The sequence below is a fragment of the Victivallis lenta genome, from assembly GCF_009695545.1.
Taxonomy (GTDB): Bacteria; Verrucomicrobiota; Lentisphaeria; order Victivallales; family Victivallaceae; genus Victivallis; species Victivallis lenta.
On the sequence record NZ_VUNS01000032.1, the window covers coordinates 1 to 57,671 of the forward strand.

The 57,671-nt window shown below is 54.1% G+C and carries 39 protein-coding genes, 1 tRNA gene and 1 pseudogene; 18 read left to right on the top strand and 23 right to left on the bottom strand.

Annotation, left to right across the window (positions count from 1 at the left end; translation table 11 throughout):
* Both FYJ85_RS19650 and FYJ85_RS19655 read right to left on the bottom strand, forming a co-directional pair.
* A partial coding sequence (locus tag FYJ85_RS19650) for a DUF4372 domain-containing protein (protein WP_154420399.1) occupies positions 1-292 on the bottom strand: 292 nt, incomplete at its 3' end.
* 66 nt (positions 293-358) lie between these two features.
* Positions 359-3,295, bottom strand: coding sequence for a YobI family P-loop NTPase (locus tag FYJ85_RS19655; RefSeq protein WP_154420401.1), 2,937 nt, complete (start codon positions 3,293-3,295; stop codon positions 359-361).
* A gap of 863 nt (positions 3,296-4,158) precedes the next feature.
* Here FYJ85_RS19655 and FYJ85_RS19660 point away from each other — a divergent pair.
* Positions 4,159-4,560: a site-specific integrase gene (locus FYJ85_RS19660; protein ID WP_154420403.1), complete on the top strand. Its 402-nt coding sequence runs from the start codon at positions 4,159-4,161 to the stop codon at positions 4,558-4,560.
* Here the strand turns inward: FYJ85_RS19660 and FYJ85_RS19665 are convergent.
* From FYJ85_RS19665 to FYJ85_RS19685, 5 genes are read right to left on the bottom strand one after another with little or no spacing between them, the layout of a single operon-like run.
* Complete coding sequence (locus FYJ85_RS19665) at positions 4,527-5,411, bottom strand: metallophosphoesterase family protein (protein WP_154420406.1); 885 nt, start codon at positions 5,409-5,411, stop codon at positions 4,527-4,529. The genes FYJ85_RS19660 and FYJ85_RS19665 overlap by 34 nt on opposite strands.
* Before the next feature lie 9 nt (positions 5,412-5,420).
* Positions 5,421-7,217: a glycoside hydrolase family 36 protein gene (locus FYJ85_RS19670; RefSeq protein ID WP_154420408.1), complete on the bottom strand. Its 1,797-nt coding sequence runs from the start codon at positions 7,215-7,217 to the stop codon at positions 5,421-5,423.
* Positions 7,218-7,221: 4 nt separating this feature from the next.
* A complete protein-coding gene (locus FYJ85_RS19675) occupies positions 7,222-11,544 on the bottom strand; it encodes a hypothetical protein (RefSeq protein ID WP_154420410.1) in 4,323 nt (1,440 codons plus the stop codon).
* An 18-nt stretch (positions 11,545-11,562) separates the two neighbouring features.
* Positions 11,563-12,324, bottom strand: coding sequence for a type II secretion system protein (locus FYJ85_RS19680; protein WP_106055125.1), 762 nt, complete (start codon positions 12,322-12,324; stop codon positions 11,563-11,565).
* A gap of 36 nt (positions 12,325-12,360) precedes the next feature.
* Positions 12,361-13,914 (bottom strand): ADP-ribosylglycohydrolase family protein, encoded by a 1,554-nt coding sequence (locus FYJ85_RS19685; RefSeq protein ID WP_206213340.1) that lies wholly within the window; start codon positions 13,912-13,914, stop codon positions 12,361-12,363.
* A 159-nt stretch (positions 13,915-14,073) separates the two neighbouring features.
* On the opposite strand from FYJ85_RS19685, the gene FYJ85_RS19690 reads away from it, so the two are divergent.
* The 7 genes from FYJ85_RS19690 (at position 14,074) to FYJ85_RS19720 (ending at position 28,066) form a co-directional block, all read left to right on the top strand.
* Positions 14,074-14,856 carry a helix-turn-helix domain-containing protein gene (locus tag FYJ85_RS19690; protein WP_206213341.1) on the top strand — a complete coding sequence of 261 codons (783 nt, stop codon included), beginning with the start codon at positions 14,074-14,076 and terminating at the stop codon, positions 14,854-14,856.
* A gap of 743 nt (positions 14,857-15,599) precedes the next feature.
* Positions 15,600-20,399, top strand: coding sequence for a MobF family relaxase (gene mobF, locus FYJ85_RS19695; RefSeq protein ID WP_206213342.1), 4,800 nt, complete (start codon positions 15,600-15,602; stop codon positions 20,397-20,399).
* 38 nt (positions 20,400-20,437) lie between these two features.
* Positions 20,438-20,710: a hypothetical protein gene (locus FYJ85_RS19700; protein WP_154420418.1), complete on the top strand. Its 273-nt coding sequence runs from the start codon at positions 20,438-20,440 to the stop codon at positions 20,708-20,710.
* A gap of 252 nt (positions 20,711-20,962) precedes the next feature.
* Positions 20,963-21,943, top strand: a complete 981-nt coding sequence (locus tag FYJ85_RS19705; protein WP_154420420.1) for a GntR family transcriptional regulator — start codon at positions 20,963-20,965, stop codon at positions 21,941-21,943.
* Positions 21,944-21,963: 20 nt separating this feature from the next.
* Positions 21,964-25,089: a GDSL-type esterase/lipase family protein gene (locus tag FYJ85_RS19710; RefSeq protein WP_154420422.1), complete on the top strand. Its 3,126-nt coding sequence runs from the start codon at positions 21,964-21,966 to the stop codon at positions 25,087-25,089.
* A complete protein-coding gene (locus tag FYJ85_RS23355; RefSeq protein ID WP_206213343.1) occupies positions 25,086-25,811 on the top strand; it encodes a type II secretion system protein in 726 nt (241 codons plus the stop codon). Before FYJ85_RS19710 ends, FYJ85_RS23355 begins: the two co-directional genes overlap by 4 nt.
* 14 nt (positions 25,812-25,825) lie before the next feature.
* Positions 25,826-28,066, top strand: coding sequence for a family 78 glycoside hydrolase catalytic domain (locus tag FYJ85_RS19720; RefSeq protein WP_154420424.1), 2,241 nt, complete (start codon positions 25,826-25,828; stop codon positions 28,064-28,066).
* Between the two features lie 78 nt (positions 28,067-28,144).
* Here the strand turns inward: FYJ85_RS19720 and FYJ85_RS19725 are convergent, their stop codons facing one another.
* From FYJ85_RS19725 to FYJ85_RS19755, 7 genes are all read right to left on the bottom strand, one after another.
* Positions 28,145-28,555, bottom strand: coding sequence for a hypothetical protein (locus tag FYJ85_RS19725; protein ID WP_154420426.1), 411 nt, complete (start codon positions 28,553-28,555; stop codon positions 28,145-28,147).
* Between the two features lie 46 nt (positions 28,556-28,601).
* Complete coding sequence (locus FYJ85_RS19730; RefSeq protein WP_154420428.1) at positions 28,602-28,868, bottom strand: hypothetical protein; 267 nt, start codon at positions 28,866-28,868, stop codon at positions 28,602-28,604.
* Positions 28,865-29,266 (bottom strand): helix-turn-helix transcriptional regulator, encoded by a 402-nt coding sequence (locus FYJ85_RS19735; protein WP_154420430.1) that lies wholly within the window; start codon positions 29,264-29,266, stop codon positions 28,865-28,867. Before FYJ85_RS19735 ends, FYJ85_RS19730 begins: the two co-directional genes overlap by 4 nt.
* Positions 29,267-29,421: 155 nt before the next feature.
* A complete protein-coding gene (locus FYJ85_RS19740) occupies positions 29,422-29,793 on the bottom strand; it encodes a hypothetical protein (RefSeq protein ID WP_154420432.1) in 372 nt (123 codons plus the stop codon).
* The gene (locus FYJ85_RS19745; RefSeq protein ID WP_154420433.1) at positions 29,790-30,773 is read right to left on the bottom strand and encodes a tyrosine-type recombinase/integrase; all 984 of its coding nucleotides are present in this window, start codon (positions 30,771-30,773) and stop codon (positions 29,790-29,792) included. The genes FYJ85_RS19740 and FYJ85_RS19745 overlap by 4 nt, the downstream gene beginning before the upstream one ends.
* 128 nt (positions 30,774-30,901) lie before the next feature.
* Complete coding sequence (locus FYJ85_RS19750) at positions 30,902-31,291, bottom strand: hypothetical protein (protein ID WP_154420435.1); 390 nt, start codon at positions 31,289-31,291, stop codon at positions 30,902-30,904.
* A 153-nt stretch (positions 31,292-31,444) separates the two neighbouring features.
* A tRNA-Met gene (locus FYJ85_RS19755) sits at positions 31,445-31,519 on the bottom strand.
* Between the two features lie 160 nt (positions 31,520-31,679).
* Here FYJ85_RS19755 and FYJ85_RS19760 point away from each other — a divergent pair.
* The 3 genes from FYJ85_RS19760 (at position 31,680) to FYJ85_RS19770 (ending at position 35,313) form a co-directional block, all read left to right on the top strand.
* Complete coding sequence (locus FYJ85_RS19760; RefSeq protein ID WP_106051719.1) at positions 31,680-32,372, top strand: metal-dependent transcriptional regulator; 693 nt, start codon at positions 31,680-31,682, stop codon at positions 32,370-32,372.
* Between the two features lie 62 nt (positions 32,373-32,434).
* A complete protein-coding gene (gene feoB, locus FYJ85_RS19765) occupies positions 32,435-34,645 on the top strand; it encodes a ferrous iron transport protein B (RefSeq protein ID WP_154420437.1) in 2,211 nt (736 codons plus the stop codon).
* Positions 34,642-35,313, top strand: coding sequence for an HD domain-containing protein (locus tag FYJ85_RS19770; RefSeq protein WP_154420439.1), 672 nt, complete (start codon positions 34,642-34,644; stop codon positions 35,311-35,313). The genes feoB and FYJ85_RS19770 overlap by 4 nt, the downstream gene beginning before the upstream one ends.
* A gap of 121 nt (positions 35,314-35,434) precedes the next feature.
* On the opposite strand, the gene FYJ85_RS19775 is transcribed toward FYJ85_RS19770, so the two are convergent.
* The 8 genes and pseudogenes from FYJ85_RS19775 to FYJ85_RS19810 all read right to left on the bottom strand — a co-directional run bounded on the left by FYJ85_RS19775 (position 35,435) and on the right by FYJ85_RS19810 (position 41,179).
* Complete coding sequence (locus FYJ85_RS19775; RefSeq protein WP_154420441.1) at positions 35,435-35,914, bottom strand: twin-arginine translocase TatA/TatE family subunit; 480 nt, start codon at positions 35,912-35,914, stop codon at positions 35,435-35,437.
* A gap of 124 nt (positions 35,915-36,038) precedes the next feature.
* Positions 36,039-36,662, bottom strand: coding sequence for a hypothetical protein (locus FYJ85_RS19780; RefSeq protein WP_154420443.1), 624 nt, complete (start codon positions 36,660-36,662; stop codon positions 36,039-36,041).
* A 126-nt stretch (positions 36,663-36,788) separates the two neighbouring features.
* Positions 36,789-36,956 (bottom strand): hypothetical protein, encoded by a 168-nt coding sequence (locus FYJ85_RS19785; RefSeq protein ID WP_154420445.1) that lies wholly within the window; start codon positions 36,954-36,956, stop codon positions 36,789-36,791.
* Positions 36,957-36,999: 43 nt separating this feature from the next.
* Positions 37,000-37,356, bottom strand: a complete 357-nt coding sequence (locus tag FYJ85_RS19790) for a hypothetical protein (RefSeq protein ID WP_154420447.1) — start codon at positions 37,354-37,356, stop codon at positions 37,000-37,002.
* A gap of 13 nt (positions 37,357-37,369) precedes the next feature.
* Complete coding sequence (locus tag FYJ85_RS19795) at positions 37,370-37,666, bottom strand: glycogen-binding domain-containing protein (RefSeq protein ID WP_106051725.1); 297 nt, start codon at positions 37,664-37,666, stop codon at positions 37,370-37,372.
* Positions 37,667-37,801: 135 nt separating this feature from the next.
* Positions 37,802-38,059, bottom strand: a pseudogene (locus FYJ85_RS19800) (hypothetical protein); the annotation flags it as partial.
* A gap of 139 nt (positions 38,060-38,198) precedes the next feature.
* Positions 38,199-39,644 carry an alpha-amylase gene (locus tag FYJ85_RS19805; RefSeq protein WP_154420451.1) on the bottom strand — a complete coding sequence of 482 codons (1,446 nt, stop codon included), beginning with the start codon at positions 39,642-39,644 and terminating at the stop codon, positions 38,199-38,201.
* 587 nt (positions 39,645-40,231) lie between these two features.
* Positions 40,232-41,179 carry an AraC family transcriptional regulator gene (locus FYJ85_RS19810; protein ID WP_106051730.1) on the bottom strand — a complete coding sequence of 316 codons (948 nt, stop codon included), beginning with the start codon at positions 41,177-41,179 and terminating at the stop codon, positions 40,232-40,234.
* Positions 41,180-41,325: 146 nt separating this feature from the next.
* On the opposite strand from FYJ85_RS19810, the gene FYJ85_RS19815 reads away from it, so the two are divergent.
* The 7 genes from FYJ85_RS19815 (at position 41,326) to FYJ85_RS19845 (ending at position 56,978) form a co-directional block, all read left to right on the top strand.
* Positions 41,326-43,398 carry a sodium:solute symporter family protein gene (locus FYJ85_RS19815; protein ID WP_154420453.1) on the top strand — a complete coding sequence of 691 codons (2,073 nt, stop codon included), beginning with the start codon at positions 41,326-41,328 and terminating at the stop codon, positions 43,396-43,398.
* A gap of 181 nt (positions 43,399-43,579) precedes the next feature.
* The gene (locus FYJ85_RS23360) at positions 43,580-44,422 is read left to right on the top strand and encodes a prepilin-type N-terminal cleavage/methylation domain-containing protein (protein WP_177994591.1); all 843 of its coding nucleotides are present in this window, start codon (positions 43,580-43,582) and stop codon (positions 44,420-44,422) included.
* Between the two features lie 28 nt (positions 44,423-44,450).
* Positions 44,451-48,461, top strand: coding sequence for a DUF6259 domain-containing protein (locus tag FYJ85_RS19825; RefSeq protein WP_154420455.1), 4,011 nt, complete (start codon positions 44,451-44,453; stop codon positions 48,459-48,461).
* A 14-nt stretch (positions 48,462-48,475) separates the two neighbouring features.
* Positions 48,476-51,028, top strand: coding sequence for an alpha-L-rhamnosidase (locus FYJ85_RS19830; protein ID WP_154420457.1), 2,553 nt, complete (start codon positions 48,476-48,478; stop codon positions 51,026-51,028).
* A 72-nt stretch (positions 51,029-51,100) separates the two neighbouring features.
* On the top strand, positions 51,101-53,779 hold the full coding sequence (locus tag FYJ85_RS19835; protein ID WP_154420459.1) for a glycosyl hydrolase family 2 protein: 2,679 nt from the start codon (positions 51,101-51,103) through the stop codon (positions 53,777-53,779).
* Between the two features lie 27 nt (positions 53,780-53,806).
* Positions 53,807-55,072: a glycoside hydrolase family 1 protein gene (locus FYJ85_RS19840; protein WP_154420461.1), complete on the top strand. Its 1,266-nt coding sequence runs from the start codon at positions 53,807-53,809 to the stop codon at positions 55,070-55,072.
* Between the two features lie 232 nt (positions 55,073-55,304).
* Positions 55,305-56,978, top strand: a complete 1,674-nt coding sequence (locus FYJ85_RS19845) for a transposase (protein WP_206213344.1) — start codon at positions 55,305-55,307, stop codon at positions 56,976-56,978.
* A gap of 47 nt (positions 56,979-57,025) precedes the next feature.
* Here FYJ85_RS19845 and FYJ85_RS19850 read toward each other — a convergent pair whose 3' ends face one another.
* Positions 57,026-57,229 (bottom strand): hypothetical protein, encoded by a 204-nt coding sequence (locus FYJ85_RS19850; RefSeq protein WP_154420465.1) that lies wholly within the window; start codon positions 57,227-57,229, stop codon positions 57,026-57,028.
* Positions 57,230-57,671: the final 442 nt, after the last annotated feature.

The window sequence follows — 57,671 nt, forward strand, 5'->3', positions numbered from 1 at the left end:
CGAACATTTTCGGAGAGCGATGGGCATTGGCGTACGACAAGTTGGATTTGGTTGGAGCGGATTCCACTCCAAGATGATTCAACTTGCCTCCGCAGGTTTTCAAACCTCCGCAAATCTCTCGCAGACTATTGGCCTGCGCCAACTGGCAGAAGATCATCGACACAAAATGTGCCCAACTGTCAAAGGACTGTTTTCGCTTGTCTCCATTGTGTTTCATGACTATTTCTTCAAATTCTCGCTTCGGTATCAAATCCAACACTTGACGAAAAAGACTGACTGATGTATTTTTCATTACGGAGCCTCCTTGTGGTTTAGGCAACCGTAATATACTATTACGGACAAGTTGGCTCCACTTTTTTCACCCCTTCAAAAGTTTGTTAGGACAGGTGTGTGAAAAAATATTATGCCAGTTGCTTTTCATTAAGTTGTTTTTGATAATTGCATTTTTTACCTCATTTTCAGATATTAGATGCAAATCTGCCAGAGGAGTCTTTTGGCATGATAGGTATAAAATTCTTATCTCAAGAGATATATTAGAGTTATTCAGAATGGTCGTTATAATAGATTGATCATCACTTTGCTTACAATTCCCTAAAATGACATTATTAAAATATTCAGGCCAATTATTATCGATATAATCAAGTAATTCTGGCAACATTGATTTTTTGACATAGGAATAATTTGCTTCTTGAAAATCTATAGAGTTAAATTCTTTTCCCATTTTTACTTGCAATACAACTTTTAAGACTTGAGTATTCAATGCATATGCATTGGTTCTATAGATATAATCAAAAACACGCAATGCACTTTGCGTTTCCGGTAAATCAAGGTTTTCAAATTGAATCTCTAATTTTTCAATCGCGTTTATGCAAGCATCTGGATTATTATGAACATCAATAAAACTAAAAACATGATCCATTTGAGTAAAATATGTTTTTAACGAACCGGTTTTATTTAATGCTTGTAACTGGTCATGGCAACCATCAAATAAAATTGCAAGATATTTATCTTTTCTTGAGAACGGCAGATCGGCTTGCGCTTCAATAATCTCCCAAAAATCTTGTCGGCTTCTGGTAATTATTCCAAAAAGCTTTTCAGGCCTGGAGTTAGGGTGATCAATATAGGCATCAATAAATTTCCTGCTTTCCATATCCAGCTTGGCTAACAATTGAATCATGGCATTACGCTTTTCAACCCATTTATCATTATCTGTAATTAATAATTTTGTTAGCAAATCAAAATTTAAAATGTATGATTTATCAAAGTACTGGATTTGCAATCGATCTATTATATTCTTTGTGTTTGCCAACTGGTAATTCCATGAAACTGGATTTTTACCAATAACAGACATCACAAATTCATTGTCTACAGAAGTGAGGCTTCCTTCATGAAAAAAAGAAATATAAGTATGATAATTTTCATCAATATATCCATTCCCAAGGAGAAAACCAATCAGCGATTTCAGTTTGGAATTCTCTTGCTTCAGTGGAATAGCTTGATTCGAAATCAATTCAGCTACCGTTATTGTTTTTAGCTTTGCCTTTTGTTTTTTGAGTTCAACAATCCTATTCTCTATTTCCTTTTTATTTTGCTCGTGAGTACGTTCAATTATTTTTTCTCTTTCGGAATATTTTCCATTTTTATCCTCTATTTCAGAAAAAGCAATATTCTCATCTTGATTTCTATAGCGTGAATAAAGATGGAGATATAGTGGCTTGGCTGAATATAACTGTTGCCACAAGCTATCTTCAGTACAATTCCAAAGAGGATATCGATTATCTAATGATATCTCAATGCATTGATCCGCATATTCATTTGCAATAAAAGATAAATAAAGTAATCGCAGTTCAGTTTTATTCTTTATCCATGTTTGTTCTGCTAAAGCAAGTTTATTATTTAGATCAGTCAGCTCTTTACTCAAGCATGTATCTTTTTCCTTTATATATGCAGATTTTTCTGAAAGTATACTCGCAAGGATACCTGAATTGTTGTGTAATAAAACAAAATCATCAGGGTAGAGATTTTTATAAACAATCATTCCAAAAAGTTTTTCAGGAATTAATTTTCCATCATTTAATACTTTATGGTAAAGAACATACTCATTACAAATCCCAACCAATAAACGCATTGAATCAATGAAAATCGAAACTTCCGATAAAAAATCCTTTGAAGGAATTGGAGATATTTCTTTATGCCGCACAAAAAAATCAATTAACTTATCTCCTGAATTTGAAATATTTACAATAGGAACTACAGGGATCATATAATCAAAAAACTTCGTCCTACTTTCATCTTTAAAAACATCATCACGCAATGCATAAATGAAAACGATACGATGTCCGATCTGTCTGGCATTGTTTAAAATCAAATTTATTTCACGCAGTTTTTGAAAGATCAGAACACTATCAAACCGATCAAGATCTTCAAAAATAACAGTATCAAACGCACCCGATTCAAAATAATAAATGATTTCATCCATATGCCGATTTAAGATAGAGGATGCATCCGCTTGGGATATTTCAAGCTCAACATTCGGAATATTTATTTTGAGCCAGCTCAATCTACTACAAAACCGAACAATCCAACTTATAAAAATAATAATTAAAATGAAAGAAATTATTTGAATGGAAAGAACTGGCCAAAGTAAGTTATAGTTGGAGACATATGCACTATATAAATCTGAGTTGATGAAAGATAGCCCACCCATCAGCACAATACATCCAGCGAGTACATTAAACACAATAGTGCGTTTGGCAATATTCCATATCCGACGAAAGCGAGAATATGGAATTTCGTTTGGTGGCGTATGGTAAATTAACTGCTGAAGAATACTTAGTTCTAATTGTCTTTGCAAAATATTACTGTTATCTCGATTTTCATTCCCATCCATATCATGTTCATTATCGACACAAAATGAAGCAAGCGAAATGTTAACAGTCTTACTTCTGTAGTAAGGGTTCCTCTTCAAAAAAGTTTTTATAATTGAACTTTTTCCAGAACCGTATGCACCCGCGATTGCAATGTTTTTCACATTAGGATCGTATAATGCCGATAATAACATTTCTTCATATGGTTCGATTTTTTCATAATAATCCACTGGAGCCAAATTGTGATATGGTGTTTCATCAATGTTCTGTGAATTCTTCTTCCAGTAACATTTATGCATTAGCCATTGCTGTATTCTATTCTTATATGCTAATCGAGAAAATAAATATATAGCAATACTTGCCCCAGTGAAAGTACAGAAAACCAAGAAAGAATTTTCCGTTAAATATTGAATCATATTTCTATACATCTGTTTTATTCCTTGGAATATTTATCCATGCTGCTTGGTAAAGCTATATACTTGGGCAAATATTACTTTCTGTGGAAGCAGGTACCGTTTTGCGGTTAGTAAATTGATTGGCAGTCCGATACAATATAATATCAGATTTGTCAATGACTGTAAAATAGCATTATAGAACGATGATTTCAACCCAAATGAGATTTTCAGAAAACTAATACTGGATTGATTTTCAGAAAGATCAGAATTGCACCGCACGTAATTTTAAAGAAAATTATTTTAAAATCAATTTTTGGGCCATCCGAGAAAATGTGAGTTTATATTTGAAGGAAAGCACATCTAGCTACCTGAGCTATTTTATCTTTTAAATTAAGGCTTTGCAAATTTTCGGACAGTTCTGCACACGATTTTGTGCTCGGTTGCGAAGAAGTACTTCGACATAGCCTCCTGTGTCAATTCATCAGAAATCATGATGGTTCAGAGAGGGAATCTCTGTTCAACTGCGTGGGAAAGAAGTATCGCTACCGTTTCCGTTTCTAAGAACACCGTTGTACTTTCACGGAAGAAACCATCGAAGCGGATATCGTCGGAACATATCGTCAGGCTGAAATTGCGCTTCAGGAATGATTTTCTGGCATTTATGAAAGCGACTTATCCGGAGATCACCGCCATGACGGCGGTTCGGAAATGCCATTGCAAAAGTTATGTTGCTTACCTGATCAGTCAAAGATGTCACATTTCAGGCCCAGCGTAACGATGGAATCATCCGCGCCGGTTACAGGCAAGAATACAAACTGGTCGGCAAGACCATTCATGCGATCTTCCGGGATGACGAACTTTCGGAGTTCTGCCGTCCGCTGTTTCTGGTTGCCGCCGTGACCGATTTAACTGAAGGTGACATCTGTACTTTGAAATGGGATGAGATTTCATGGGCAACCCGGATGATCTTCCGCAAGCGCCGCAAAACCGGCGTCGATATGGCGATTCCGATTCTGTCGGCTTTGGAGAATTATCTGAAAACTCTTCCGCGATACGGAGAATATGTATTTCCGGTACATGCCGAAATGTATCTGCACGATGCTTCGCTGGTTTCGTACCGAATCAAGCGTTTTCTGGAAGGGCTCGGAATCAAAACGACGAAAAAGCCGGAAGGCCGCCGGGCGATCAGCGTCAAGGATCTGCATTCATCACTGCTTTATAATCTATTGGTATATCATACAGGATTGCTTGTGATGATGGCAGGTCAACTGATTTCAATGATCGTGCCGCAGCCATAATACCCTCCGCCCGCCACAAACTGGGGAAGATTCGCAGCAAGTTCATCCATCTGGTTGCGATGAGCGTGGACGTGTCCCGCCAGTACCGCTTTCAGCAAAGGTTCGCTTTTCAACCGCCGGACAAATTTCAGTGTCACGGCATCCGTCGGAGCGTATCTGCAACCGGCACTCGGAAGATTCTCCGGGATGGCGCACAAGCTGAAATCCCTGACGTTTTCCTCATCCCGAAGCATCGCAAGCACTCCGGGCGTATAGATCGGAATGTGAATCAGCAGAATCATCGGCAGCCCCCTGGCGGCTTCCGCATTAAAGAAGTCGAATGATTCCTCCGGGAAAAATCCCGAGCTGTTGTCAATGGCGATAAAGTTGACTCCGCCGATGATTCTGGAAGCAAAATCGAGTCTGTCGGCAAAAATTTTCGGAACTTCCCTGCGTGCTTCCTCCTGCTCCTCCGGGCTCTCCGGATGCTGGCCGGAATAATTGGTGTATTCGTGATTTCCCGCACACAGGAAACAGTTCACTCCGGCCAGCTCCAGAAGCCGTTCCGCCGCCTCAAGATTGGCGGGAGAATAGAAATCAATCAGATCCCCGGTATGGAGCAGCAGGAGACCGTTTCGTTTCGCGTAAAGGAGCGCATCCAGAAAATAAGTGACGTTGCGCCCGACATTGGCGTAAACGTATTCTCCCCAGCGCCGAAGCGCCACATCGTATTTGGCCCGGCAGTCCCGGCCGTCGGAAAAGAGCAGATGGGTATCCGAAATATGGAGACAGCGCAATCTCTCCTTCAAGCCGACCTGAAGTGTGACGGTGGAATACTCCGGCGAGGCGGCAATTGGAATATATGACATCATTTTCCCCTTTCAGCGTTCAGAAATGAAATGCCGGTCGGCGCCGTCCGGCGTGAGCAATGCGTAACCGGTCGAAGGGACGGCGATTTCCCGTATTCCCGGTGAAAACGTTTCTTCCCGGAGGAGGGACCCGAATATGTCGAAAATCTTCACCGCCACACTGGATTGCACCCGCAGAAAAACACCGTCCCGCCAGCTTGCATTGACGACGACCACGCACCCGAGGCCGCGCGGCGGCTCGATCACCTGCCCGTCCGCATAAACGGCGATCAGCATTTCATCGCCGAGCGTGCTCGACACCACAGGATAGCAATGCTCCGGATGCGAAGCGCTTAAACGGCCTTTCAGCAGAAGTTCACGGTATTCCCCCGTAAATTTCAGATAACCGGCCAGCGCCCGCCGGACTTCCTCCGGCGCGTCGGCGAGCCGGACGGAAATCTGCGGCACGGAGAAAAGCGTATTCAGGAGCTGGCGCAGAATGACCGGAACTTTTTCCGCGGGATGCCAGGTCATCATATCGGCATGAACCGCCGTCGGAACAGCAGTCAACCGCAGATCGACGGTGCGCATGCGGTTCTGGAATTCATCTCCGGGGCAGTCCTGCGCCCGAAGAATATTGCAGTGCTGCCGGATGGACGGCCCGCTGTAAAACTGCCGGAACTCGATCAGCACGTCCTTCCGGAGGCTGCACAATTCCGAATGGATCTCATCAAGCAACCGGTCAAGCGCCATTTCCAGAGAACGGAAATCCCGTCCGGCGGCATCTTCTTCCCCCATCGGATCTTTCCTGCCCAGCAGGTGGACCTGATCGATGAAATCCAGTTTCAGGCCCGCCAGCCCGTAATCCGACACCAGCCTCCGGCAGACTCCGACGAGGTGCCGCCGGACTTCCGGGAAACGCGGATCGAGAATGGCAAACGAATCGTTTTCGAGCAGGTATTTTCCCCGGAATTTCTCGTAAACGGCGGCGCATTTTTTCCCGACGAACGGAAGCCCGACCCAGAGAAGGCATTCGACGCCATACTCCCCGCAGCGTTCTGAAAAGGCCGCAAGATCGGGAAATTTTGTCTGATCCGGCAGCCATTCCCCCGTAGAGGACATGTCATCGCCGCCGCCGTTCCCGGCGCATTGCCAGCCGTCGTCGATGATGATGTTTTTCAAACCGGCGGCCGCCGCTTCCGGAAGTTCCTTTTCCAGTTCGGCCTGAGAAACCTCCTTCTGAAACTGATACCAGGTGGAGTAGACCGGAAGGAAGGCCGATTCCGGGACCGGTGCCGGAGCATACTGCCGGGTCTGCCACTCTGCCAGATCGGCGAGCACACAATCGTATGCCAGTTTCCGGCGGTCGATTTTCACTTCAAAGGAAAATTCGACAGCCGGGTCGGAAGCGGTCGTATTGAAGAAAAGTTCACACTCGATATATTCTCCCGACACTCCGCAGGTCGCCAGCACCGTCCGGCAGCATTCGGAACATGCGAACGCCAGGCGGTTCCGACCGGCTTCGTTCGCAAATACGTAAAGCAGCTGATTGTGGGTGACGGCATACGGAAATTTTCCGCCGTTCCACCAGCCGGGGAAAAAATGGTGGCAGTCGGTCATATTTCTGCGGGGCATCCACTTGATCTGCATGTCCCGCCACGGGACCCGGAACTCCAGACGGCAGGCGGGAAGCCTGCCGGGCTGAACGTTGCGGAAGTGGAATCCGGCAATACAGATTTCCTCCGCTTCCCGGCGGCATGTGTAATCGCACGTCCATCCGTCCGCCAGGCCGGTGAGCCGGAAATCAAACCACGGTGTCTGAAAGTCCATAAGATCATTTCTCCAATGTGACGGCAAGAATGAGCGGAACACCTCCACCCGCGGAAATCGCCTCAATGGATTCCAGCCGGGCGGTTCCCTGCTGATCGACACCCTGCGCCGTCATGCCTCTGGCCCGGACATTGTTCTCCCAGGCGAAAACATATCCGCCGACTCCTTCGCCCCATTGTCCCGGAGCCGCAGCTTTAAACAGTCCGCTTGCCAGTGCCGCCGGAAGATATTCCAGAGAATCGCTTCCCGGCTTGGCTTTCCATTCGCCGATTTGCGCACGGTTGAAAACCTCAATATCCCGCGTCTGCCCATCCGTGAAATGCAGACGGTAGGTCAGCACCCGACCGTTCCGGCTGTAACAGCTTCCGTGCAGGAAGAAGATGCGGCGGAACGAACCGTCTCCGGGAACCGGAATCCGAACCGACTGCGGCTTCTGCGGTCTCTCATGACCGCGCAGCATGACAAGCCCTTTGGCATTGAACGTGAAAGGAACTCCGCAGATTTGAACCGGCTTTCCAGCCGCCGGGAATTTCCAGCGGTCCTGCCGCGCATCCGGCAGAGAGTCGTTCAGCGGCTGGTTGACCACTTTCGTCAGGTCGACCTGTACGCACCTGCCGACTTTGAACTGCCGTCCCGGTGTTTGAACGGCGGGCTTTCCGGCGGGAGCCGGTGCGGGAGACAGCGAAACGGTCGGCTGAATCGTTCCGCTGAAAGGAGACGGTTCCGGCAGTTCCGGCAGTTCGATGCGGACGACCGCCGCGCCTTTTGGAATCGGAATAGAATAGTCGCATCCCCATGCGCCGGCGGTAAACTTCGCCGGAGTCTGATTGACCGAAACGGCATCCGGCTTCACCTGAGAAACGATCACCAGCGTGTCATCGGTTTCCGCTCCGAGCTCAATTCGTGCCGTGCGCGTTCCCCGGTCGTAGGAGCCCTGATAGAGCCGCATTCTGCCGAAATCCCCGATCCAGACCGGATCATTCTGCGCGATGATGTGCGGGAGTGAGTTTACCCGCAGCGGCCAATCCCAGAAGTGACTGCCGCCGTGATATTTTTTCCATGCTTCGGCAGGAACGGAAGACGGGCCTTCATCGGCGAGATAATCCACGGCGAAGGTACGGTACATCTCCCGCACCTCCTCTTTCGGAGCGCGCAGAAACGCCATGAGCTTCAAAGAGTTGTGCGCGTTGCAGATGCGTGCTCCGTAGGCGGGCGACACCAGGTAATCCGGCTGGAAGAAGCCGGGCACGCGCCGCTTCTGCTCGTTCAGGATCGCCAGCGTGCTTTCCGGCAGGAAACGCGTCAGCATGCCGAAGAACGGGTGGTCATAGCTGACGCATCCGGCCAGCTGCCAGGGCGCATTCCACGCATTGGGATTTTCCGGTTCCCAGTCCAGCGTGAAAATTCCCCGGTTGTCCACTCCGAAATGCCAGCCGCCGTCGCCGTCCGGCCACTCTTTCCCGCCGGTGTTGTGCAGATGCCGTGCAACAACCGGAATATTGGGATTGAGAAGCGCGGTTGTCGAAGCGGTCTGCTTGGCGGCAAAATAGAGCGCGTTGTCCTCCAGTTCCTCATCTTTCATCGCCTGCGCCAGACGGTACATGATGGAGTAGCACCGGAATCCGTCCCCGTACATATCGCTGGAGAGGATGATGCCCGTATTCGTACAGTTCATGCCGGGGGCGCGCCAGGTCTGGCAGAACGGAACGGCGGAGTAATACTCCCGCAGCCGGTTCCAGTGCCGTTCCACCAGGTCCCACCGGCCGAACCACTTGCCCTGCGCCAGCGGAAACTGCAGCAACTGCATGTTGAATGCCGTCATGTCTCCTTTCATGGGGGAACCGTGACGGAAACCGCGCCAGCCGGCGAGCCATGCGCTTTTCCCGGTCGCCGGTTCGATATGAAATGTCGGGATCAGCCAGCTTGCGTCGCCGCGGGCCCGGCCGTAGAAGGCTTCTCCTCCCGCAATGCGGTCGAGCTGTCCCGGAGTCTGAAAGACATTCAGCGTTTTCCGGCTGCGTTCATCCATCAGCAGCCAGCCGTGCATCAGGCCGAGCGCCTGGTCGGAGAGATGGTTTTCCCGCCACTCGTCGGAGATGGAGCGTTCGCTGATGACGCGGTTGTACTCGGCGATCAGCTCCTCCTCGCCGTCGGGCCGCAGCGGGATGCGATCCAGCAGATCGGGAGCTTCCAGCCGGTAACTCAGCAGTTTCCCCTTTCGGAAACGGAAAGGTCCGAATTTGGTCATCAGCGGGCTTTTCTCCAGCGGGTCACATCCGGCAATCGAACTCTTTCCCGATAAAGCCTGGCTGAAAAGCGGGGGAAAAGGGACATATTCACTTGCCTGCGGAGCCAGTTTCACTGCCGAAATCACACGGTTCCAGACCGTGATCCGCCCTTCGCGGTCATTGGCATGAAATTCCTCCATTTCAAGCGGAAAATAAGTCAGCAGGGGAACAACTGCGGCAATCTGTCCGGCCACCTCTCCCGGAACGGCCTGCCAGCTGCCCCATGCGGGGTCCTGCGGAGCCGCGCCGTACAGAGTTGCCGCGGCGAACTTGCCGACGCCGCCTTTCCGCCCGATGCGCAGACTTCCATCTGTGACGCGCAGTGAGTGCGGCCGTTTTTCAAATACCAGCAGAACCGGCATCTTGGCTGCCGGATTCTCCCAGCAGAGGACGAGCCAGTTCGCGCTGAGCCGGGACGGGTCAAAGTGTTCCACAGGAAAAATTCCGATCTTTCCGTCACACTCCGCGATGATCCCGGCCGGAGCGCAAGGATATTGAAGCGTGTTGTCGGAGACGGCGACGGTTTCGGAAGGGAAATCATAGAGGACTCCGGGCGCCAGCGCGCTCCAGTATGCGGTAACATCATGTTTCCGGCTGCCGTCAAGAGCTTTGAACTGAAATTTCCGGACGGAGTGAGTCCATGAGCCGCTCTCCACGCTGCTTTCGGCGGAAGTCATGCCCGGAATGTCGAACGAAACACTCCAGCCGTCCTTACTGTCCGTATATGGCTGGAATTCATTGCCGGAATCGGCATAAAGAGAGGTCCCGGTCGTATTGGTGCAAAGAAGCGTGTGCCAGCTGCCTTCAAAACCGAACACTCCGACCGCATAGGTTCCCGCGCCGGGCCGGACGACAGGCGAACGCCCGTCGCGGATATACACGGCACGCGCGAATTCCCCGCGCAGTTTCGTCCCTGCAAGGGAATGAAGATAGCACTGATAGAAATTCCCGGCGTTGTAATCATTCCGCCACGTCTCTTTCAGGCGCGTCCAGCGTTCCTTCAGTTCATCCGTGCTGATGGAACTCCCCTGCGAGTTGCGGAATTCCGCGAGACGCTGAAACGCCTGAAACTCCCGGTCCAGTTCCAGCAGCGACGCACCGAGCCGCGCGCGCTCCTCGGCAAGGGCGGTATAATAACCGACCGCCCGTTCGATTTCGACCGGATAAACCGCGGTACCCGTTTTATGCAGCTTCAGCAGTTTCTGCAATGCCGTGATCTCGCTGTCGGCGGATGAGTGCAAGCCGAATTTTGCAAGTCCCTGCATGTTGGTGCGCCAGTCGGTGAAACGCGCCGCAAGCTCTTTCGGAAGCCGCTCGATCCGTCCCTTCCGGTCCCAGCCGCAATAATTGGGGCTGAGCGCATTTCCGGCGAATCCCTGATAAAGATTCATCAGGAAGTCACGGTATTCATCGGCCTTGCCGAGCCGCTTGCGCCAGCTGTCGAGCATCTGCTGAAATTCAAAACTGTTCGGCGAAAACCGGGAAAGCACCACAAAACCCAGATCGGCCTGCTCGTTTTTGAGGGCCTCCGCGGACTTTTCCGGTACGGCAGGCTTTTCGCCGGGACGTGCGGTATCCACGGTGATTTCCTCAATCCACAGTTCACCGGTCACTTCGCGCAGGCCGCAGATCAGCCAGCCGTCAAAGTCGGCGGGAGCATCGAACGAAAACGAAATGGTTTTCCAGTCGAAATCCCCGCTCAGATCGAACGGCTTGGAGAATTCTTTCCATTGTCCGGAAAAATTTCCCACCAGCATGAGCCGGACTCCCTGCCAGTATGCCTGCGACTTTGAAATGCCCTTCCCCCTGATCTTTGCGCTGAACGTATAATGCTTGCCGCGTTTCGCCTTGAAAAAGAGCTGCGCTTTGGGAAACGAGTCTTTCTTTGTGTCCGTGCCGTTCAGATAAAAGCCGCCGTCGCGGAATTCCGCCTGCTGTTCCAGACGCCATTCCCCCCGCGGCGGGAAAAGGATGTCGGGAACCGCCCCCAGATACAGCGGCAACAACACAAGAGCGGAAAAAGTGATATTTTTACGCATTGTCCAATGCCTTTTTCATCAGAAACTCAAATCCCGCTGCCACTTCGTCCCGACACTCACGGAGTGTACGCTCCCATCCGCCCGGCAGTAGTTGGCCATGCGCGAGGAGCTGTGATTGTATCCCAGCGGACGGGTCTCCCCGATGTCCATCGCGTGTGTCCGGGTGCAGTCATAGTTTTCCGCGCCGCAAATCGGGGCAGCCGGATAGATTGTACCGTCCGCCTTTCTCTCCATCTCGATGAAGAGAACGCTCCTGCCCGGCAGTTTGGAGATCCGGTGGTAGGTCACTCCAGCACCGGACTGCGCCCCATTTCCGTTGCACTCCATCCAACCGGACCCGGAGTCGGTCGACTCACGGGAGTTCAGCAGCGCCGCGTAACTGCCGGTGTAATACATATTTCCGTCCGCCTTGTGCGGATACACAACATCTGCCGGACAGCGCATCAGGTTGGGCTTTTCATGGTACATGATTCCCCAGGCCTGTTTGTCCGTTTCGGCCAGTCCCAGATACGGAATCAGATAGAGATCGGGAATTCCTGACCATCCCGACGTATACGCGGTCAGTTTGGTGTTGTGATTGTAGGTCGGCAGAAAATCGTCGTTGTCATTGCAGTACATGTACACCCCCTGGCCGATCTGCTTCATCTGGCTGATGCACGAGGAAGCCCGCGCCCGGTCCCGCGCCTGATTCAGCGCCGGCAGCAGCATTGCGGCAAGAATCGTGATGATCGCTATCACTACGAGCAGTTCAATAAGAGTGAAATTCCATCTCTTTCCCATGATTATCTTCCTTTTTCTGTTATGTTAGGAGATTTATTACCGAAACGCTTCATTGTGAAAAGCCTTCGGGATAATCATCTCCGGTGATCCCTGGCCGACCGCCATTCCCCAATAGATCTCTTTTTCGCATTTGACGGGTTCCAGTGCGATAATCAGCGTATGGCGGCCGGGACTCAATCGAACAAAGCGTTTATACTGGTTCAGCGGCGCGCCGAAAAGGGTCGGGCTGAAGATCAGCATCCGTTCCAGGCAGGCAAACTGCCCGTCTCCGGGCCGCGGGGCATCGGTCATGGTCCGCTGGCGTCCGAAAAGCATATCGCGGTCATCATGAAGCTCCTGTTGTTCCTGATCGAGATAGACCTGGTTCGAGGTCGGAGAATTGAACATGATCGTGTATTCGCCTTCCCGTTCGATATTGAAACGGAATCGCAGCACAACCTGACCGCCGTCTCCCCGGTACTCCTCCGGGACTTCCAGCCTGCCGTTGATCGGCAGAAACTGTCTCGTTTCCCACGACAGTTCGGCGGGACACACGCGGTACCAGGCAAGATTGTGCTGAAACGCCACCTCTCCCGCAATCCTGTACGCGTCGAAATCCGGCGCTTCCGCCGCGCTCCGCGCCGCCGGTGCGGAAATGCGCCGGCGCAGTTCGCCGATCTGCCCGGAAAATTCCTGGATTGTATCGGCGCATGCGATTCCGCTGATCGCGGAGGAGCGCACCACCATTTTATCTCCGACGGGAGCCAGCCATTCGTCTGAAATGCAGTCGGGCTTGAGCAAACCGAGGAGTGCGCCGGCGGTTGCGGCCGTGCAATCGGTATCCATGCCGCAATTCACCGCGGTGCAGATCGTCCTGCCGAAATCGCCGTTTCCGGCAAGCAGCGCCAGAACGGTGAACGGCACATTGATGCGTACATCGCTCTTACATTCATTGGCGAACCGCTCGAAAAGCGCATTGCGGGCCGTGACCCAGTCCCGGGACTGATCCCACAACTCGACGGCCGCGGAAATTCCCTGAGCCAGAATGCTCTCCGCGGGAATATGCTCCAATCCCGCCCGAATCAATACCCGGACATCCGATTCGCGGAAAGCCAGCGCTTCCATGACGGCAAAGAAAACTTCCGCCCATACACCGTCGCCGTCGTGATCGATACAGGCGTCTTCATAGGCCCATGCCGCGGCCCGTTCCGCATCGCCGGGAGCGAGGCAGGCCCAGAGTTCGCTGCGGATCGCCGCTCCCATTCCGCAGGTGAAATGATTGTCGAAGCTGCCGGAAAACGGGGGGCGGATTCCCAGCGAAAGATTGCGCATCGCCACGGCGTATTCGTCGACATGGAAATTCATATGCTTTTCCCAGATCCCCGCAAGCACTTCCCGGTCCGCCGCCGGTTTTTCCATTTTCAGGAGGGCGGCGACGTACATCGCCTGAAGCTCAAGGTCGTCGTTGGGCATGGCCTCCTGCGGCACCGGATCGTAAAAGGTGAGATGATTGATCTGCGGGAATCCCTCATAGGGACCGCCCAGAGTCCCGCCGATATTCTTTCCGTGCCAGCAGGCCATCAATTTTTGTTGATAGAGTTCTTCGTTCATCGCTTGCATAACCTCCAGATTTGAACCATATTTATTATACCACAGAAGCAATGTGCATCAAATGTCAAATCAAAGCGAAATATGGAAAATAGTATCAAAAAGCGAATTCCGGAATATCCGCAGATTCTAAGTTCCAGCATAGTTTTCGGGCATTTCATAATGAAATCCGACCGAAAATGGAGCAAACTTCTGCTTGACCGCCCCGGAATTCTGCTTTCTGTCCGAGGAGAGGGAGAAATCTTCTACCGGAACGACATTCTGGAGATCAATCCCGGCGAGGCGGTCGTATATTCCGCGCTCCCCAAGCATCTGTTCCATGCGGTCAGCGAGTGGGAGTGCTACTGGTGCCATTTGCCGGAGGAGTTCCTGTCCGAATTAACCTCCTGCCCGGAGAACACCCATGTGCCCGGAGTATGGCTCGTCCATTTCGGCCAACAGTCCCGCGAAAGGATTCTGGCGGAATTCCGGGAATGTTATCTGCTGTATCTGGAGTCGAAGGAACAATTCGCGCCGGGTATTTCCGGGCTGTTGAAGGTCATATTGCGGCGCATGGTAAATGAGCTCAATATTTCGGAAAGGGAAAACGCGCTGTCACAGGTTTTCGAGCCGCTGCTCCAGGAACTGAATCCGCCCTGGAAAAAATTGAATCTGACTGAACTGGCCCGGATGTGCAAAATGTCCAGAGCGACTTTTTTCCGGCATTTCAGGGAATTTTACGGCTGCACGCCGATCCAATATCGGGATAATATCCTGATCTTTCATGCGAAACACCTTCTGGTTTATTCCGCCCTGAGGATCACGGAAATTTCCGATCGGATGGGATTTCCGGATCAATTCTATTTCTGCAAGTTCTTCCGGGCCAAAACCGGATGCTCTCCAAGCCGGTTCCGGATGCAGATGCGGAATATGAAAACCGCTTTCGGCTGCGACGATGAAGAGTAGAAAAGAGCAGCGCTCCCTTTGAAGTCGCCCGGGGATATGACCGGAAACGCAACCAACAGCAGAAAAAATTCTAATCACATATGATAAATATCAAAACCATACAATAATAAAGTAATGCAATGAGATTTCATTGATTTCAGGCGTTTTATTTTCAAAACTCAATCCCTGCATTCCTCCGAAAACTGGCTTGCGCGGTGTCCATCCGGTTAGCCTCAGCGAAGTTCGCGGCAGGGGCCCGGCTGCATGCCAGTCGCCTGGCGGAAAACCGATGATAGCGAAATCGGCGAGGAGTTTTCTATAGGAAGTTGCATCTATTTTGCTAACCCCCAAATTCGCTTACTGCAAAGAGTTGGCCGGCAGGAACCTGCATTCGGCGATGGTAGTCGGTCCTCTATGACACTTGGAAAATTTGCAATGTGGCGAAAAGGTATATTAAGAGTTGGTAACACAAGGTTTCTTACGTATCCGCCAATCAACAGCCATGCAACTTGTTTTTCCTGTCAATGGAAGTTTTCTCAGAATTAAAATTTTGGCAGAAACAAGCTCCCCGGAAACGCCACCTTTTGTAATTCCGTTTGCGAACGGGGTATTACGTTTTATTTCCAACTCCTGATTTTCTGATGAGAAAAACGACGTAGTTTTTCTCATCGTAAAGTGTTGTTTACTTGAAGTTTAGCTGTGCTTCTCATAGGCTATATGCAGGTTGTTTTCTGATTGGGATAATGGATGAGGAGCATAGGGCTATGTTCAATATGACGAAGATTCGTGCGACGAATGGTTCTGGCAAGAGTTTCTATGCGAATCATCTGTGTTCAAATGATTATTATTCGGAGCATGAGAAAGTTCAGGGATATTGGAGGGGAGAGCTTACGGAGGCGTTCGGTTTGCGGGATAAGGTTGTGACGAGTGAGGAGTTCAGTCTGTTTCAACGGAATGTGAATCCGAAAACGCTGGACAGGCTGACGCAGAAAAATATGCCCGGCGGTCCGCGGTTCTTTGACTTTCAGGTGGCGGCTCCGAAGTCGGTTTCAGTGATGTCGATGTTCGACGAACGATTGATCGAGGCGCATCGGGAATCGGTTCGGATTGCGATGGCGGAACTGGAACGGCTGGCGGCGGTTCGGGTGCGCGACGGGGAGAACGTTCGGACCAACAATTATGAAACGACCGGGAAGCTGGTTTACGCGGAGTTCATGCACGATACGAGCCGCGCGCTTGATCCTCAACTGCATACGCACAACGTGGTCTGCAATGTGACGCGAGCGGGCGACGGCAGGTACAAGGCGCTCGAAACGCTGGAGATGTGCCGGGCGATCCGTTACGCGGGCAAGGTCTATCACAACGAGATGGCGGCAAGGTGCCGTGAACTGGGTTACGAAACGGTCGAAACGCGGGACCGGAAAGGCAATGTCATCTGGTACGATCTGGCGTGCGTTCCGGCTGACGTGATGGAACGTTTTTCCAAGCGGCGGCAGCAGATCGAGAAAGCGGAGGCGGAGTTCATCGCGGAGCATGGCCGAAAGCCGACGTTGAGCGAGAACAATTATCTTTCGACTTCGACACGCACGGATAAGATGCTGACTTCGACAAGCGAGAAAGTCCGGGAGTTCCAGATGGGGCAGTTGGGCCATCAGGAAGAGGAGCAATTGTATGCGGCGGCCAAGCACGCCAAAGAACATGGTTCGGTAACAAGCACACTGGATCGCGAAAGGACCGTGGAAGAAATCCGGAATGTGATCGATGAACTGTACGAGCGGGAGAGCGTTCTGAAGCTCGACAAGATACTGGCTGAAGTGCTGAACCGGAACCTCGGCAGGATCAAGTTGCAAGAACTGAAAAAGGCCGTCAAAGAGATTCCGGAACTGCGGAACCTGGGCGGCAATGCGGCGAATTCGTATTATGCTCCGGAAGTTGTGATTGAGCGCGAACTGTCGGCGATCGGGCTGGTGGATCAGCAGCGGAATGTTTTCGATGCGATTGCGCCGGAGTTTCAGGCGTTTCCGGGAGATCGGTCGCGGGAGGCGCAGGCGATGCTGATTCACGGCCTGTTGAGCTCCAAAGACCGGTTCAACCTGTTCCGCGGCGTGGCGGGCGCGGGCAAAACTTCGACCTTGCAGGAGTTCTGCAAGGGGCTGCGTTCAGGAGGCGTGACGGAGATCCGCCTCGTTGCGCCGACGAATTCGGCGACGGACGTGCTGAAACAGGAGGGCTTCGAACAGTCGCAGACGGTGGCGGGATTCCTGCTGTCGAAGCAGAAGCCTCCGGCGGGGGCATACGTGATCATCGATGAATCGGGTTTGAATTCGCTGCGCGAAGGCGTGGAGATTCTGAAGCTGGCGCGGAAGAACAACTACCGGGTGCTGTTCGTGGGCGACGCGCAGCAGCACAGCGCCGTCGAATTGGGCGATTTTTTCCGGCTGCTGGAGGATTACTCGCAGATTCAGAAGTTTTCGCTGACCGACATCCACCGCCAGCAGAATGCGGAATACCGGCGCGGCATCTTCGAGTGCGCGATGGGGCAGCATGAACAGGCGTTTGAACGGTTCGACAAACAGCACTTCATCCATGAAGGCAAGCAGAAATACTTGGAGGAAGCCGCCGGGAAGTACATGGAGTACACGGAACAGGGGCGGTATCTGGATCGGGCGATTCTGGTTGCGCCGACGCATGAGGAGTGCGATAAGCTGACGGCTTCGGTACGCGGCAAGCTGAAGGAAGCGGAGGTGCTTCGAGGTGCAGGACGCGAAACGGAGGTATTCCGATCGTGGAACAAGCCGAAAGCATGGCTGAAGGACGCTTCGAACTTCCAGCCGGGCATGACCATCGGCTTCATCCGCAACATGAAAGGCGTCAGCAATGCCGGCGAGGTAACGCGCATTGAAGCCGTAGACAGCAAGCAGTTGGTATTGAGCAACGGCAAGCGGATTTTTGCGAAGAGAGCTTCGGATTTCATCGATGTCGGAGAACTGCGGAAGATCGAGCTGTGCGAAGGCGATTTGATCCAGTTCCGGGTGAACCTGAAAGCGAACAAGATTTACAACGGGACGCTCGCGCGGGTGAGCGCCGATCCCGGCAAGGTCGAAATACTTTATTCGGACGGCAGACCGCGTGAGCTGATCGACATGCCGGAAAACTATGCGGCGTTCGATTACGGCTGGGTGACGACCTCCCACAAATCGCAGGGACGAACCGCCGAAAACGTCGTGGTGGCGGCCGAGTCGCTGGACCGGAAAGCGTTCTATGTGGCGCTGAGCCGCGGCCGCCGGGAGATGTCGTTACACTGTCCCGATAAAGAACATCTGAAGCGCGGCCTTGCGTACCGCACCGGCGAACGGGTAAGCATCCATGACCTGATCCGCGACCGGGAGATTCCGGCAGACGTGATGTTGCCGTTATCAGATAAGACAAGAGAACAAAAAGCGGAACTGCTTCCGGACTTCAGCTATAAGGATATGGCGGCTCGCGCTAAAGCTGCGATGCGAAAGGTTAAGGCGATGTTGAGTGATACTGTTGCGCTTCGCCGGATGCGGCAGCACCGGGAACGGCTTTACAACGAGCATACCCGTTTTGAAGTGGAAGAGCATGCGGTCGGTCTGCTCGGTAAGATTGTGGGCAGGATAACCGGCATGTTCAGGACGCCGGAAGCCGTTCCGCAGGAGTCGCCGCAGGCTGAATGGGAGCGGGAACGCGAAGCGGAACGGCAGCAGAATCTGGGGCTGGCCTGCAAACGGGAGCTCGAAGCGCAATGGAACGTGTTTGAAGGCGCATGGTCCGGTTACGTGGAAAAGCGCAAGCAATATCACGAACTTCACGGCGGCGGCGAGGCATTCGAACTGACCGACCGGGAGGCCGCGTTTCGGAAGCGGCAGACAACCCGGCAGCGCCGTGGAAAAGCGCCGCAGCCGCTTCCCGCCTGGCTGGAGAAGTGGGAAGATACGGCGCGTACAGAAGCCGAAAAGTCGCGCGCCGCTCTGGCGGCGCGGCTGGAGGAGGCGAAGCGCCTGAAAACGGCATGGGAGAAAGCCGATGCCGAATGGGCCGCACACTGCACCGCCCGCAAAGCGTACCACGCGGAACTCGGTTTTAGAGTTCCGTTCCGGCTCTGGGACAAAGAATACCGTTATCATACTGAACAGGAGCTCCGGCGCCGGAGTGGAGAGTTTCCGCAGCCGATGCCGGAGTCACTGGTCAACTGGAAAGCCTATATGGATGAGCAGAAACAGCAGGAGCTCCGGATGTTCTGGCGCGAAGCGCAGAAGCAGTGGGAGGAACTGCTCGCTGCCCGCAGGGCTGTTTATGAGAAGCTGCATGTGGAAGCCGGGTTCCGGCTGTGGCCGGAGGAAGAGGCGTTCGCGGCGGCGCAGCAAAAGCGCCGCGCCGCCGGGCTGGAACCGGAGGCGATTCCGGCGGAATTGTACAACTGGCGGGAGCGAGCGGGGGAAGAGGTTCAGCAGCTCGTCGAAGTGGCCGCGCGTCAAAGGGCGTATGAAGCGAAAGCGCAATGGAAATGGAAGTGGCAGGACTTCGATGAAAAGTGGGAAGCATACGTTAAGAACAGGACAAAACCGTCCAGGCTGGAACCGATATTCCAGGAAGAGATTGAGCTGCGGCGCAGTTCCCATAGAGAACCGCCCTCAATTATAGAACTTCCGGATTGGATGAAAATCGAAGAAGTGCTGGATGTTCATGAGCGTAACCTGAAAATCGAGGAGATCCGCAGAAAACTCGGCCTCCATCCCAGCGATGAGGGACAGCCGGTCGATCCCGACCGGAAGCTGTACTATGAATCGAAACGTGAGGAATTGTTCCGGCGGATTGCCGTCTACGACCAGCGGACGGCTTTTGAAAAATTGCCGGGCTGGATGAAAGAATGGAATCCGAGTGAGGCTCACAAAGCCAAAGTTCGAAATGCCATTTATATGAAATACGACTGTAACGTTGCGGATGAAAAGTTACTGGAGCCTTTGGAATGGCTGGAACTTCAGAACCGCAAGATCAAAGCGAAAGCGGAATACGCCACCTATGAGCATCGACTGGCGGTCGGCCCGGCCACAGACCGGCAGATGGATGAATTGAAATCGTTTGCAGCAGCTGGACTTCTGAAAGAGTGGCCTGCGGAGCCGGACCGGGAAGACGCTGAAAAACTGCTCGAACAATTCCGGGAGCAGGAACGGCAGCAGAAGCTGGCCGAAGAGCGCCGCCGCAACCCGATGGCGGATTGGCAGATGCGCACGCTTCGGGAACTTCACGATGAGGGACGGCTTGAAAAAGTTCCGGAGGGAATCAGTTGGCGGGAAGCCTCGGAGCTCATCGACCGGATCACATTCCACGATCCGGCCAGCCAGATGATGAAGAATGCCGTCCGGCGAAACATTGAAAGCGGACTTCTCCCGAGCTCCGCAGCCCGCAATCTCGACAGCATGACCGTCGGAGAGTTCCGGAAACTCCAGAAAGTAATCATGGAAAAGCAACAGGAACTTGATCGGCAACGCGAACAGTGGAGGCGCGAACATCAGCGAGACCGAGGCGGGATCGATCTGTAAGTTTATAACAAAAAACAATCGAAAGGAGCATAAAAATTATGAAAAAATGGTTTACTGTAAGTATGGGGGAATCGTTGCTTCCGCGTTTTAAGCTCACCACGGAGAACAGGAACTATCTGCTCTCCTGGGCGATGGTTACGCATATCGAAGCATCGAAGGATTTTCTGTCACTCCAATTTATCTGTGAGATTGGAATGGTACAGCTCTCCTCCGACGAGTCGATGGAGGCGTTGTTCGGCAGCATGGAAGCGGAGCGCGTACACAGCATCCGCGGCGAATTGCTCGCGTGCAGGATTATGCCGGTGGAATAGCTTGCAAAGAATGAAACCTGGCTTGTTGGAAGAACTGTTTACTGGCCTTAGCTTCATGCCTGATATTCTGCTTCTGGAACAAAAAACGATTTGATCGGCTTGTTAGCATTCAAGATATTTTTTCCAGGCAGTATTTCCGATTAAAGTTATAACTGTTTCAATAAAATTGAATATTTTTCAATATTGGTATTGCTTTTTTTTGTAAAATGTTGTATAATTAATTTCGCAGGTACAGAAGTACAGGAGATATTCATGAAAAAGATAGCGGCCAAAGAATTTTGCGATTTTATTCCTCCGCGGAATGTAGGGTTTCATGTCGAGCTGGCGAGTTATCTGCGCGAAAAGCTTGAATCGAATCAGTTTTCGACCGGAGATTGCTTTCCATCGTTGCGAGAAATGGCAGCATATTGGAATACGAATCCCTATTCCGTGAAACTTGCGATTAACGAACTGGTTCTTCAAGGGTATCTGACCCGTTCGCAGGGGCATGGGACATTTGTTGCCCCCAAACGTGGTGACTTTACCCGGATTGGTATTTATATCGATCATTCCATGCGGCAGAATGGCAACATTATGTACACTTACATGTTTGCTTCGCTGGTTGAACAGAAATTGACTGCCAAAGGTGCTTCCTGCATTGTGTTCAATGATTACCGGGACTTTTCCGAGCAGAAGAGTCCGCCGCAGGACTTGGCCGATGCAGTTGCCGCCGGAAGAATTCAAGCTGTTGCGGTTATCAGTTGGCGTGAGTTTTTCGGTAACTTTCCGATTCGGTACTTTTATCCCACTATCGATTATCATTTGGAACATGTTGCCGGGTTGGTAAAACAATTTGAAGCCAGGCGGGTTGCTCTGATAGCACCGGAAGACATTTATGAACATTTTCCAGAGCGCTTTCGGCGCATCGGAATCAAATTGATGCCGAAATATATACGGCAATTCCCCCTCTGCGGTGGCTTTACGCAAAATTGCGGTGCGGCGGTTTATGACTTCACAAGGGAATTATTGACTCGCTCGACGCGGCCGGATTTATTGATCGTGATGCCGGATTCCGCTGTGCAAGGTGCGATTCAAGCAGTGTTGGAACTCGGAATCCGTGTTCCGGAAGATTTGCGGCTGCTTCTGCACCGCAACTTGGGCCTGGAATACTTTTGTTCTCTTCCTGCGGATTACTGGGATATCGACTTGAATCAAGTTGCAGATGATTTTGTCCATGACATCATGGGAAAATAACCGGAAAGGAATGATAAGGAATGATTTTGATGAAGAAAAGGTTCTTACTGACTGCTTTTTTCTGTTGTTGCAGTATGATAGCCGTCAGTGCGCAATCCGCTCGTTGTTTTGATCCGGAGGGTTTCCCGGAGGCGCGTGCTGCAGAGCTGCATCGGAAGTTGCCGGTAGAGCTTGCCGCACAGAGAGAATGGATTGCCGGGTTTCAAACCCGGTTCGGTGAAGCGTTCACTCCGATTCAGCGGAAACGGATTTCCCGGCGTCTGGAAATGGCAGAGCGGCTTGCCGCTTATATCGAATCCGCTTTCAAATCAGCAGACAAGGATGATATTTTCTTTGCGGAACGTGCTATTTTACATCTTAAGAATCTCTGCACTTATCTATCGGATGAAGAGAAACTCGCCCGGCTGTTCAGTGAACAGAAGGAGATAGTTCTTTCCATCCGTGATTTCGGTGCCCAAGGCGATGGTGTTACCGATGATTCCGATGCTTTTCAGACAGCACTTGCAAAGATCGCCGGAATGAACGGCGTTCCGGTGAAACTATTCCTGCCCAAAGGGCGTTATCTTCTCAATAAGGTTCACCGGGTTGATAATGAGGAGAGCCATCTTGCTTTCCATAATCAGAAAAATATTACTGTTGAAGGTGAAACGCCCGATACCACTTTGATTTTTGGTGTGAATGAGAAAAACGGGGTTCGCGTTTTTAAATCGGAAAATATTCAACTGCGAAATCTGGTTCTGTTGAACCGCACCGTTCCTTTCATGGAAATGGAAGTGGAATCGGTAGACCCGGAAGCACAGACGATAACCGGAAGGCATATCGTTCCCTCCCTGCCGGCAGATGCGCCGCAGGTTGCCGGGTACGGCGGCCCCAAGTTGTGCTTCAGGAGAGACGGCTCACTGGTTACGGGAGATCTTTGGCTCGTACCTGACAGTCTGGTGACGTTGCCTTCAGGAAAAATCCGAATGGCAGTTCGGCGCGGCCCGTTTCATAAAGTGCGACCGGGCATGCGTATTGCCTGTCCGGGACGTCGAGGCGGTTCTGTGGTGGTATTTTCCTGCAGCCGTTTCTGTATGTTGGACCGGATTACGATTCACAATTCCTGGGATCTGGCGCTGGTCAACCATGCTTCACACGCCAGCACCTATTCAAAAGTACGAATTGTTCCGTTGCCGGGCTTGAGCTTTACCACCAACGGCGATGGTATCCATGCCGCTAATTCCGGTTTGTACAGCGGAATCGGACCAACTGTAATCGACTGCGAATTCCGTGCAATGGGCGACGACCCGATCAACACTTATAACCGGGGCTGGTATGTCGCCGCCGTACAGGATCATCAACTGCTTACACACGGCGGAGAAGCCTTTGCCGGCGATATCACTTATGTCTATGATTCCGCCACGGGAGAAATCCGGGCCGGCCTCACCGCGACGGAAACGACAGTACGGCGGAACTGGCGTAAATACAACGTAAGCGCAACCATGGTCAAAGAACAGATTCCAAGTCGAATCAAGTCTTTTGATTCTCTGAACAGCGAACCGCCGGCGGAAGATGAGTTAAGAGAAATTTACTTCGGAAAGTCCAGGCGGGAAATGCCGGATGTCGCATTCAATCCGTTTCGGGCCGGCGCCTGGGAAGTCATTGCCGACTGCGTGTTTGCCGACAATCGTAATTGCGGTCCGGTAATTCAGTGTGATAACGCACTGGTGGAAAATGTAACAATTGCCAATATCGAGTCCTTTGCCTCAAAAATCGGTGCTTTTACGACCTGGCGTGAAGGGCCGCCGCCAATCAACGTTTTGATGCGAAACTGCAAAATCCGCAATTCCGGTGGTCTCCGGACTGAGTTTTATGTTCTGAATCCAGATAACGAAATCGCCACAGGCCGTCACGTTCGTCATGTAACTTTCGAGAACAATGAATTGGTCAATTGCCATCAGCCTGCATTTACGATTGCGAGTTCCTCCGGAATTGAGTTTATCAACAACCGGATTGTAAATCCGCAAAAAGAAGCATTTAAAATTACCAATGCCGAAAAGCTGACTTTTCATGGAAATACCGTGAACGGGAAACCGTATACACCGCAGATCGCCGGAAAAACGGTCTGGCCGGTCCGGGCCAGTTTGCAGGGAAAACTGAGCAAGGAAGGAGCTTGGCGGCATGTCGGCGCGGGCCTTCAGAACTCCGGCGGCGACTTTGAGGCGCTTTATGCAGCTCAGTACTCTGCTTTGAAAAAAGTGAAAATTCAAACTGCTTTCCGCTTTCTGAAGCCGGAGGGCAAGGCGGGGCTGCGGCTGGTGGAACATGTGGGCGTACCGGATAACGGCTATTATTTTCTACTGGATGGGGCAACAGGTTTGTTTACCGTTTCCGTCCGAAGGCGGGAGGGGACGGTATGGAAGCCGGAACAGGTTGTCTTCCGGCGACAGCTGGAAACCGCAGCGGTGAACAGTCTGGAAGTCCTCTCTGAATTCACCTGGGTTGTCGTCAAGGTGAACGGGAAAGAAATTTGGAGAGGAGGCGCACCGCTGCCGACGCTGTTTCGTTCCGGCTTCGTGGCGTTCGATGCTCCCGTATCGGTAGAAAAACTGGAGATTGCCGGCGGTGGACATCAAGGCGGGATTCTGGCTTTTGGAGATTCAATTACGCATCACTGCAGATGGCAGGATACAGCAGGGAAATTGGCCGGGCTTGAGATCGGCAACGGCGGAATGGCGTGTGACGACACGATCAACGCCAGAAAACGTCTTGAAAGCGATGTAATTGCGCTTCAGCCTGACTTGGTGTTGCTTTTACTGGGGACCAACAATTCTTCTGCGACTCAGGCAATGACTGACCTGAAATATATCATCAGACGTCTCCGTTCGGCACGAATCAACGTAATCGTTTGCACGATTCTGCCGCGTCCGCAGCCGGAACAAGCCGTGAAGTTGAATCGACTGCTGCGGCAATATTGCAGGCAGGAGCAGATTTTACTGCATGACTGGTATGAGGTTATGAATGACGGTAACGGCAATATGAAAAAAGAATATGGAGGTGATGTTCATCCTAACACTCGTGGTATCGAAGTTATGGCCCGGAGTTTTATTGAGAACCCGGTTGTAAAGAAATTCATTCTCCAATCAACGGAAAGGAAAGACAAATGAAACTTCATTCCAGATTCAGTGTTGCAGCTATCGGCAGACAGGAAAACGGCAAGAAATTTACGCTAATAGAGTTGCTTGTGGTTATAGCTATCATTGCTGTTCTGGCAGGCATGTTGCTCCCGGCGCTGAACAAGGCGAGGGAAACTGCAAAGAAAACCTCCTGCTCCAGTAAGTTGAATCAGTTGATGAAAGCACAGATTCTGTATGCCGGCGATTATGAGGGCATTTATTATGTTTGGGATGGCAGATGGATCACCAAGGTACTTAATCTGGATGTGAAAATGGTTTATTGTCCGAAAACAACTCCGCAATCCACCAATAACGACGTGAATAATTTCAATGCCACTTTGGGTGTCAATCATCCGGATCAGGCTTACCTGCCGAATAGTTCCACCTGCAACTGGTACGCAATGAAGAAAGAAACGTATGGTGATTTTTTTCTTAGAAATTCTCCTTCTTTTTTCGGCATGGTAACCGGACGTATGAAAGCCCCGACAAAAATACCGGTTTTTGCAGATACGCAGAAAAAAGGGGATGAATCCCGAGGTATCTATTGTTTTGAACCGCGTGTTGATATCGGTGGCGGCCTCGGCCTTGTCCATAATGAAACGGCAAATCTTGCTTATGCGGACGGTCATGTCGATTCCATGAATCTGCGGGAATTGACGGCTGACGATGTTTCTGTCGCTTTTATCGGCGGTACAAAAGTCGCAATTCCGTGAAGTCTGGAGTTCTCATGCAAAATTGTAATATCAGGCTCGGTTTCTGGATTGCTGCTCCAGGAAAGAAACGTGGATACGAGGTGGATACCCGGGAAAACGCACCTGTTTTTCGTCGTGAGTTCGAAGTCAGCAATTCGTTTCAAAATGGCCGTATTCTGATCTGCGGTCTCGGTTTTTACGAATTATATCTCAACGGACACAAGGTTGGAGATCGTGTGCTTGATCCGGTTCCAAGCAACTATCTGACTCGAATTAACTATGCGGTTTATGATGTGACCGCTTATCTGAAGCCGGGGCGGAATACCGTCGGCGTAATTCTCGGCAACGGTTGGTACAACCCTAACACAAAAGATGAATGGTGCTTTTGGGCGGCTCCATGGCGGGATTGTCCTAAAATGACCTTGAAGCTGGAGCTGGACGGGCGTGAAGTTCTGTATTCTGATGAGAGTTGGCGTGTCGGCGAGAGTCCGATCACTTTCAATGCTCTGCGTAATGGTGAGTTCTATGATGCCCGGCTGGAAATGCCCGGCTGGTGTACCAACGGTTTCGACGATACGAAATGGCCGCCGGCAATGCGGATCGCCCCTCCCGGAGGAGACTTGGAGCAGGAACTGCAGCCTCCATGCAAAGTGCTGGAGACATTCATCGCCCCGCCGACTGAAAAATTCAATGTTTATGATGCCGGACGCAATCTTGCCGGTTGGGCTCGTATTTTTGTTGAGGGGGAAGCAGGAGCGGAAATTATTCTCCGCTATGCTGAACGGCTGACTCCGGCTGGAGAGCTTTCCGTGGAATATCAGGATATGTATATCCACTCCGGGGAATTCCAGACCGATCGCTATATCTTGAAAGGCAGCGGGACTGAAATTTGGGAACCGCGTTTCACCTATCACGGTTTCCGGTATATTGAGGCGAAAATCCGAGGCAGGGCAAAGATCCACAAAATCGAAGCCCGTGAGGTCGGTACGGCATTCAAGACGGCAGGAGAGATTGTCACATCTGATTCAACGCTCAACCGCCTTCAAAGCATGACACTCAATTCCTACCGTTCCAACTATGTTGGAATTCCGACTGACTGTCCCCACCGTGAAAAAAGCGGGTGGACTTGCGATGTGATGCTGGCTGCCGAAACGGGACTATTCAACTTCGAAGCCGCTTCCGGTTATCGCGGCTGGTTACGGATTCTTGGCGATCTCCAACGCCGGAGCGGCCAGCTTCCTGCACTCGCGCCGACTGGGGGCTTCGGGTTCAACTGGGGAAGCGGTCCGGCTTGGGACAGTGTACTCTTTTCCCTGCCGTATGATCTTTATCTTCATACCGGGGATGACGGCGCGATTCGGGAACATTATGACGGAATGAAACGCTATCTTGATTTTTGCGAATCCATGGCAACCGATCATATACTTTTCTTCGGTCTTGGCGACTGGTGCCCGCCTGACTGGGAGAAAATCTGCCCGGCGCAAATTACTTCGACCGGTTATTATTACAGAGATGCAAAATATCTGGCGAAGTTCGCCCAACTGCTCGGCAACAAGGCTGACGAGATTCGTTATACGGTTCTCGCGGATTCGATTGCCCAGGCATTTCATCGCAGATTTCATCTCGGAGGCGGTCGCTATGGAACCGGCAACGGCATCGGCGAATTCACTGCAACAGGCTGCGCACTTTATCATGGACTGGTGCCGGAAAAAGAGAAATTTGGTGCACTCGAATTTCTGATTGAATACGCAGAAAAGACGGAGTATGCGTGTGATTTCGGCATTCTCGGCGCAAAGTACATTCCGCGCGTCCTGGCGGAAAACGGCCGCGCTGATCTTGCGCTCCGTTTTTTCACACGACGCCAATTCCCCGGCTGGGCGCACTGGATTGATCTGGGGATGACTACTCTCGGAGAAATGTGGAATGGAACTTCATCACGTAACCACATCATGTACGGCGATATCAGTGCTTGGATGTTTCGTTATCTTGGTGGTTTTCGGCACAGTTGGGAGCAACCCGGCAAACGGTATCTGGAAATACAACCGATGCCGGTCATTTCCGCCTGCCGTTCTGAATATTGCCGCTACCTCTCCGATTGGAGGATAAATGGCGATGAATTCGAGATCGACATCACGGTTCCTCAAGGTGGTGCGGGATTGCTGGTGATGCCGGATGGTTCCCGTCATATACTCTCCTCCGGTTCAGCCCGATTTCGGTGTATCGTCGATTTGACGTTTTCTCCGGTCCTCCGGTCGCATTCGGCACTTCTTACATGACGTTTCATAGAAAAAGCGAAATATCAAAGAGCCAACTGGGTTACTTTTCATTCATTTTTTTCAGATTTATCTGCAGGATTACTCTGCGGGAGTAGATTGTAATGAAGTCTGATACGCCCTATGATAATAGCGGAGCGATGGAGCGGAGAGTCCCGGAAATTCATCGGAGCGGATGAGATCGTCCGCGTTTTGGGGACGCGGATGGGCGGCGATAAAATCCCGGCGGGCGGCGGTTCGGGCGGTTTTCAGTTTGAGACCTGCCGCGAGATGTTTTTGCAGGTAAGCATCGTATTCCGCTCCCCATTGGATGCTCCGCCGTAATGCTTTCTCGTGTCGTTTCCGGTGAAATTTGCGAAACTTCTCGGCATCGTCGATGAGCTTCTGAAGGCAGGCGTAAACTGCCGCCTCCGAGTCCTTGCGACATGCGGCAAGTTCGCGAAGCATTTCCGGGGGGAGATTCAGTTTTTCGGTGGAAATCAAAATATCCATGGCAGGATGCGGCGAACGGTCGTACTGCCCGTCCGCCGCCGTATGTTTACTTCATTTTCTGGAATACATGGATCGATCTGCGGTCATCAAGGGAGCGGTGAAACCGGATCAGTTCCAGCATCACCAGATATCGCAACGACTTCGCCGCCTGACGCGGCGTGATGCCGCATTGGGTCGCAAGTTCTTCCGTGGTCAGAACCAGCGAACCATGCCGTTCAAGCAGAACGGTCATCCGGCCGTAAACGAGTTTGACGTAGATGGGCAAATCCGTCCGGGACAGGATTTCCGCAGGAATGACGGCACCGGTGTTCATCTGGCCGCCTCCTTCCCATGGCATTGCGGAACGATGATTTCATCCTCCGGCACGCCATGGTTCAACAGCTCCCGAACGCTTTCGGGATCGATCCGGACCAGCCGCGGACTGATATTGACCGTCTTCAGTTTGCCGTTTTTGATATAACGGTTCACGCTGTTGACCGACACGCCCAGAAGCTCAGCGCATTCGCGGCGCGTCAGCTTCTTCTGAATGCTGCCCTGAATTTCCGAATGGCTCAAGGCTGCATGCAACTGCTCGCTTGTAAGGCCGGAATAATACTCCCGCAAGAGATTGACCGCCGTGTTCAATACGATGGCATGAGATTGATTCTGAATTCTCATTGATTTTTCTCCCTGATGTTGTTTTGTCGTTTCGGTTTGCAAACGCGCCTGCATCAGGGAGGCGGATTTTTCCGTTTTCTTCAGGAAAAATCACGAAATCACGCTCAAAAAGATGTTTTCACATTTCCGGATCGTTTCCGGATTTTAAGACAAAAAAAGACGCCTCAGCAGTAGAAGCGTCATAAAACCATTGAAGAATTATGAGAAAGTCAGTGCCGTCGGGCTTTGCGCGACATTTCTTCTTCTGACAAGCCGGGAATATTATTGCGGAGTGCCTGCTTGCTCCTAATCTCTCCGATGATCTTATTGGCCCAGGAAGCCAATTCAATCTCATTGAACAAAGCACTGTATCCTTCATAGGGACATCTGCCGTTGTCCCAATTTTGAATGGTCCTTCTGGTAAACGAATGTTTTACTTCAAGGTCACTGAGGCGCCGAAAGGCTGTATTGATGATGGCAACTTTTTCTGCAAGCGTCAATAGGCGCTTCGGTTTCATTGCCTGAATGTCGGCCTTCTGGAGCTCATCCAATCTCTGCAAAATTTCATCGACGGAACGTTTTTCTCGGAGTTCATGCATCATCTCTCCGCGCGTTGTATATCAGGTTTGTAGGAGAAGATCATCCAATTTTTCAGAGAAGAGATCGAACTGAGTAAGTGGAGCCAGCCAGGGCGAACTGCCTTTCCGCGCAACTTTGATTTCAGACCTATTTTTATTGCTTTCATAAATAATTTTGAGTAAAATAGAACCATAGACTTTCTCCTTCTGACGTTTAGAGTAGGAAGACGCTGTGCAGCTTCCCGTAGATCATCCAGATCGTTGTGATTGGCGTAGTATTCCGCCATCGCCACCGTTTTATGACCGGCAAGCTTCATTCTGACACTGACCGGAATTCTGGCTTTATTTGCCAGGATACAATAAGAGTGGCGAAGGCTGTGATGATCTTTGACGCTGGCGACCCGGCGTTCCGGTATCTGTATTGAAGTCGTGATGCCAAGTCCTTTCAGGAATTTGATTACACGGTACGAAACACAACCGGAATGGCGCAGATACATTTCCGCATGTTCCGGGAAGACATATTGACCGGTTTGCGGCTGAAACCGAAGCAGTTTTTCTATATCGGGGGTAAAAAACAGAACCATATTCGCTCCGGTTTTGCTGCGGTTACGTATGATGGCCTGCGCTTTCCTATCGACATTATCCCAGGTCATTGTACAGATATCGATTTCAGGCCAACCGGAAGCTCCGATCAGAAAGAGGGGACGGCAGAAACGGGCGTATTGACACCAGTGATCAAATTGATCGGATTGGCCTTGATAGACGTTTCGCATTCGCTGCGGATCTTCGGATATCCCTTCGGCGATTCTTGCGATTTCCTCCTGAGTGTAGATTCTCCGGGGAGTGCTCTCTTCTTCCGGCAGGATAACTTCGCTCCAGGGACTGACAATCAGCCCGGCATCTTCCATCAGGCGGGTGAAGATTCCTCGGCAAACGCAGACGATTTCTTTGATCGTCTTGGCCGAAATCCGATAACGGCTGTGATAGCAGACTTCGCGTGACATGTGACCATTTTGAACAGTATACCGGATTTCTTTCCGGAAACGTCCGTTATCGGTCAGATATTTGACATAGGCTTCGCAGTGCAAACGCCGGATATGGGAAATTTCCGTGATATCGGGATAAAAGTGCGCTATATAGGCACGGAAATCCTGCCAGTTTTCTTCAAGCCGGCATAACTGGATTGGGCGATACGTCTGGATGGTTTCAGAGCGGCCAATTCAAACGCTTCATCCAAGAGGACAGGATGACCGCCGGTCAATTCGTACTTGTAGTTTTCGACGAGTGCGACGACCGTTTTGTTGCGGCGGATATCCCGTTCGACCTCTTTCAGTTCTTCATTTTCGCGACGAATGCGGGCTCGCTCGGATGCCTCAAAGTGTTCTGCGCGCTTTTTGAGAGTGGCAATTTCCCGTGCAGAAGCTCCCGGCGGAATTTCACAGCCTTTACAGATGCCGGAATAACTGACTCCGGCAACCATGAAACGGTAATGAAACTTCTTGCTTCGGATTTTGATTGACATGGCAACTCCTCCCTGATTGGATCATTGCGATCCGTTGTGATTTGACAGGGAGGACTGTCGTTGCTGCTTCTCTCTGGATTTGCACAAATTTTACACAAACTTGTGACTTTGCCATTTTTCAGCTGCTCTCTCGGCATTTCCGAGCTGGAAAAATGGTAGCGGGGAATGGAATCGAACCATTGACCTTCAGGTTATGAGCCTGACGAGCTGCCACTGCTCTACCCCGCGCTGTCGATATTACTAATATACCCCCGCAATTCGATTTTTCAAGCATGCAGGGGAGAAAGTTCAGGAAAATTTCATCAAAAATTATTAGATTAAACTAATAAACAGGTTGAAAAACAGTTGCCTCATGATATATTAAAGAGGATTGAAAGGAATCGTGTCTATGAGCAACAATGTCATTTCCAGCAGTCTGGAAGATTATCTCGAAGCGATTGCCGAGATCATCGAAAACAAAGGCCATGCCCATACCAAAGACATCGCCGAACGGCTGCGGGTGAAGATGCCGTCGGTAACAAATGCGCTTCAGGCGCTTTCGGCGCGCGGACTGATCAATTATCAATCGCACAGTCCGGTCGTATTGACCAGCCGGGGAGCGGAAATGGCCGCGGTGATCCGTCATCGGCATACGGTTTTGAAGGGCTTCTTTTCCGGCCTCCTGAAACTCGATTCAAAGAAGGCCGACGAGACGGCATGCCGGATCGAGCATGTGATCGGCGAAACCGTGCTTTCGCGCATCGTCCTTCTGGTCGAAGCGATCGCCGAACGCGAGGACTGCGCACCGCTGCGCGAATATCTCGCGACAACCATGCCGAAACTCAGCGCCGAGGCCGGAGAAGATGACGGAAATCTGATTCCGCTGAGCGAGCTGCCGGTCGGACAGCCGGCCGTGGTGGTGCGCGTCGACGAAAACCTGCGCGGCCTCAAGAAATTTGCGGATCTCGGACTCGTGCCCGGCACACTGCTGCAGCTGGAAGGACATGCGCCGTTCGGCGACCTGCTGCGCGTCAGAATCATGGGAAGCAGTCTGTCGCTGCGGGCCGGCGATGCCGCGTTCATCAGTGTCAAGCTCACGTAAAGCGGGCTTTTTTTATCAGGTTGTTTAGCTTCTTCTAATTATTGATTAAGGATATCTATTCCATGGAGAGCAAAGTTTTCAGAATCGCTCTTGCCGGTAATCCGAATTGCGGAAAGACCACCATATTCAACCGCCTGACCGGAACGCGGCAGCATGTCGGCAATTATCCCGGGGTGACGGTCGAGCGCAAGACCGGTTCGTGCCGGATCAATGATTTCCGGGTCGAGATCGTCGACCTGCCCGGAATCTACAGTTTATCCTCCTCTTCGCCGGAGGAGAAGGTCGCATTTCAGGAACTGCTCAAAGGCGACATCGACCTGATCCTGAACATCATCGATGCGGGAAACGCCCAGCGGAACATGTATCTGACCACGCAGCTGACCGAACTCGATATTCCGATGCTGCTGGCGTTCAACATGATCGACGATGCGGAAAAACAGGGGCTCGTCTTCGATTTCCAGAAGCTGGAGGGCTTTTTCGGTTCTCCGATCGTTCCCACGGTCGGCTCGACCGGGACCGGCCTCGAAGAACTGCGCCGGAAGATTTACGAGATCGGCCGGGACCCCTCCCCGCAGCGGCCGGTCAAACCGAAATACGGCCCGAAAACCGATGAGGCGATCCGGGCTCTGACCGCCGGAATCGAAGCGCTGAACCTGCCGGAGACAAAGCGGATTCCGGCCCGCTATTTCGCAATCAAGGTGCTTGAAGATGATCCCGAAATCTGCCTCCGCCCCGAATTCGCCGCGTTCTGCAGCGAGGCGGCGGAGTGGCGCAAACAGATTTCCGCCCGGAACGGCATGAACAGCCGCACGCTGATGGCCGACTTCCGGTACGGCGTCATCGCGGGCGCCTGCCGGGAGGCGATTACGATCAGCAACGACCGCCGCCGCCAGCTTTCGGATGTGATCGACAAATATGTCACGAACCGCTTTCTCGGCGTGCCGATTTTTCTGCTGATGATGTATCTCGTGTTCCAGTTCACCTTCGCTGTCGGACAGTACCCGATGGATTGGCTGGAAGCGTTCTTCGGCTGGCTCGGCAGAACGGTGAACGAGGTCTGGCCGGTCGGACAGGCCGAGTTCCTCCAGCGGCTGCTGGTCGAGGGGATCATCGGCGGCGTCGGCGGCGTACTGGTTTTCCTGCCGAACATTCTGCTGCTCTTCCTGTCCATCGCGATACTCGAAGGAACCGGCTACATGGCGCGGGCGGCCTTCATCATGGACGGCTTCATGCATAAGTTCGGGCTGCATGGGAAGAGCTTCATTCCGATGCTGCTCGGCTTCGGCTGCTCGGTTCCGGCCGTGATGGCGACGCGGACGATCGACAACGAGAGCGACCGCAAGACGACGATCATGGTCGTTCCCTTCATGAGCTGCGGTGCGCGGCTGCCGATCTACGCGATGCTGATTCCGGCCTTTTTCCCGGAGAAGTTTCAGGCGCTGACCATGTGGATCATCTACCTGATCGGCATTGTGGTCGCGCTCGGCTGCGCGCTCCTGCTGAAATCGACGATCTTCAAAGGCGAAGGGGAAGTGTTCGTCATGGAATTGCCGCCCTACCGCTGGCCGACGCTGCGCAGCATCCTGATCCTGATGTGGGAGAAAACGTCGATGTACCTGCACAAAGCCGGTACGCTGATTCTGCTTGCATCAATCCTTCTCTTCGTCATCAACACCTTTCCCGAGAAAAAAAGCTTCTCGGTTGATTATCCGGCAGAAATTGCGAAAGTCGAGCATTCCGTCGCTTCGGAAGAGGAGAAAGCCGGAGAACTCTCCCGGCTGAATGCCGAACAGAAAGGCGAGCTGCTTGAATATTCGATTGCCGGCCGCATCGGGAAAGGGCTCGAAGTGGTGATGAAGCCGCTCGGGTTCGACTGGAAGGTCAGCTCGGCATTGATCGGCGCATTCGCGGCGAAGGAGCTGTTCGTCGCCCAGCTCGGCATCCTCTACTCGGTCGAGGATGCCGAAAGCGAGGAGTCGACGCTGCAAAGCGCCCTGCAGAAAAATTACACGCCGCTGCAGGGTTTCTGCATCATGCTCTTCTGCCTGCTGACCGTGCCGTGCATTGCGACGATGGCGGTCGTGAGGCGCGAGGCGAATTCCTGGAAATTCATGTTCGCGCAGATTGCGCTGTATACCGTCATCGCCTATGTGGTCACGCTGGTGGTTTTCCAGGCCGGTTCAGTGCTCGATATCGGCACGAAACCGTTCCTGCCGCCGGTCCGGGAAACGGCGATCGTCCGGCAGGCCATGCCGGACGGAGGAATGCGATGACCGGCGAACGATTCGAGGAGAAGTTCTCCGAGGTCGCCGCGCAGGTCCGGAGCAAGCTCGATTCGGCCAGCGGCTGCCACGATTACGATCATACGCGGCGGGTGCTGGCCAACGCGGTCCGGCTGGCGGAGCAGTTGCCGGAGGCGGATCTCCGGATCGTGCGGCTCGCCGCGCTTCTGCACGACGTGGCGCGCCCGGAGGAGATGGCGGCGGAAGGGAAGTTATGCCACGCCGAGCTCGGAGCGAAGCAGGTGATTCCGATCCTGGAAAAGGCCGGGTTCGAGCCGGAGCTGATCCGGCACGTCTCCGGCGCGGTGCTGACGCACCGGTTCCGGGCGAAACGGATTCCGGCGACGCTCGAAGCGAAGATCGTTTATGACGCCGACAAACTCGATTCCCTCGGTGCGGTCGGAGTCGGCCGGGCATTCCTCTTTGCCGGACGTGTGCATGCGCGACTGCACAACACGGAAAGAGAAGCGGTCAACTCCCCCGCTTACAGCCGGGAGGACACCGCCTACCGCGAATATCTCGTCAAGCTCCGGCATCTGCCGGACGGCATGCTGACGGAGCCGGGACGGACGATCGCCCGGGAGCGTGCTGCGTTCATGGCCGAATTCTTCCGACGGATGAATGCGGAAACCGGGCTTGACGCCAATATGCCTTCTTAGAGCTTATTCAGGGATAAGTTCTTAGCATTTATCTGCGGATGAAGCTCTCTCCGTCTGCGGAGAAAGAATGTTCGGGATTCTTCTCCGAAACGGAGCGCCTGCGTTATGCGGGAAATGCCCGTCAACGTTTCCGTGAAGTGTTTCCCGCTGTTTTTCTGGCTCCGCTTTTGACGGATCTTGCGCCGCTCTTCACTTTGGACTTCACCGCGGAGGCGGCTTTCTTCACCTTGCCTTTCACGGCTTTCATATCCGAACGGGCTTTTTTGTCGGCACGCCTGATATCTTTCTTGACTTCGGCCGTGTCAGGCGTTTTTTTTTCCGCCGATTTCACTTCGCCGTTTTTCCCGTCTTCGTCTTCTTCGGCGCCGTCTTCTTCCCCGCCGCCGTCGTCTTCTTCGTTGTCTTCGTCGCCCTCCTCTTCCTCGTCATCGTCCTCTTCTTCGCCCTCCCCTTCCTCCCCGTCTCCGTCGACGCCCCCTTTCCAGCCTTTCTTAAGCTCGTAGCCGGCGCTGCCGATGTATCTGGCGATTACCGGAATACGCTTGTAGCCGAAAAACAGAATCAACAGGATCACGGTCAGCAATAATGTAAAAGCGGTCATAATCATATCCTCCTCCCGATATTTATGAATGATCCCGCACAGCCGGGAATGACGCCGCCGGGCCGGGCGCATTTCACAGCGGCCCGGCCCGGCGCCGCAGGCGATCACCTGCGGCCCCGAAACCTTACTTCACAACAACACGCTTGAAAGCAACGACTTCCTTGTCGCTGTCGCCGAAGACGGTCGCAGGCATGTTCTGAAGCACATCCTCCCAGGCTTCGCCGGTGGCGGTAAAGACCGCAACGCCGTCCTCGTCTTCGATCTCCTCGTCGAAGGTGGTGAAAGTCATCACCGGCGGCAGTTTCCTGTCTTTGAGGGCCTTGCCGAGATCCGGAGACGGATAGCGCAGTTGCAGCGTATCGCCGTGGAATTCGACTTTCGCCAGTGCATGGACCGGGAAGAGCATCAGCGCGGCAATACTCTTTTCCAGCCTGGAATCCGGCATCTCCTTCAGGATCGCGTCGACATACACGCCGTCGCCGACACGGAAGAACTGCACGGCAAGCTTCGCCGTCTGGACCTGCTCGCGGCCGTCCACTTTGCGGGTTTCCCGCACAAGCACGGTTCCGTCCTTGTCGATCTGCAGATTGACCGCCTCGTCGAGACCGCCCTGCGGCTCGGCATACCACTGGCCGACCAGCTGCGCCGGCACATCGATCTTGTTCTTGCCGGTGTAGAACGGTTTGGCGAAATAAGTCCGCGAACAGCCCGTCATTGCCACCGCCGCAAACGCACACATCAGCAACATTGTGATTTTTCCCGTCTTTGTTTCTCCTCTTTTGTATTTCGATGGTCTTCTCCTCAGGAAAAACGCCCGGATGTCGCGGGCCCCTTCCCCCATACACTTCCCCGGCGCCTGAACCGGGGCGAAAAGCTACTCTTCCGCCAACTCCTGCCGCAGCAGGGCGCTCCTGCTCAAGCGGCATGACGCAATGCGGCGCGCCGCTCCGGAAGAACCGTGTTCCGGCCTGTTTCCGGCCGGCCGATGCGGTCTTTTTCCGTAAGGAGCTTTTTCGACGTAATCCTTATATGTCTTACCCATTTTCTGCTCTCCTTGCCTGAATGGAATCATTGACTTTATGCAGTTACCGCAGCAGCACGGCGGCGGCCGTCGCAGCCGGCGCGGCGCTCCCCGAACTGAACAGCGCAATGCCGAACAGCAGGCCGAGCAGGAAAGTTATGATAAAGGCCAGCACGTAGGCAAGCAGAACCGTCAGAATGGCGCTGCCCCACGACATTTTCCCCCAGTAGACCAGCAGAAACAGCACGACGATCAGGCCGATCAGAAAGCCCACCGCGGGAATCGCCGAGCAGATCGAGCCGATCAGCGCGATCACGAACAGCGTTCCGTAGGAGGTTTTGTTGCCGGTAATCCGGGTCGCAAGGTAGAAAAACAACGCCTGAACGGCAAGCGCGACGACAAACGACAGTAAAGAAATCATAACGACAGCCTCCTCAGTTTTCCGTTTCTTCCACTTTAAGCACGTTGTTCAGCGTGCCCATTCCGTTGACGGTGATGTCCGAATTGTCCAGGTCGAGCATCCAGTTGCCGTTGACGATGAACTTATACTGGTAGACGCCCGGTTCCAGCTCGACTTCAGCTTCGAAATTTCCGTTCCCGTCATCCTTCAGCGGAATTTCCCTTTCCCGCCAGCCGGTGAAGCAGCCGGCAAGATAAACCTCGCTGCCGGGAGCGGCCTGAACGGTGAACTTTCTCTTGAGTCCTGAATGTTTCTTTGCGGCGACAGACATATTTGTTTCCTCCTCTTCCAATGGTTATTTGACACGGCCGATTTCGGTATTGTCGGCTTTCCGGTCCTGAAGGGCCGGAACCGGATTCTCCGCCTCCTCCGAGCGATAATCCCTGCCGTTCTTCCCGATATACTGCCAGTTGACCTGCTTTTGCTGTTCCTGTTCGTTGCGGCGGACTTCCGCCAGGTCGCGGCGAAGGTCGTTATTGCCGCAGTTGCGATGGAAATTGTGCTGGAACATCACGGATTCCACCTCAATGCCGTTCATCAGGATGATCCGGCATTTCGTGTGCGGGTCCACGGTGTTCTTGTCGTACGGCGCGGCGTACAGCGTTTTCCAGTCCATCGGATAATTCTTGATGCTCTTCGGTTTCTCTTCAAACGGATTCATCATTCTGCACCTCCTCTATTGTGCATGAATACAAATTTACCCTTTCCTCAACAGGATAAATTTCTCTCTTGAAAGCAGTGGGGGTCCGGTTGGAAGCAGTCAGTCACCGGAGAATCTCCCCGTCACCCCGGCGGAAACGGATTTACTGCCTGACCCAGACCGACACCGAGCCGCCGTTGCAGCGGAATTCGGCGCTGCCGTCGTCATCGATGACGACGGTCTCTTCCCGGTTGCCGGTGATGTCGCGGAAAGTCGCTCCCCGGAACTTCTCCCCGACATACATGCGCTTGCTTCCTTCTCCGCCGTTGGTCATGACGCAGGCGAGGCCGGAATTTTCATGCCAGTCGTCGCCCTCGCGCGTCCAGCCGATCGTATTCGCGTGGTCGAAGTAATCGTTCTGCCTGCCGTACGCGCAGCGTCTCCGGGCTTCAAGCAGCGGGAGCAGCCCGGGGCGCATATCCGGAATTTCATCGTGGGGAATTCCATACCAGTCGCCGTAGAAAACACACGGATACCCCTCCTGACGCAGCAGGATCAGCGCATACGCAAGCTGGCGGAACCAGCCCTGCACCCACGATTCGAGCGACTGCCCGGGCTGGCTGTCATGATTATCCACGAAAGTGACGGACTTGGCCGGATTGTCTTTCGTCAGCGTATTGTCGAAGATGGTCCGCATATCGAACTTGTTTCCCTCGTTCGAAGCCTTCAGGAAATTGTAATGCAGCGGCACATCGAACAGCGACAGCGCGCCGACCGTGGTATCGAGGTAATGCTTCAGCGCATCCAGATCCGGACTCCAGTACTCCCCGACCGTGAACAGCTCTTCGCGTTCCTTTCGGCGCAATGCATCGAGCCAGTCGTGATAGAAGGTAAATTCCATATGCTTGACCGCGTCGAGACGGAAACCGTCTACATCGGTCTTCTCAAGAAACCATTTTCCCCAGCGGGTCAGCTCTTCGATGACCTCCGGGTTATTCAGGTCCACATCCGCGCCCATCAGGTAATCGTAGTTGCCGTTCTCGCGGTCGACGTTCTCCTGCCACTCCTTGCCGCGGAATTTGAAAACGCCGTTGTCGTCGTGCTTCGCATCATGGTCGACCGCGATGAAATGGTTCCAGTGCCATTCGAAATCGGAATATTTTTTGTTGCGGCCCGGAAACATGAAGTGCGTGTACGCTTCGATCTTCCTGCTCCGCTCCCCGAGCTGCTCTTCGCGATTGTCGGGCTTGTACTCTTTGGCCATCGCCTCTTCGGCTTCGTCCCCGCCCATCCGGTGATCCAGGACGATATCGGCGTAGACCTGCAGGCCGCTCTCGTGGCAGGCCCGGATTGCGGCAAGCAGCTCTTTCAGGGTTCCGTACCTGGTCGGGACGGAGCCTTTCTGGTCGAATTCGCCGAGGTCATACAGATCATAAACCGCATAACCGACGTCCTCCGCTCCGGAATTTCCCTTGTAACAGGGCGGAATCCAGACGCCCGTAATTCCCGCCGAAGCCAGCTCCGGCGCCTCCTTCTCCAGTTGCTTCCACAGCATTCCGGACGGCAGATACCATTCGAAATACTGCATCATCGTACCGTTTCCGCTCATGTTCTCCTCCTCATGGCGTTCTCTGAACCGGACGCTCTCCACTTCATCCGGATCAGGTGGCTGCAAGTATTTGCATTAATTATTATACACAAGGAAACAAAACAATTCAAACGTGTTTTTATCAAAAACAAGACAAAATATCATAATCAGTTGATTATAAACACAAAAAAATCAAACCTTAAACTAAAAAAGAGTTTTCCGGGCGGAATATCCTCTTATTTTTCGCCAAAGAAGCAAATAGTTATTTTTATCATATATATCCCGACACTGCCGCCGGCTCCGGCCCTTCCATGTTTCCGGCGCCGTGATGATTACAGGTGCAGACAGCCGCCGGCGCCTGCCGCGGGGAGCTTTCAGAACGGAAGGAAAATCGACTTTCCCGCCGGATTCCACGGTTGCGGCAAAAGCGGGGATGTTGTTGAAATGGGGCGGAGAGTATGGAGCGGCCGACGGGCGGCGGCTCAGAATAAGGCGGATTCCCGGTGCCGTATTTGACAATAGTGCAAACTCCGCCTGCTGTCGCGCTCCGTCCGGTCCGGCGATCACCTGTGCCGAGGTTCGGACGGCGGCATTCCTGTTCCGCGGCGTCATATGTCGCCGATTTCCTCCAGGGTCTGCATGCCGTGAATGACCTGCCGGGGGCCGTGCGCCTGAGCACGGTAGTTTTTCGGGGAAACACCGACCTGCCTGCGGAATTGCCGCGAAAAATAGAGCGAGTCGGAAAAGCCGGTCGCCGCCGCGATTTCGCCGATGTTCATATCGGAACGGATCAGGAACTCCATCGCCTTGCGAATCCGCAGATTGAGCAGCCATTGCATCGGAGAGGTTTTCATCTCCTCGCGGAACTTCCGGAAAAACGAACTTTCCGACAAATTGGCCAGCCGCGCCAGCCTGGGCAGGCTGATCTCCTCCTGATAATTGCGGCGCATGAACGCAACCGCAATTCCGATGTCGCTGTTGAAACGCTCCCTCTCCACATAGCTGCAGGATTTGCGCAGCACCAGCACCAGCAGATTCAGCAGATGCGAGATCAGCAGAAGCTCCGCGCCGACACTCCGCTGCCGGCTTTCCATCGCCATCGCGTGCAGCAGGATATCGAGTTCCGCGAGCGTGGCGGAGTCCACGCAGAGTTCACGGCGTTCCTCCGCCGGACAAAAGAGCAGCGGGTAGCCGGCCAGTCCGCTCAGGGATTTCCGGTAGGGGCGCAGAATCTGCGAGTCGAACATGAAATTCATCAGCGTCAGCGGCTCGGAATACTCATAGGCATGGCTTTCGCCCGGATGAAGCAGAAAAACGCTGCCGGGGCGCAGCGGCAGTTTCTGGCTGTCGGTCAGGTGGGTCCCGGCGCCGCGCAGAACGACCGCAAGCTCATAAAAGTTATGCTTGTGATACTGCGTGTGGGACAGTTCCTTTTCCCAGTCGTTCATAAAATGAACCGATTTCAGCGCCGTGGCGTGATAGCCTCCGGAATAAGCCTTGAGCTTCAGACAGTAAATCGACGGGGCGCGCTTTCCGGTTTTGCCAGGAAAATCCATGTTTTTAAGAGTATCGTGTTTGTGTTTCTTCTGGTCTCACGGTACAATATAGCCCGTAATCAAACCAATTGCAAACAGTTTCACGAACACGTCATCCGGCCGGAAGACCGGAACGGCGGAAAACCAAATCGGAAAGGAGCCCCTCCATGCAACTGCTCGACTGGGGAATTGTCGGAGCTTTGCTGCTCATACTGACGGCCACACTGATCATCAGCCGGCGCCAGGTCAAAAGCACGGCGGATTTTCTTGCCGCCAACCGCTGCGCGGGCCGGTATCTGCTGGCCGTCACAGACGGCATCGCCGGCATCGGCGCGATTTCGATCATCGCGACATTCGAACAGTATTATATCGCGGGATTCTCCCCGGTCTGGTGGGGATTTCTTTCCGGGCCGATCGCCCTGCTCATGTCGATCTGCGGCTGGGTTTATTACCGCTTCAGGGAGACGCGCTGCTTTACGATGGCGCAATTTTTCGAGGTGCGCTACAGCCGCCGCTTCCGGGTGTTCAGCGGAATGCTGGGATGGCTCTCCGGCGTGCTGAACTACGGGATATTCCCGTCGGTTTCGGTCAAATTCTTCATGTTTTTCTGCAGGCTGCCCGACAGCTTCCAGATCGCCGGGATTCCCTTTGTTTTCAGTACCTATGTGTGTTTGCTCCTTTTCGTCATCTCGCTCGGCGTCACGTTCGCCATCTGCGGCGGACAGCTTGCGATCATGCTGACCGACTTCATCCAGGGAACGTTCTGCAACCTCGTCTTCCTGGTCCTGATGATCTTCATGGTCATGCAGTTCAACTGGGAGACGATTTTCGAGACGCTGACCGTGCATGCGGCGGAGAATCCGGGGCAGTCGCTTTTCAACCCCTTCGACACGACCGGAATCCGGGATTTCAACATCTGGTTCTTCCTGATGGGCATTGTGCTGGTGGTGCTGACCAGCGGCACCTGGCAGGGACAGTCGGGCTATGCGGCCGCCGCCAAAAGCGCGCACGAAGCGAAAATGGCGCGTTTTCTCGGAGTGTGGCGGCAGCTGGTGCAGTGGGCTTTGCTGCTTTTCATCCCGATTTGCGCCTTCACTTTCTTCAACAGCCCGCAATACGCCGACAGCGCGCAGACGGTTGCGGAAACACTCGGAACGCTTCACGGACAGGAGGCCAGCCAGGCGCGCGTGCCGCTGTTCCTCTCCCATATCCTGCCGCCCGGACTGCTCGGGCTGTTTGCGGCGCTGATGCTGGCGGCGATGCTGTCGACCGACGACTCCTATATGCACAGCTGGGGCTCCATCTTCGTGCAGGATGTGATCATGCCCTTCCGCAAGAAACCGTTCACTGAAAAACAGCATATCCTGCTGCTGCGGCTGTCGATCGTCTTCGTCGGAATCTTCGCTTTCTTCTTCAGCTGGCTCTTCAAGCAGACCGAATACATTCTGCTTTTTTTCCAGATCACCGGCGCGATTTTCACGGGCGGCGCGGGCGCGGTGCTGATCGGCGGCCTGTACAGCCGGAGCGGTTCGACGCTCGGCGCCTGGGTGGCGATGATCCTCGGCTCGGGGCTGGCGCTCGGCAGCATCGCGCTGCAGCAGTGCTGGCCGGCCCTCGCTCCGGCAGTGGCCGAATATGTGCCGGACTCCGCTGCACAGTGGCTGCTTGCCCGCCGGGAACGCTTCCCGGTCAACAGCCAGATCCTCGCATTTGCGATCACCCTGACCGGATTCGCAAGCTATTTCATCGTTTCGTATATCGACCGCAAGGTGCACGGCACGAAATATTTCAATCTTGAGAAGATGCTCCACCGCGGCAAGTACGACCTCTCCGGCGAACACCGGGAGGTATGGTCCGCCGGCAGGATCTGGAAGATTTTCGGGCTGACCGACGAATTCACCCGTTTCGACCGCCTGCTCTTCTTCGCGTCGCTCCTGTGGACTTTGCTCTGGACGGCCGCTTTTGTCGCCGGAACGCTCGGCCACTTCGTTTTCGGCTGGCAGCCGCTGCACTGGCTGCGGCTGTGGCGGGGATATGTGATGCTGGGCTTCGGGCTCGGAATCGGCACAACCATATGGTTCCTGATCGGAGGTTCCGCCGATGTGGTGAAGCTGTTCCGCGCGCTGCGCACCCGGAAGCGCAACGACGCGGACGACGGACGGGTCGTCGACGGCCGCAACGCCGGAGAGGAAATTTCCGCCGGCGGCACGGAAACGGCAACGGGTTCCTCCGGTGATTGAACGTCCCGGGCCGGCAAACCTGCCGGCCCGGAGCAGAACATTTCCAATTGGCAGAAAAATCCATATTTATGAAAGGATAACACTTGTTGTCAGATTGATCTCATAGTATAATATGATTGTCGTGCAATTGATCCGTCAAGTCTATCGACTCTTTGATAAAAGTCAGAAAGGAACATCCACCATGAAAACAAAACCGATCGCAAATCAACTCCATGAGGAGCATAATTTTTTCCCGCGTGCCGTCCCGGCGGCCGCCGCCCGCCGATTCACCCTCATCGAACTGCTCGTGGTAATCGCGATCATCACGATTCTGGCGGCCATGCTGATGCCGGCCCTGAACCATGCGCGCAGCACAGCAAAGGGAGCCAGCTGCAAAAACAACCTCAAGCAGTGCATGCTCGCCACCGCGCTTTACGCAGACGACAGCAATGGCGTCGTCATCCTGAAGAAATGGGGCGCCGGGTTTCAGACTCTGCTCGGCAGCATGGTGCTCGGCAATTACATCGAGGACTGGCAGATCAATGCTTTTCCCCGGCGCCTGCCGTCGTTCAAGGTGGCCGCCTGTCCGGCGGTTCCGGCCGATTTCGACCTCGCCGATCCGGCCTCGATGGAAAATGAAGGCAGGAATTTCACAGCCCTTTACGGAGTTCCCGCCAGCGCGGAAGGCGGCGACGAGAACAGCCGGTATTACACGCCGAGCTACGCCGACAATCCGGAAGCCTTTGTCAGGCGGCCGTCGGATTGGAACGGAGAAGGGACGATCGTCTCTTTCACGAAAATCAAAAATGCGTCCAGTTTCCTGATCTATGCCGATACCTGGAACAGCAGCAACAAGCAGACCGGCTGGTTCTTCTTCGGGGGGGAAGGCGACAATATCGATCTGCGCCACAGCCAGAAAGCCAATGCCGGCTGGGCCGACGGCCACGTGGACGGAATCCGGAAGGGCGATATCGGCGAATGGGCGTCGGCGGGAAAAGTTTACGGCTGCTACTACCGGCTGAACGGCGCTTCCCTCAAATTCTGACCATTCACGCCGCAGAAAGGATATCATCGTGTTGATCATACTGAAAAAAGTTACGATTTCCGCCTTGGGACTGGCCGCATTGCTGCCGCTGGCCGGAGCGGAGTGGCGGGTGGAATCCCCCCTCCCCGGCATTCTGGAGCTGGCCAACGACGGCAATCAATGGGGCGGCCTGAATCCCTTCGACGTTCTGCCCTGCAACGGCTCCGGCTGTATTGCGAAAAAGGAATTCCCGCTGGATAAACTGCCGGCCGGAAGTCTCGAAAAGGCGGACAAGGTCTATCTGAAGCTGCATATCGGCGTATTCGACCAGAGCACGGAGCTCAATCCGAATGCGCCGAACGGCCTCACCGAGCGCTTCCGGATCAGTTTTGACGGCGGCGGCGACCTGGTGCTCAGCACCTCCGATCCGCGGCTGCCGGCCCGCAGCGCGACTTCCGGCAGACTCAACGACTGGGTCGAGATTCCGATCGACAAGTCGCTGCTGCTCAACCGCGACAGGATCGCCATATCGGTCGCCAAGGTCGATGACGGAGACGATTTCATCTACCCCAGCGTCGACCGGAGCGTGGAGAATACCGCCAGCTCCGTCAGCCGCGACGGCGGAAAAAACTGGAGCCGCGACTGGAACCGTGAACAGAACCAGCCGTGCGGCGAATTCATGATGCGGCTCAAGCTTGCCGACACGGAGGAGCAGACGGCCTCCTGGCGGGTGGACTCCCCGCGGCCCGGCGTGCTTGAGCTGGCCAACGACAACAACAGCTGGGGCGGGCTGAACCCCTTCGACGTCCTGCCCTGCAACGGTCCCGGCAGCATTGCCGCGAAAGTGTTCCCGCTGACGAAGCTCCCCGCCGGAAGTCTCGAAAAGGCGGAAAAGGTCTATCTGAAGCTGCATATCGGCGTATTCGATTACAGTACGGAGCTCGACAGGGAAGCGCCGAACGGCCTCACCGAGCGCTTCCGGATCAGCTTCGGCGGCGGCGGAGAGCTGGTGCTCAACACCTCCGATCCGCGGCTGCCGGCCCGCAGCGCGACTTCCAACAGACTCAATGACTGGGTCGAGATTCCGATTGACAAGTCGCTGCTGCTGAATCGCGAGGAGATTTCGATTTCGATAGCCAAAGTCGATGACGGAGACGATTTCATCTATCCCGGCATCGACCGGAGCGTGAAGAATACCGCCAGCTCCGTCAGCCGCGACGGCGGGAAAAGCTGGAGCAGCGACTGGAACCGTGAACAGAATCAGCACTGCGGCGAATTCATGATGCGGCTCAAGCTCTCCAGCGTCGGCGAACAGGGAACCGCTGAATGGACGGCCGGGAACGGCATCGTCGGGGACCCCGAACAACTGTTCGCGTATGCGGCGGACGAAGGGGAGCTCTTCCGTCTGGAATTGCGGCGGCACTGGGATGAATCACGGCCGCTGACCCTTGCGTTTACCACGGAGCCGGATGCCGAATTCTCCGCGGTTGACGAAAAGGGCGCCGCGGTCGCTTTCACCCGCAGCGGCAATACGCTGAGCTTCAACACGGGAGTTCCGTTCGCCGTCGAGTGCCGCAACGGCAGGGTGCGGTCGGTGAAGGCGTCGTTCGCTCCCGCCCGGGAGTGGCCCGCCGCCCGTCCCGATATGACGCCCGAAGTGAACGCCCCCGCCGGCGCGCGTACCGGCGTCGCCCCCTCATGCCGGATCGACAATTCGACCGCCATCCTTGAAAATGAGGCGATTCGGGCGGAATTCCAGCTTGCTCCCGCACTGGCGCTCAAGAGCCTGTTCTGTGCGGAAGTCAATAAAAACATCCTGAAAGCCGCAGATGAAACCCGGATTTTCCGCATCCATGCCGGCGGCAGGACCTACGACGCCCGGGACGGAAAAGTGACGTCGGTCAAGCCGCTGTCGAACGGTTTTCAGGCGGTCGTTCTTCTGGAAGAACCCGGACTGGAATGCACGGTTTCGGTCATCGCGGAACGGGACGAGCTGCGTTTCAAGCTCGACGTCGTCAACCGCGGGGAGTCCGGCGCCGACTTTGCACTGGCCTTTCCGCATCTGGACGGGATCACGCTTTCCGCGAAGCCGGAAGACGATTTCTATCTCTTTCCCTTCGGCGGCGGCATCATCGGCGGCGAAAACTGCCATTTCCGCAGCGCCTACGGCCAGAACGACGCATGGTGGCAGATGGTCGATCTCTTTTCGCGCACTTCCGGCGGCGGCGTCTATCTGCGCGGCGACGACCCGGACGCCTCCTACAAGTTTCTGAACCTGCGCAAGGGAAAAGGGGTGAAGCACCCCGACCTGTACCGCCTCTGCACCGGCACCACGCCCGGATTTTTCGAGTCGGAGCATCACTGGCCGCACGCCCTTTCCGAAGGCGATTATGCGGGCATGGCGATCGACTATGCCGAACGCCCCTGCGCCCCCGGCGTGAAAGTCACCCTGCCGGACGCCGTGATCGGCACCCATGCGGGCGGCTGGAAAGCGGCGATGCAGCGTTACGCCGACTGGGCGGCCGGTGTCTGGCCCCGGCAGGCCTTCCCCGGCAAGCTTACCGGCCAGTGGAACTACCGCGCCGGCATGGGGCTCGGCTCCCCGCTCTGGAAAGACGGCAAATACGACACCTCCTATCAGGGGAAACACCACAAACGCCCCGCCGACATCTGGGAGCTGTGCAGCTGGTGGACTCTCTCCAGATCGCTCTACTGGAAGCTGCCGTTCGAGGAAATCGGCAGATTCGCCAAAGACCCGTGGGTGGAAAAGGTCCTGGTCTGGCGCGATCCGGCCACCGGTGAAAAAGTGCTTTCGTATGCGCTCGGCGATTATGACGGCTACAATCCGCAATGGGGCGGGCTCCCCGCTTTCCGGCAGCATATCCGGGACCTCAAAAAGGCCGATCAGGTGGCGCTGCTCTACTATGACGCGGTGCTGATGGACGCTTCCGCGAAAAATGCGAAGATGGTTCCCGAATTCGCGGTCATCAACCATCAGTACAAATGCGCTCCGGCGCACGATGTCGCCAATCCGACCACGCCTCCGGGAATCGTCGCCAAATTTCACCAGTACGCCATGTGCGTCAATGCCGAAAAGTTCGCCGATTACACGATCGACGACGTAGTCCGGGTCGTCGAGGAAACCGGGGTCGACGGCGTGCGCCTCGACGAATTCGGCGGCGGCGGCCATCTCTGTTTCAGCACCATGCACAAGCACATCTTCTCCAACGAAGGCTGGGGCAACCCGGTGCTTCAGGCGGTCGCCTGCATCACGCGCGGCATCCGGGAGAAGCTCGGCCGCTCCGGCAGAGAGGTGCTGCTGCTGACCGAGTTTCCCGGCCACGACATGCTGGTTTCCACGCTTGACGGCGCCCTGTGTTATGACGGCATCAGCCGCCGGAGCTTCGCCCGTCCGGCCCAGATCAATCTGCTGCGCTTCTATTTCAGGAACTGCAAACTCTTTGAAATCATCGAGGATGCGGGCGACCACAAACCCGCCCCGTGGGATCTGTGGCTGTGGAACGCGGTCGGCGTCTACAATTCCGGCGAATACCCCGATCACATCCGCTCGCTGCTGCTCGACAACAACGACGCCTTTGACCTCGGCGAACTGGAACCGCTGGTCGATACCGTCTGCGACGGCGTCTACGCCAACCGGTTCACCTCCGGCCGGAAGCGGATATGGACGCTTTTCAACGCGACCGGACATACCGTCGACCGGCCGCTCCTGAAGCCGGAAGGCAGCGGCGACGTCCACTATGTCGAGCTGACGACCGGCCGGGAACTCGCGTTGCGGGACGGGCAGCTTTCCTGCCGGATGCGCCCGCAGAGCACCATCGCCATTGCGGAATATCCCCGGCTTCTTTCCCTGAAAGACGGAAAGCTTCAGGTGAAGGAGATGCCCGCCGGAGCGAAGCTCGTCGCCTCGGACGCCGATGGCCGGAAAAGCGTGGAGCTGACTTCCGGAGCCCCCCTGCCCGACCTTGCCGGAACCGACCGGATCAAGCTCGTCGGAGCCGACGGAATCGTGCTGGACATCCGTCACCGGGATTCTCTGTGAAGTAAAAAGACCCCATGAGTATTCTGGCTGTAACCGGGGTGCAGGTCAACGACCGCGACTGCACCGGGGAGCTTCTTTTCGTCGCGTCGCCGCAGGTGGAGTTCTCCTGGCGCATCGAAACGGATTCTCCCGGCTCCCGGCAATGCGGTTATCAGATCGTGGCCACCGACGCGGACGGACGGTTGCTCTGGGACTCCGGACGGGTCGCCGGGAACGCCTGCCGGGGAGTTCCGTGGCGGGGCGCCGGGCTGAAAGCCGGCGACCGGGTCAGCTTCCGCATCCGCGTTTTCGACCGGACCGGCAACCCGTCGCCCTTTTCCGTGGAGAATGCGTTTGCGGTCGCACTCCAGTCGCCTGCCGACTGGAACGGCGCGCGCTGGGTCCGGTTTGCCGGGAATCGCTGTGCGGCGGCGGCTCCGGCCCCGCACTTCCGGCGCGAGTTCACCGTCGGCGACGGTTTGCGCCGGGCGGTGCTCTCGATCACGGCGCGCGGGGTTTTCGAGCCGTCTCTGGACGGAACCCGGATCGGCGGCGATCTTCTCGCCCCCGGCTGGACCGATTTCAGGAAACAGATTCAGTTTCTTTCCTGCGATCTGACCGACCGCCTGCCGCCGGGCAGACACGCGCTCGGGGTGATCCTGGCGGAAGGCTGGTGCTGCGGCAACCTCACCGTGCTGCGGATGCGCAACGTCTATCATCCGCACCCGGAGCTGCTTGCGCATCTGGAGCTGGTCTACCGGGACGGACGGCGCGAATCCGTGGTCACCGATTCCGGCTGGAAAACGGCGACCGGACCGATTCTCGGCTCCGATCTCTATGACGGAGAAGATTACGACGCCCGGCTGGAAATGCCCGGCTGGAATACTCCCGGCTTCGACGACGGCGCGTGGGAGGCCGCCCGCGAAAGCGGCGGAGTCGCGGAGACGCCCCGGCTCGTTCAGAAAAGCGCCCCGCCGGTCCGGTATATGCGGGAGCTGAAGCCGGTCCGGCTGCTGCGTCCGAAAAAAGACGTCTGCATCTGGGATTTCGGCCAGAACTTTTCCGGCACATTCCGGGTGTGTCCGCGCGGGATTCCCGGCAGGCGGTATACCTTTGCGACCGCCGAAATTCTGGAGCCGGACGGGTCGCTCTACACGCTGAATTACCGGGGAGCCCGTTCGCAGGACAGCTACATCTGCGCAGGTCCCGTGGAACAGGCCGCGGAATATGTGCCGAAGTTCACCTTCCACGGGTTCCGCTATCTGCAGATAGACGGCTGGCAGTTCGACCGGATTCCGCCGGAGGAGCTGGACGTTACCGCGCTGGTCATGTACAGCGCGATGCCGGATCGGTGCCGCTTTTCATGCGGCGACTCCGGCGTCAACCGGCTGTGGCTCAATGCTCTCTGGGGACAGCGCAGCAACTTTCTGGAGATTCCGACCGACTGCCCGCAGCGCGATGAACGGCTCGGCTGGACCGGAGACGCCCAGATTTTCGCTCCCGCGGCGATGCTGAATATGGACTGTCTGGCCTTTTTCCGGAAATATCTCCGCGATATCCGGGACGGTTTCACGCCGGAAGGCGCCGCCCCCTCGATCGCCCCGGCGGTGCTGCACATCAACGACGGCGCCGCGGGCTGGGGGGACGCCGTAACCCTGCTCCCCTGCGCCCTTTACCGCCACTACGGTTCGACGGCGGTGCTGACGGAGAATTATGAGGCGATGAAACGCGCTCTGAATTATCAGCTTTCCCGCTCGGAAGAGTTCATCATCGGCGGCGAAGGGCAGTTCGGCGACTGGCTCGCGCCGGAGGCAACTCCGCCGGACCTGGTGGCGACCGCTTATTTCGCCCATTGTGCGGAAACCGTCGCCGAGGCGGCCGGAATTCTGCGGATTCCCGGCGACCGCGATCATTTCCTGAAACTTGCCGAAAATGCGGGACGGGCGTTCCGGCAGAAGTTCACCGACGGCGCCGGCCTGGTCCGCCCGGCGACCCAGACCGCGCTGGTGCTGGCGCTGGCATTCGGGCTGGTCGCCCCCGGCACCGTTTCCGAAAATCTGGACCTGCTCGAGCAGCGGATTCGCGGCAACGGCACGAAACTTTCGACCGGATTTCTCGGCACCGCCCTGATCCTGCCGACACTGGCGCGCTTCGGCCGCACCCGGTGCGCCTGCGACCTGCTGCTGCAGGAGGAGTGCCCGTCATGGCTTTTTCAGGTCAGGCAGGGAGCGACGACGTTCTGGGAACGGTGGGACGGCTTTTCGCAGGAAAAAGGGTTCGGCGACGTCTCAATGAACAGTTTCAATCACTATGCCTACGGCGCGGTTTCCGAATTTCTGGTAAGCTGGCTGGCCGGAATCCATTACCGTCATGACGGTCTGGTTTTCGAAATCATTCCGGACCGCCGTTTCTCGCCGGTGAAAGCGGTGTTCGACTCCCCCTTCGGGCGCATCGCCAGTTCCTGGAGCTTGACGCCGGGGGGCGGACTGCACTGGGAAGCGGAAGTTCCTCCCGGACTCCCTGCTTCGGCCCGGCTGCCCGGCGGCCGCGAACTGCCGCTTGCCCCTGGCAGGCACACCTTAAGTTGATTTACGATCCGCAAGAAGATGGTATGTCAATACCATCGAAATATTAACGATTCCTTTCTCGTAGGAGATGGTATGATTTCTCAAAAAATTTCGGAATGTCTGTCAGACCGGACCGGCAGCTATCTGATCCCGCTGCTCTGGTATGCGGGGGAGAATGCGGAGCAGGTCAGGAAGGAGATGGATGCGATCCGCCGCGCGGGTATTTCGGAGTTCATCTTCGAAAATCGCGGCGGCGACTGGTTCTGCACAGAACCGTGGATGCGGCTTTTCGAGGAGGTCCTGCAATATGCCGCCGCCTGCCGGATGCGCGTCTGGCTGCTCGACGACTCGCATGTGAACACCGGCAGCGCGAACGACTCCCTGAAACGCCCGGAAAATGCGCCGTTCCGCCAGCAATGCCTGCGGATCGAACTGATGGATGTCGTCGGGCCGGTCTCCGCCGGAGCCGTTTTCCTGCCGGAACATACCACCGCCGAAACCATCCTCGCAATAGCGGCTTATCGCCGCGACGAGCGGAGCGGCGAGTGCATCGGCGCCCCTGTCGACCTGAGCGGCAACATCAAAGACGGCCTCTGCATGCTCGATCTGCCGGCCGGCATCTGGCGCATCTATTTCGTGATGACCGCCGATCCCGCCCGGCAGGGGATGTTCGCCAACTATATCACAATGGTCTCGGCAAGCTCCTGCCGACACCTGATCGACGAGGTGCACGAAAAAATCCATGACCGTTTTTCCGCTTATTTCGGCACGGTCTTCGCCGGATTTTTCTCCGACGAACCGGCGTTCGGCAACTGCGACGGCCAATATGGAGACGATTATGCCGAACACCGGATGGGCCAGCTCCGGCGGCTTTATCCGTGGAACGCCGACGTGGCCCGGCTCCTCGCGGCCAGGTGCCGGATGACCGAAAACGAGCTGGTGCTCCGGCTGCCCGCATTGTGGGACGCGGTATCCCCCGGCGACACCGCACTGCGGCTCGCCTATATGGACCTGATCACCGGCCTCTGGCGTGAAAATTACAGCTGCCGGCTGGGCGACTGGTGCGAGCAGCACGGCGTCGAATATATCGGGCATGTCCTCGAAGACGAGGGCGCACATATGCGCACCGGCTGGGGATGCGGACACTTCTTCCGGGCGATGGCCGGGCAGCACATGGCCGGCATCGACACCGTGCTCGGCCAGACGATTCCGGGAATCACCTCGGCGCCCCACGCGCTGAATCAGGGGACCCTGCTCAAGAATACACTCTTCTATCAGTACACCATGCCGAAGCTGGCGGTTTCGCTCGCCCGGCATAATCCGAGGATGCGCGGACGGTCGATCTGCGAGATTTTCGGAGCCTACGGCTGGAATGCCGGGTTGTCGTTCATGCGCGCGATCCTGAATTTTCACCTTGCTTCCGGGGTGAATCACTATATTCCGCACGCCTATTCGATGTGTCTGCCGGAGGTGTTCCGGGGGAATGCGGACGAACACAGGAACGGTGGCGGTTTCACGCCGCCGGGCTATTGCATGAGCTACCTCGCCCCGGCGTTTTACGCCGGCGGTTTCAATCCGCAATACGGGATTTTCTGCAAGCTGATGCGTTATGCCCAGCGGGTCTGCCATCTGCTCGCCGGCGGCGAACACCTGGCCGATGTCGCAATCTATTACAATGCGGAGGGCGACTGGGTCAATCAGGGGGCCGTGACATCCCTGGACGAGGTATGCGCGGCGCTGACGCGGGGAGGATTCGATTACGATATCCTCCCCGCCGACACGCTGCTGCGCGACGCCGAAGCGGAAAATTCCCGGCTGCGGGTCGGCCCGGCAAGTTACGGCGCGCTGATCGTTCCCGGCTCGACGGTCCTGCCGGAAAAGCTGCTGGAACGGTTTGAGGTTCTGGCGGCGCAAGGCGTTCCCCTGCTGTTCGCCGGAATACTGCCGGAACGTACCGAAGAGCCGGATTCCGCAGCAATAGCTTCCCTGCCCGGCAAACTGCGCGCCGTGCCGGTTCCGGCCCTGGCGGAACGGCTCGGCGGCATCAGCCCCGGACGGTTGCGGATCTCCCCGGCGATACCGGAACTGCGTTACTTCGGCATGCGCGGCGAAGACGGCGCAATTTATTATTTCTTCTGCAACGAAGGCCGGACTGACGCCCGGTTTCAGGTTGCCGCGACGCAGAACGCCGTTCTCTACGACCCGTGGGGAAACCGGCTTTTCCGGTTGACTGCGGGACCGGACGGCCTCCGGCTCACGGTGCGGCCGCAGGAACTGCTCGTCGTCGTTTTCAACCGGGACGAGCCCGGACTGCCGCTTTTCCTGCCCGGGGAAAAAGCGATGCGCGAACTGCCGCTGCGTTACCGAATCTCCCTGCGCGAAGCCGGAAATGCCGGGACGTTCCGGGTCATCCGCGAAAATTCAGAGGCGGTCAACCTCACCGTCGCGGAGAACCTGACTCGCTTCTGCGGAGAAATCCGTTATGAAGCCGAATTCGACTGGACCGGCGCTTCCGCGGAAACACTGGTGATTCCCGAATGCGGCGATTGCGCGGAACTCTGGCTGAACGGCAGCTATTGCGGCGCCGAAATCGGGCCGCAGTGCCGTTTTGAGATCGGCGGGAAGCTGAAACCGGGCCGCAATACGCTGCTGATCCGGACGGCGGACAATCCGGCCTATGCCGACCGGCCGACGGACGGCTCCGGTGTGCCGTGCGGCCGGGCGCTGCCCCTCTGCAAACACGGATTCACCGGAAACGTTTTCATTATATAACAGGTTTATCAGCAAAGGAATCATACCATGTACGATGTGTTCAGCCTGCCGGACTTCAGCTTTCCGGAAGGATTTCTGTGGGGCAGCGCCTCCGCGGGCCATCAGGTCGAAGGCGACAATATCCACAGCGACGCCTGGCATCAGGAACAGAAGGATAACAGGGAAGAACCCTCCGGGAAAGCCTGCGACAACTGGCGGCTTTTCCGCGAAGATGCGCGGCTGGTCGCTTCGCTGGGGCATCGGGCCTATCGCTACTCCGTCGAATGGAGCCGGGTGGAACCGGAAGAAGGCCGCTTCGACCAATCGGCGCTCGATCATTACAAGGAGATGAGCGAGCTGTTCAAGCAGTTCGGCGTCAAAACGTTCGTTACGCTGAACCACTTCACCGTTCCGCAATGGTTCGCGGCGAAGGGCGGCTTCTGGAAGCGCGAGAACCTTCCGTATTTTCTGCGCTATGCGGAAAAGGTCGTGAAAACCTTGACGGGGCTGGTCGACTTCTATCTGGTCATCAATGAATCCACCCATACCAGAATCGACACGCAGCTGGGTTTCAACCATCTGGTCGCCCACGCCCGGACCTACCGCCTGATCAAATCGCTGTGCAATGTGCCGGTCAGCTCGGCGCATATGGCGACACAGACCTTCCCATACCGCTATTATGACGAGCTGGACCGGGTCATGGCGGCGTACCGGGATTTTCAGTATAACGGCTGCTTCCTGCACGCGATCGCCACCGGCGAACTGATTTCGCCGTTCGGTGAAGCGGAGGAGTGTCCGGAACTCAAGGGAGCGGCGGACTATTGGGCAGTCAACCTTTATACGCGGGAACTCATCGATTCCCGCCGGAAAGATCTGTCCGCTTCCCGTTTCCCGCACAAGAAACTGCGGATGATCGACAAGGATTTCTATCTGGAGGAGATGTATCCCGAAGGCATGACCGCCATGCTGGAACGCTTTCGCGACAAGCCGATTTACATTACGGAGAACGGCTGCAGCTGCAACGACGACCGCTTCCGCATCGTCTACCTGGCTCTTTACCTTTCAGCGGTGCATGACGCGCTCAAGCGGGGCATGGATGTGCGCGGCTATCTCTACTGGTCGCTGATGGACAACTACGAATGGAGTTCCTTCCTGCCCCGCTTCGGTCTCGTGAATGTGGACTTCAAGACCTTTGAACGGACTCCGAAGCCGAGTGCCGCATTTTACCGCGAAATCATTGAAAACAACGGCTTTTCGCAGGAGATACTGAGAAAATACCTGCATGAGCTCCCGACACTGGAAATAACCTGCTGAGAATATACGTCCGCCGCTCCCGGTTCATGACCCGACTCTCCGGAGCAGCAGGCAAGGAGCCGCTTCGGGTTACCAGCCCGGAGAAAAGAAGCTTCTGAAAATCCGGAACAGAAATTTTACATCTAAAATACGAAAAGGGGCTGTTGCAAAACCTCATAAGGTATGCGACAGCCCTTTTTCTTTTGAATCTCGGTAAAATTGTGTATAATAAGGCTATGATCAGGAGATGACCATGGCCTATTTTACAAATTTTCAGGACTATTTGTTTCTTTGCTCAGATCTATCATCTGAGGAAAAGCAGAAACTCGATAATTATCTCTGGATTTTAGAGTACTCGGGCGTAAGTCGAATAATAGCAGAAACAGTAACGAAAAGCATCGAAAAAGGCGGAAGACCATCTCATAATCCGTTTCGTTTATTTTCCGCCATGTTATTTGCATTTTCTAAACATTCGGGAAGTCTTCGGCGCATTGAAGACAGCATTCGATTTGACACACGTTTTATGTATTTGATGGAACAAAAGGTTCCGTCATATTCCACAATTTCCAGGTTTTACAACAACATAGTTGTTGCAAGACAGCGAGAAATATTCTCATGTATCATGAAAGAGATTGTTCGGAAATATAACATTGACATATCTGAAGTCTTTATCGACGGAACAAAGCTTGAAGCCAATGCCAATAAATATAAATTCGTCTGGAAGCCTAGAAAAAAGCATGATAAGCTAAACGAAGGCCTCAGATCAATTATTTCTGCCTATTTTCATTTGCCGCCAGGGAAAAAAGAATTTATATCGAAAGAAGTAGCTCAATTTCTCTCTATGCTCAAGCAGAAAATTACAGATAGAAACATTTCTGTTGTAAGTGGTTCAGGGCATCGACAGACGCAGATTGTCAAAGATTATCATTCATTGGAGAAAATGTTATTGAAAACATTGCAATATGAAGAAATTGAAGCGATTTGCGGCACTGAACGGAATTCTTATTACAAAACAGACAAAGATGCAACAGCAATGTGCTTGAAAACGGATTATTATTCAGGTCTCGGAAGTAACATGCATGCCGCGTATTCTCTTCAAATTGTAGTTTCGAAAGGACTAATCCTGGATTATCTTGTGTCCCAAGATAGATCCGACAGTAAGACTTTTATACCTCTACTTAACAACTATCATGCAGACTATGGTTCTTTCCCGGAAAAGTTGTGCGCAGATAGTGGATATGGTTCGTTGGATAACTACAGATATATGGCTGCTGAGGGCATAGAAAACTATGTCAAACCGCAGATTTGGCAGAAGATGGTTCGCGGAGAATATATCGATCTATACAGTTTCGATGAAGAACAAAACCTGATTTGTTTGAACGGCAGAAAGGCAGTTAAACTTGATAGTTATGGAACTCATTCCAGAGGGAAAGGAACCAAGTTTTATCATATTGAGAATTGCAACGAATGTAAATTTAAACCGTATTGTATGAGATGTGTTGCTGATAAAGAACGCCAAGATAGAGTTTTTGAGGTATGTTACGAACTGTATGAATTCAAGAAACAAGCGGTACAAAATCTACTTTCGCCGAAAGGAATTGAAATGCGTATCAATCGTTCATCCCAAGTAGAAGGAACTTTCGGCGTTATAAAGCAGGATATGGATTATGAAAGGGTCAGCCGAAAAGGTCTCGATAATGTCAGTGCTGAGTGTATGCTCGTTTGTCTGGGATATAACATCCGCAAGTTATTTTCTTTTTTTGAAGGAAAAGGAAAAACAGATTACTGGATTGCACCAGCAGATCTTGAGCCAGAAGTTCCAAAGAAAGCTAATCTGAAAAGACTCATGAAGAAGCAATTAATGGGGCAAAATGAAATGCTGAGAGAGTCTTATAAATATGGAAAAAGGGCGGCTGCAAAACCATGAGGTTTTGCAACAGCCCCTTTTCATATTTCCCGTCAGGAAGCCAATCGTTATTTCTTGACATTCTCGGAGAGATTATCAAGCGCTTTGGAACCTTCCTTGGCGACATCGCCGACGCCGTCCTGAACAGCCTTCACTCCGTTTTCGACGGCGTCACCGGCTTTCTCGGCAGTCGTTTTTTCTCCACAGCCGCAGAACACGGCAAGGACGGCAACCGCCATGACCGGCAAGACCAATTTACGCAACATACCCATCTTCCACCTCCTCATGTTGATTATTCGGCCGGAATCGGCCTTTGGATTTAAAATAATCCACCTTTGCCGAAAGTCAACTGAATCTTCCGGAAAATGATTGCAGGATTTATATCATCATATAAAAAATTTCCTGTAAAAAAAACGCACAGAGGGGAAGTCGCTTTTTCGTAGCCTCCGTTTCCACTCCAGTTCGGCCGGGGAACGGACCGGCCATTCCGGCCGAGTCGCATTTCATCCGTCCAGGCCTCCCGAAGCCGGCACCGTACTTCAGGCAACCCGAAAAGCCATCCCACTCCTTTCGGCATTGACAGAATACGAAATATCATTCATGCGAATCAGTTGACAAACATGAAATTCTAAAAAACGGACAAAAATCGAATATTATACTCTTGATTATTGCAAAAATTGTTTTATTATATGGGTCTTCACGGGAATTTGTGGG

Bases quoted from the DNA above. Each gene is read 5' to 3' on its own strand.
- FYJ85_RS19655 (WP_154420401.1), bottom strand. From the start codon at position 3,295: ATGTATAGAAATATGATTCAATATTTAACGGAAAATTCTTTCTTGGTT.
- FYJ85_RS19665 (WP_154420406.1), bottom strand. From the start codon at position 5,411: ATGATGTCATATATTCCAATTGCCGCCTCGCCGGAGTATTCCACCGTC.
- FYJ85_RS19670 (WP_154420408.1), bottom strand. From the start codon at position 7,217: ATGGACTTTCAGACACCGTGGTTTGATTTCCGGCTCACCGGCCTGGCG.
- FYJ85_RS19675 (WP_154420410.1), bottom strand. From the start codon at position 11,544: ATGCGTAAAAATATCACTTTTTCCGCTCTTGTGTTGTTGCCGCTGTAT.
- FYJ85_RS19680 (WP_106055125.1), bottom strand. From the start codon at position 12,324: ATGGGAAAGAGATGGAATTTCACTCTTATTGAACTGCTCGTAGTGATA.
- FYJ85_RS19685 (WP_206213340.1), bottom strand. From the start codon at position 13,914: ATGAACGAAGAACTCTATCAACAAAAATTGATGGCCTGCTGGCACGGA.
- FYJ85_RS19690 (WP_206213341.1), top strand. From the start codon at position 14,074: ATGAAATCCGACCGAAAATGGAGCAAACTTCTGCTTGACCGCCCCGGA.
- mobF (WP_206213342.1), top strand. From the start codon at position 15,600: ATGTTCAATATGACGAAGATTCGTGCGACGAATGGTTCTGGCAAGAGT.
- FYJ85_RS19700 (WP_154420418.1), top strand. From the start codon at position 20,438: ATGAAAAAATGGTTTACTGTAAGTATGGGGGAATCGTTGCTTCCGCGT.
- FYJ85_RS19705 (WP_154420420.1), top strand. From the start codon at position 20,963: ATGAAAAAGATAGCGGCCAAAGAATTTTGCGATTTTATTCCTCCGCGG.
- FYJ85_RS19710 (WP_154420422.1), top strand. From the start codon at position 21,964: ATGATTTTGATGAAGAAAAGGTTCTTACTGACTGCTTTTTTCTGTTGT.
- FYJ85_RS23355 (WP_206213343.1), top strand. From the start codon at position 25,086: ATGAAACTTCATTCCAGATTCAGTGTTGCAGCTATCGGCAGACAGGAA.
- FYJ85_RS19720 (WP_154420424.1), top strand. From the start codon at position 25,826: ATGCAAAATTGTAATATCAGGCTCGGTTTCTGGATTGCTGCTCCAGGA.
- FYJ85_RS19725 (WP_154420426.1), bottom strand. From the start codon at position 28,555: ATGGATATTTTGATTTCCACCGAAAAACTGAATCTCCCCCCGGAAATG.
- FYJ85_RS19730 (WP_154420428.1), bottom strand. From the start codon at position 28,868: ATGAACACCGGTGCCGTCATTCCTGCGGAAATCCTGTCCCGGACGGAT.
- FYJ85_RS19735 (WP_154420430.1), bottom strand. From the start codon at position 29,266: ATGCAGGCGCGTTTGCAAACCGAAACGACAAAACAACATCAGGGAGAA.
- FYJ85_RS19740 (WP_154420432.1), bottom strand. From the start codon at position 29,793: ATGATGCATGAACTCCGAGAAAAACGTTCCGTCGATGAAATTTTGCAG.
- FYJ85_RS19745 (WP_154420433.1), bottom strand. From the start codon at position 30,773: ATGTCACGCGAAGTCTGCTATCACAGCCGTTATCGGATTTCGGCCAAG.
- FYJ85_RS19750 (WP_154420435.1), bottom strand. From the start codon at position 31,291: ATGTCAATCAAAATCCGAAGCAAGAAGTTTCATTACCGTTTCATGGTT.
- FYJ85_RS19760 (WP_106051719.1), top strand. From the start codon at position 31,680: ATGAGCAACAATGTCATTTCCAGCAGTCTGGAAGATTATCTCGAAGCG.
- feoB (WP_154420437.1), top strand. From the start codon at position 32,435: ATGGAGAGCAAAGTTTTCAGAATCGCTCTTGCCGGTAATCCGAATTGC.
- FYJ85_RS19770 (WP_154420439.1), top strand. From the start codon at position 34,642: ATGACCGGCGAACGATTCGAGGAGAAGTTCTCCGAGGTCGCCGCGCAG.
- FYJ85_RS19775 (WP_154420441.1), bottom strand. From the start codon at position 35,914: ATGACCGCTTTTACATTATTGCTGACCGTGATCCTGTTGATTCTGTTT.
- FYJ85_RS19780 (WP_154420443.1), bottom strand. From the start codon at position 36,662: ATGTTGCTGATGTGTGCGTTTGCGGCGGTGGCAATGACGGGCTGTTCG.
- FYJ85_RS19785 (WP_154420445.1), bottom strand. From the start codon at position 36,956: ATGGGTAAGACATATAAGGATTACGTCGAAAAAGCTCCTTACGGAAAA.
- FYJ85_RS19790 (WP_154420447.1), bottom strand. From the start codon at position 37,356: ATGATTTCTTTACTGTCGTTTGTCGTCGCGCTTGCCGTTCAGGCGTTG.
- FYJ85_RS19795 (WP_106051725.1), bottom strand. From the start codon at position 37,666: ATGTCTGTCGCCGCAAAGAAACATTCAGGACTCAAGAGAAAGTTCACC.
- FYJ85_RS19805 (WP_154420451.1), bottom strand. From the start codon at position 39,644: ATGAGCGGAAACGGTACGATGATGCAGTATTTCGAATGGTATCTGCCG.
- FYJ85_RS19810 (WP_106051730.1), bottom strand. From the start codon at position 41,179: ATGGATTTTCCTGGCAAAACCGGAAAGCGCGCCCCGTCGATTTACTGT.
- FYJ85_RS19815 (WP_154420453.1), top strand. From the start codon at position 41,326: ATGCAACTGCTCGACTGGGGAATTGTCGGAGCTTTGCTGCTCATACTG.
- FYJ85_RS23360 (WP_177994591.1), top strand. From the start codon at position 43,580: ATGAAAACAAAACCGATCGCAAATCAACTCCATGAGGAGCATAATTTT.
- FYJ85_RS19830 (WP_154420457.1), top strand. From the start codon at position 48,476: ATGAGTATTCTGGCTGTAACCGGGGTGCAGGTCAACGACCGCGACTGC.
- FYJ85_RS19835 (WP_154420459.1), top strand. From the start codon at position 51,101: ATGATTTCTCAAAAAATTTCGGAATGTCTGTCAGACCGGACCGGCAGC.
- FYJ85_RS19840 (WP_154420461.1), top strand. From the start codon at position 53,807: ATGTACGATGTGTTCAGCCTGCCGGACTTCAGCTTTCCGGAAGGATTT.
- FYJ85_RS19845 (WP_206213344.1), top strand. From the start codon at position 55,305: ATGGCCTATTTTACAAATTTTCAGGACTATTTGTTTCTTTGCTCAGAT.
- FYJ85_RS19850 (WP_154420465.1), bottom strand. From the start codon at position 57,229: ATGGGTATGTTGCGTAAATTGGTCTTGCCGGTCATGGCGGTTGCCGTC.